We start from the raw sequence: 53,848 nt of genomic DNA, 5'->3' as shown, positions 1-53,848 counted from the left end.
CCTTCCGGATCGGCGCCGGACAGCGTGTAGTAATCGGTGTGGCAAATGCCCGTCGCCTTCACTTCGATCAGCACTTCTCCCGCGCGCGGGCCTTCGAGATCGACTTCCTCGATCGTCAATGGCTTGCCCGCTTCCCATGCAATTGCTGCTTTCGTCTTCATCGTTCAGCTCCTCGATCTTGGAAAAATGCGTTAGATAATGCGGATTCGTTTCAGCGCACGACGTTCAGGATTTCGTAGCATGCGCCCATCGTGTGATAGTCGGTCTTGCCGGCGGGGCTTTTCTCGTCGCTGTACTGGCGATTGTCGCGCGTGAGGATGCGATACCACGCGCCCCACTTGTGATCGACGAAATGCGCCCAGCTATAGGTCCACAAGCGGTCGTAATCGTTCCAGTAACGCGCGGCGAGCGCGGCGTCGCCATCGCGTTGCGCGCGGTCCGCCAGCAGCGCCGCCGCCGCGAGCGATTCGGCCTGAACCCAGAAGTACTTGTCTTCGTCGTAGAACTTGCCGTCGGGATCGAAGCCGTACACCATGCCGCTATGCTCGTGATCCCATGACAACTCCAGCGCGCGATCGAACAGCTCGCGGGCGCGCGTGACATGCCACGCCTCGGGCTTGTGCCGATCGAGAATCAGCAGCAGCTTCGCCCATTCCGTCTGATGCCCCGGCTGAAAGCCCCACGGCCTGAAGATGTTGCTGCGGTCGCCCTTGTTGTAATCCCAGTCGATCGACCAGTCCGGCTTGTAATGCTCCCACACGAGACCGCCCGCGAGCGCGGCCTGACGGTTCACCATGTTGTCCGCGAGCAGGGCCGCGCGATCGAGATAGCGTGCTTCGCCCGTCGCCTCGAAGGCGGCCAGCAGCGCCTCGCATGTATGCATGTTCGCGTTCTGGCCGCGATAGTCCGACACCTGCCAGTCCGCGCTGGCTTCATCCTTGTAGAGCCCGTGCCGCGCATCCCAGAAGTGCGTTTCCATCAGGTTCCAGGTTTCGTCGAGATAGGCGCGCGCTTCGTCGAATCCCGCTTCGATGGCCTTCGCATACGCCAGCACGACGAACGCGAGGCCGTAGCAATGGTTGGTCGCATCGGTGACGTGGCGGCCGTTCAGCGTCCACGCATAGCCGCCCGTCTCCGGATTGCGATGAAACTCGCGCAGATATTCGATGCCGTGCGCCACGCCGCCGCGATATTCATCGAGCCCGAAGTGCTTGTACGCCATCGCGTAGTTGAAGACGAAGCGCGTGCTCGACACGAGATGACGCGAAGTGCGGTCGTAGATCGTGCCGTCGTTCTTGTAGAAGTGATAGAAGCCGCCCGCCGGGTCCATGCAGTGCGGGTGATAGAAGGTCATCGTGCGCAACGCGTGATCGAGCAGAAACGCGCGCGAGCGGAACTCGGGAAGCGACGCGGGCTTGGACAGTTCGGATGCGGACATGGCTGAATTCGATGGTGTCGTGATGAAGCGAGCCTCATACGAAGCGCCGCTTCATGGTTCCCGATGCGCGTTGCAACGGAATCAAAGGTACGAAAGTTTAAGCGCTCTCGCGCGGCGGCGTGAACCAGTCTTCGGCGCGCCTGTACAGATCGATGAAGCGCGCGAGCCGTTCGTCGAGCGATGCATCCGCGCGCGGCGTCGCGGCGAGCGTCGATGTCGGCGCGAGCGATGCGAGATCGTCCACGCGCCAGTGGCCCGCCGCGATGCCGCCGAGAATCGCCGCGCCGCGCGTCGCCGCGTTCGGGCAATCGACCGCATGAAGCTCGACGCGCAAGGCATCGGCGAGCAACTGCCGCCAGCGCGGATCGACCGAGCCGCCGCCCGCCAGCAGCATCGAATCGAGCGTGGCGCCGTTCGCGCGGATCGCGTCCAGTCCTGCACGCAATGCGAATGCCACGCCTTCGAACGCGGCGCGCATCATCGTGCCGCGCGTGTCGTCGAGGCCCAGTCCGAGCCAGCCGCCGCGCGCATTCGGGTTCATCCACGGCGAACGCTCGCCGCTCAGGTACGGTAGAAAGCTCACCGATGCGCTGGATTTCGCGGCGAACGCATCGTCGTAGGCTTCGGGCCACGATGCGTAGCCGAACCAGCCGCGCACCGCTTCCAGCGCGACGCCGACGTTCTGCATCGCCGCCATGCGATACCACGCGCCCGTCGCCGCGCGATACGTGTGCAGACCATGCACGGGCGCGGGCGCATCGGCGCACATGACGACGATCTGGCCGCCGGTGCCGGTGGTGAGCAGCGCGTCGCCATCGGAGGAGAGGCCGCTGCCGAGCGCGGCGCACGGCGTATCGCCCGCGCCGACGGCCATCGGAATGCCCGCGCGCAAGCCGAGTTGCGCCGCCGCTTCGTCCGATAGCGCGCCGCCGATTTCATGCGATGCCGCGAGCGGCGCGAACCACTCGCGCGGCAGGCCGAGCCGCTCGATGAGCGCATCGTCCCAATCGCCGGACGGTAAAGCGAGCGCGGTCGCGCAGGCATCGGATGCATCGGTGACGAACTTGGCAACAGCGGCGCCGCCGAGCTTCGCGCGCAGCCAGTCCTTCGGCTGCAAGGCCCAGCGCGTGTCGGCCGCGACTTCGGGCTCGTTCGACGCGAGCCAGCGCAGCAACGGCCCCGCCATGCCGGGCGCGACCGGATTCGCCTGCGGCGCGGGCCACGCGTCGAGCAGATCGCGGGCGCGCGTGTCGGGCCAGAGCATCGCGGCGCGCAAGGCGCGGCCATCGGCGGCGGCCGGCACGACGCCGTGCATCTGCCCCGAGAAGCCGATCGCGCTCACCGCTTCGCGCTCGTTCGCGGGAAGGCGCGAGGCCGCGTCGACGAGCGCCGAGTACCACGCATCGACCGTGGTCTCGGCCCAACCGGGCCGCGCGCTCGTCACCGCGTAGGCGGCGCTCGACGATGCGATTTCACGCCCGTCTTCATCGACGATGGCGAGTTTCAGGGAGCCCGTACCGAGATCGATGCCTAAAAAACGCATGGGATTCGAGTCTGAAAATGACGTTAGGGAAAACGCGCAAAACCCGGGTATACCCCACCATCGCGTGGCGAACGCGAAAAACGGACTATATGGCCGCTGTGATCCGCATCATAACGAGCATCCGAAGAACGCGGCCTTGCGTCGCACGACAAATTTCCTCCGATATGCGTCAAACCCCTTGTGGCAAAGGCCTGCGCACGTTTGCGCGCTGAACGGCGCGCGAAAACCATATCGTCGCGCGAACGCGCTGTATAGCGCCGCGTGGTCTTGTTCGCGCTTTTTAATGCACTTAACTTGGAGGCCATTCAAATGGAAGGCGATAAAGGAGAGAGACATGGCTTCAAGTTCGGTGAAACCGTCCGTGCATCCGTGCGACGAACGGCTGCCCGCCGGTCAACTGCTGACGCTCGGCATTCAGCACGTGCTCGTGATGTACGCGGGCGCCGTCGCGGTGCCGCTGATTCTCGGCGCCGCGATGGGCCTGTCGAAAGATCAGGTCGCGTTCCTCATCAGCGCGGATCTGTTCTCGTGCGGCATCGCCACGCTGATCCAGACGCTCGGGCTGTGGATCTTCGGCATCCGCCTGCCCGTCATCATGGGCTGCACGTTCGCCGCCGTCGGCCCGATGGTCGCGATCGGCACCAATCCCTCGCTCGGCATTCTCGATGTGTTCGGCTCGACCATCGCGGCGGGCGTCATCGGCATCGTGCTCGCGCCGATGATCGGCAAGCTGCTGCGCTTCTTCCCGCCGGTCGTGGTCGGCACCGTGATCGCGGTGATCGGCCTCTCGCTGATGGGCGTCGGCATCAACTGGGCGGCGGGCGGCGTCGGCAATCCTGATTACGGCAATCCGGTGTACCTGCTGCTGTCGTTCGTCGTGCTCTCGCTGATCCTGCTCATCAACAAGTTCATGCGCGGGTTCATCGCGAATATTTCGGTGCTGCTCGGCATCGTCGTGGGCTTCATCATCGCCGCGATGCTCGGCCGCGTGAACATGGACGGCGTTGCCCATGCGCCGTGGGTCGGCGTGGTGATGCCGTTCCACTTCGGCCTTCCGCGCTTCGACGCGCTCTCCGTCGCGACGATGGTCATCGTCATGTTCGTCACCTTCATCGAATCGACGGGCATGTTCCTCGCGGTCGGCGATCTCGTCGATCGTCCCGTCGATCAGAAAGCGCTCGTGCGCGGCCTGCGTGTCGACGGGCTCGGCACGCTGATCGGCGGCATCTTCAACTCGTTCCCGCATACGTCCTTTTCGCAGAACGTCGGTCTGATCGGCGTGACGGGCGTGAAGAGCCGCTTCGTCTGCGCGACGGGCGGCGTGATTCTCGTCGTGCTCGGCCTCTTCCCGAAGATGGCGCAGGTCGTGGCGTCGGTGCCGCCGTTCGTGCTGGGCGGCGCGGGCATCGTGATGTTCGGCATGGTCGCGGCGAACGGCATCAAGACGCTGTCCCGCGTGGACTTCTCGAAGAACCACCACAATCTGTTCATCGTCGCGGTGAGCGTGGGCATGGGCATGGTGCCGGTCGTCGCGCCGAAGTTCTTCACGCAACTGCCGCATGCGCTCGAGCCGATTCTTCACAGCGGCATCCTGCTGGCGTCGGTGTCGGCGGTGGTGCTGAACATCGTGTTCAACGGCGTGCGCAAAGAACGCGATGCGCGACGTGATGCGCGTGAAGCCGCGCACGAGTTCGAAGGCGCGGCTCATGCCGGAGACGCGCACTAAGGAAGTCGTAACCCTGGAAGTGTTTGCTGGCTGTCTTGCGTGATGCGCCGCGGTGAGAGCCGCGGCGTTTTTTTTGGTTTGCCGATGCCCGATGAAAAAACACCCCGGACGTCCAGGGTGCAATGGGTCATCGAAAGAAAGGCGAAACGCTAGCCCGCATCCACTGCCCGCGGCGCATCTCCCGTCTTCTCGATCCACCCGCCGCCCAGCGCCTGATACAAGGTCACGAGATTCGCGAGCCGCTGCGTGCGCGCGCTGATCAACGTCTGCTGCGCAGCATAAAGATCCTGCTGCGCGGTCAGCACGCCGAGATAACTGTCGACGCCCTGCTTGTACCGCAACGTCGACAGATCCAGCCGCCGCTGCTGCGCGCCCGTATCGCGTTCGAGCGCCGCGATCTGCTGATCGTACGTGCCACGCGCTGCGAGACCATCCGCGACTTCACGGAACGCGGACTGAATCGCCTTCTCGTACTGCGCCAGCTGAACGTTCTTCTGAATGTTCGCGAGATCGAGATTCGCGAGATTCTGCCCGCCTTCGAAGATCGGCAGCGTGATCGTCGGCGCGAAGCTCCATGCGACCGAACCGGGCTTGAAGAGCCCGCCGAGCGACGGGCTCAACGTGCCGAAGCTGCCCGTCAACGAGATGCTCGGAAAGAACGCCGCACGCGCGGCGCCGATGTTCGCATTCGCCGCCAGCAGATTCTGCTCTGCCTCCATGATGTCGGGCCGCCGCGTCAGCAGATCCGACGGCAGGCCCGCCGGAATATCCGTCAGCAGATCCTGACCGTTGAGCGCGGCGCCGCCCGGCAGGTCGTCGGGCATCGGCTCGCCGAGCAGCAGCACGAGCGCGTTGACCGCCTGCGCCCGCGCGCGCTGTTGCGCCTGAAGATTCGCCGACGCCGTTTCGACGACGGTCTGCGACTGGCTCAGATCGAGCGCGGACGCCGCGCCGTTCTCGAACTGCAGCTTGATCAGGTTGTACGAATCCTGCGCGCTCTTCAGCGTCTGCACGGTCACCTTGAGGAGATCGTCCGCTTCGAGAACCTGGAAATACTGCGTCGCCACCTGCGACACCAGCGAAATCTCCGCCGCCTTGCGCGCATAGGCGGTGGCGAAGTACTGCGGGAGCGCCTGATTCTTGAGGCTCTGCACGCGGCCGAAGAGATCGATCTCCCACGATCCGTTCAGACCCACGCTGTACTGATTCGAGATCGTCTGGTTGAAGAACGACAGATCCGCTGGCGTGCGCTGCTTCGACTGGCCCGCCTGCGCACCGATCGTCGGAAGCAACTCCGAGCGCACGATCCGGTATTGCGCCTGCGCCGCCTGCACATTGAGCACCGCCACGCGCAGATCGCGATTGTTCTTCAACGCGATGTCGACGAGCTTCTGCAGCCGCGCATCGACGAAGAAATCGCGCCAGCCGATGTCGGCGGCGGCCACGCCGTTCGCACTGCGCGCGCCCGCAGCCGCGACGGGCTGCGCGCCGTACACGCCGTCCGTGCGGTAGTTCGCCGGGACCGGCTCCGCGGGGCGCTCGTACTTCGGCGCCATCGTGCAGCCGCTCGCCAGTGCGGCGGCGGCCATTGCCATCAGAGTGAATCCACGCATGATCAGTGTCCTTCCTTGCCTTGTTGCGCGCGCCGCTGCGCGTCATAGCGCGCGAGCGCGGCATCCGCGTCTTCCTTGTCGCCGCCGAAATGCGCCCGCACGACGACGAAGAACATCGGCACCATGAAAATCGCGAGGAAGGTCGCGGTCAGCATGCCGCCGATCACGCCCGTGCCGATCGCGTGCTGGCTGCCCGACCCCGCGCCATTGCTGATCGCGAGCGGCATCGTGCCGAGAATGAATGCGAGCGACGTCATCAAAATCGGACGCAGGCGCAGACGCGCGGCTTCCATCGCCGCTTCGATCGGCCCCATCTTTTGCGAGAGTTGAAGATCGCGCGCGAACTCGACGATCAGAATCGCGTTCTTCGCGGACAGGCCCACGGTCGTCAGCAAACCGACCTGGAAGAACACATCGTTCTCCAGACCGCGCAGCGTGACGGCGAGCAACGCGCCGATCACGCCGAGCGGCACGACCATGATCACGGAGAACGGAATCGACCAGCTCTCGTACAGCGCCGCGAGACACAGGAACACGACGAGAATCGAAATGCCGTAGAGAATCGGCGCCTGCGAGCCGGACTGGATCTGCTGATATGAAAGCCCCGTCCATTCGTAGCCGATGCCCGCGGGCAGCTTCGCGGCGAGCCCTTCCAGCGCGGCCATCGCCTGGCCGGTCGACTTGCCCGGCGAAGCCACGCCCTGAATCTCGATCGACGACAGTCCGTTGTAGCGCTCGAGCTTGGGCGAGCCGTAGCTCCATTCGCCCTTCGCGAACGTGGAGAACGGCACCATCGAGCCGGACGCATTGCGCACATACCAGCTATCGATGTTCTCGGGCGACATGCGGAACGGCGCATCGCCCTGCATGTACACCTTCTTGATGCGGCTGTCCGTGTCGAGGAAGTTGTTCACGTACTTCGACGCCCACGCGATCGAGAACGTCTGGTCGATCACCGATGGATCGACGCCCTGCGAGAGCGCCTTCTCCCGGTCGATGTTCACCTTGAACTGCGCGGTGTCGTTCAGGCCGTTCGGACGCACCTGCGCGAGCGACGGGTCCTTCGCGGCCATGCCGAGCAGCATGTTGCGCGCTTCCATCAGCTTCGCGTGACCGAGACCCGCGCGGTCCTGCAGCTCGAAGTCGAAGCCCGAGGCCGTGCCGAGCTCGGGAATCGACGGCGAATTCACCGGGAACACGAGCGCGTTCCTGTAGCCCGCGAAGCGGCCGAAGGTGCGGCCGACGAGTGCCTGGATCTTGTCCTTCGCGGCGGTGCGTTTCGCGAAGTCCTTCAGGCGCACGAAGATGAGGCCGGAGTTCTGGCCGCGCCCCGCGAAGCTGTAGCCGTTCACCGTGAACACCGATTCGACGACAGCGCTTTCGTCCTTCAGCAGATAGCCGGCGACGTCGTCGAGCGCGCGCTGCGTCATTTCCTGCGTCGATCCGGCGGGCGTCGCGACGAGCACGAACATCGTGCCCTGATCTTCATCGGGCAGGAACGCCTTGGGCAGGCGCGTGAACATCAGCGCGACCGCCGCGATGATCACGAGATACAGGATCAGGAACCGCCCCGAGCGCCGGATGACGTGCGAGACGCCGCTGTGATACTTCTCCTGGCTCCTTTTGAACGTGCGGTTGAACCAGCCGAAGAAGCCGGTGTTCTTCTCTTCGTGGCCCTTCGGCAGCGGCTTCAGGATGGTCGCGCAGAGCGCCGGCGTGAAGACCATCGCGGTGAGGACGGAAAGGCCCATCGCGGAGACGATCGTCAGCGAGAACTGCCGGTAGATCGCGCCGACGGAGCCGCCCGAGAACGCCACCGGCACGAACACCGCCGCGAGCACGAGCGCGACGCCGACGAGCGCGCCGGTGATCTGGCTCATCGCCTTCTTCGTGGCTTCCTTCGGCGGCAGGCCTTCTTCCGTCATCACGCGCTCGACGTTCTCGACGACCACGATCGCGTCGTCGACCAGAAGGCCGATCGCGAGCACGAGCCCGAACATCGACAGCGTGTTGATCGAGAAGCCGACCATGCCCATGATCGCGAACGTGCCGAGCAGCACGACCGGCACGGCGAGCGTCGGAATGAGCGTGGCGCGCAGGTTCTGCAGGAACAGATACATCACGAGGAACACCAGCACGATGGCCTCGATCAGCGTCTTCACCACGTCGGAGATGGACTGCTTGACGAACGGTGTCGTGTCGTACGGATACTTGACGACGAGACCCGGCGGGAAATACTTCGACAACGCGTCGATTTTCGCGCGCACGGCGTTGGCGGTGGCGAGCGCATTCGCGCCCGTTGCGAGCTGGATGCCGAAACCGGCTGCCGGCTTGCCGTTGTACTGCGTCTCGAAGTTGTAGTTCTCACCGCCGAGGCTGACGCGCGCGACGTCCTTGAGGCGCACCTGCGAGCCGTCCTGATTCACCTTCAGCAGCACGTTGCCGAACTGCTCGGGCGTGCGCAGCAGCGTCGCCTCGGTGATGGTCGCCTGCATCGACTGGCCGGGCACGGCGGGCGTGCCGCCGAGCTGGCCGCCCGCGACCTGCACGTTCTGCGATTGCAGCGCGCTCTGCACGTCGATGGGCGTGAGATTGAACTTGGTCAGCTTGTTCGGATCGAGCCAGACGCGCATCGCGTATTGCGAGCCGAAGAGCGTCACCGTGCCCACGCCGTTCAGACGGCTGATCGGATCCTGAACGTTCGACGCCACGTAGTTCGCGAGATCGTCGCGGCTCATCCTGCCGTCTTCGGACACGAACGCGAGCACGAGCAGGAAGCTCGAACTCGACTTCGACACGCTGGTGCCGAGTTGCTGCACGACTTGTGGCAGGTTCGGCGTGGCGAGCTGAAGCTTGTTCTGCACCTGCACCTGCGCGATGTCGGCGTTCGTGCCGGCCGCGAAGGTCAGCGTGACGGTCGCGGTGCCGCTGTCGTCGGAGGTCGACGACAGATACAGCAGATGGTCGAGGCCGCTCATCTGCTGCTCGATCACCTGCGTGACGGTGTTTTCGACCGTCTGCGCGGACGCCCCGGGATACGTGGCGGAGATCTGGATGGACGGCGGCGCGATGGTCGGATATTGCGCGACCGGCAGCGTCGCCACCGACGCGATGCCCGCCAGCATCAGAATGATGGCGATCACCCACGCGAAGATAGGGCGATCGATAAAGAACTTGGCCATGGAGCGTGCCTCCCGTCCTATGCGCCGGCTGCGCCGGAAGCGGCGGCGGCCTTGCCGGCGGCGGAAGCGGCGGCGGAAGCGGCGTCGGCGGGCGCGGCGGGCAGATGCGCCGGCACTACCTTCACTTCCATGCCCGGACGCACCTTGTCGATGCCTTCGACGATCACGCGGTCGCCGGGATTCAGGCCGCCCTCGACCACCCAGTTCTGGCCGTGCGTGCCCGACGTCACGAGCGGACGCATCGCGACCTTGTTGTCCTTGTCGACGACCATCGCGAGCGCGGTGCCCTTCTGGTCGTGCGACACGCCCTGCACCGGCACGACGAGCGCATTGGGATTCACGCCTTCCTCGATGCGCGCGCGCACGAACATGCCCGGCAGCAGCACGCGGTCCTTGTTCAGGAAGATCGCGCGCACCGTCACCGATCCGGTGGACGGGTCGACGGTCACATCGCTGAACTGCAGCTTGCCCTGCTCCGGATAGACGCGGCCGTCCTCGAGGATCAGCGTGACCTTCGCGGCGTTCGGGCCGTTGGCCGAAAGACGCCCTTCCTGGATCTGGCGGCGCAGCTTGAGACCGGCGAGGCTCGATTGCGTGAGATCGACGTACATCGGATCGAGCTGCTGGACGGTGACCATCAGCGTGGCCTGCGCGGCCTGCACATAGGCGCCCGGCGTAACCTGCGAGATGCCGGCCTGCCCGGAAACCGGCGACGTGACGTCCGTGTAGCCCAGATTGATCTGCGCCGTGTCGATCTCCGCTTTGGCCGACGCGACTTCGGCGGCGGCCTGGCCTTGCGCCGCCACCGCGTTGTCGTAGTCCTGCTTGCTAACCGCGTTCGCCGCGACGAGCACCTTGTAGCGCTCGGCCTGCGCGCTCGTCGACACGAGATTCGCCTGCGCCTTCGCAAACGACGCCTTCGCGTTGTTCAGCTTCGTGATGTACGGCGCCGGGTCGATCTTGTAGAGCCGCTGCCCCGCCTTGACGAGGCTGCCTTCGGTGAATTCACGGCGCAGCACGATGCCGTCCACGCGCGCGCGCACCTGGGCATCGAGAAAAGCGCTCGTGCGGCCCGTGAGTTCCGTGGTGACCGGCACCGAAGCCGATTCGAGCGTGACGACGCCGACTTCCGGCGTGTGCGGCATCATCGCGGGATGTTTCTCTCCGCATGCGGCTGCCAGCAGGGCGGCCGTCGTGACACCAATGAGACGGTATGGAATCCGTTTGAGACACATGGAACGCGGACCTCTGTGGTTACTCAAGATGAAAGTCGCGCGTCCTCACGTTCATGGCGGGGCGCGCGACGTGCTGTCGTGCGATGCGAAAGTCGCGGATCGCGGCGCGCGGGCCGTCCGTCCGGCCCCGCGCGCGCTTCGGATGGGGCTGGCCGCCTTCACGAGAAAACGGCCTTATTTTTGGGATAACTAAATGCGCGTGACGCTCGGTGCGAACCGATCGGCGCCAACGACTCGCGCCCACACGACTGCGACAAGCAGCCGATTATAGATATCGTTCGCGGTCAGGAAGCCTAAGCAACAGGCAGTTGTGTGACAATTTGCCGAGGATTAACACAAATTTGGCGAACTGGCGCCGAGACGGAAACATCGCGCAGGATCGCGCGTCGTGCGGCTTGCTCTTGCCTCGACGCGAAGCGCGTTCGAAAGCGCCAAGAAAAAGCCCGGCGCGTGGCCGGGCTTCGTCAGCATCGTTTCGAGGCGGCGGATCAACCCGCCGTGGCGGCCGAAGCAGGCTTCGGCGCGCCTTGCGAGCCGTAGTCGACCGGCGCATCCGCGGGACGCGGCGCGTCGCCCGAATGCTCGATCCAGCCGCCGCCCATGAACTGATACAGGTCGACGAGGTTCGTCAGGCGATTCAGCCGCGCCGTGATGAGCTGCTGCTGCGACGCGTAGAGCGCCGTCTGCGCCGTCAGCACCGAGAGATAGCTGTCCACGCCGTTGCGATAGCGCAGGTCGGACAATTCGAGGCGGCGGCTCTGCGAGTTCACGAAACGCTCGAGCGACTTGATCTGCTCGTCGAACGTGCCGCGCGCGGCGAGGCCGTCGGCGACTTCCCGGAACGCGGTCTGGATCGCCTTCTCGTAATTGGCGATCTCGATGCGCTTCTGCACGTTCGCCAGATCGAGATTGGCCTTGTTCTCGCCGCCCTCGAAGATCGGCACCGTGATTTGCGGCGCGAACGACCACGCCGCCGAACCCGGCTTGAAGAGACCGCCGAGCGTCGGCGACAGCGTGCCGAAGCTGCCCGTCAGCGAGACGCGCGGGAAAAACGCCGCGCGCGCCGCGCCGATGTTCGCGTTGGCCGCGAGCAGCGACTGCTCCGCCGCCGCGATGTCGGGACGGCGCGTCAGCAGGTCGGACGGCAGGCCAGCGGGAATATCCGAGAGGATGTTCTGCGTGTCGAGCGGCATGCCGGGCGGCAGATCCGCCGGCAGCGGCTCGCCGACCAGCAGCACGAGCCCGTTCTCCGCCTGCGCGCGCAGACGCGCCTGCTGTTGCAGATTCGCCCGCGCCTCTTCGACCACGCCCTCCGACTGACGCAGATCGAGCTCCGAGCCCGTGCCGTTGTCGTATTGCAGCTTCGTGATGCGATACGACTCCAGCGCGGTCGTCAGCGTGTTCTGCGTGACGACGAGCGCGTCGTCGAAGGCGAGCATCGTCAGATACTGATCCGCCACCGAGGACACCAGCGCGATCTCCGCCGCCTTGCGCGATTCCGCCGTCGACAGATACTGCGCGAGCGCCTGATCCTTCAGGCTGCGAATGCGCCCGAAGAAGTCGATTTCCCACGACGCGTTCAGGCCGACCGAATACTCCTGCGAGATCGTGTTGCCGAAGACCGACAGGTTTTTCGGCGTGCGCTGCTTGGTCATCGACGCGCTGCCGTCGAGCGTCGGGAACAGGCCCGCGCGCACGATCTGATACTGCGCGCGCGCCGCCTCGACGTTGAGCACCGAGACGCGCAGGTCGCGGTTGTTCTTCAGCGCGAGCTCGACGATCTTCTGCAGGCGCGTGTCGAAGAAGAAATCACGCCAGCCGATGTCGGGCGCGCTCTGCCCGTTCGCGCTGCGGCCATTGCTCGCCGTCGACGACGCATCCGGCTGGTGCGCATACGCGTCGCCTTCCGGAAACGTCTGCGCGACGGGCGCCGCCGGCTGCTCGTACTTCGGCTGCAGCGTGCAGCCGGTGGCGAGCAGGGCCACGGCGGCCGCGATCAACGAATGTTTAAGCATCTCAATGTCCTTCCTTGTCCGAAGACGGCGAGCCGTGCGTACCGCCGGTACCGCCGAAGTCGCCCGAGCCTGCCGCCGGCACGTCCTTGGCCTTGCTGAACTTCGAGATCACGACGAAGAACATCGGGATCATGAAGATGGCCAGGAAGGTCGCGGTCAACATGCCGCCGATCACGCCGGTGCCGATCGCGTGCTGGCTCGCCGAGCCCGCGCCGTTGCTGATCGCGAGCGGCAGCACGCCGAGAATGAACGCGAGCGAGGTCATCAGGATCGGGCGCAACCGCAGGCGCGCCGCTTCCATCGCCGCTTCGACCGTCGACATGCCCTGGATGCGCAGCTCACGCGCGAATTCCACGATCAGAATCGCGTTCTTCGCCGACAGACCCACCGTCGTCAACAGGCCGACCTGGAAGAACACGTCGTTTTCCAGACCGCGCAGCGTCGCGGCCAACAGCGCGCCGAGCACGCCGAGCGGCACGACCATGATCACCGAGAACGGAATCGACCAGCTTTCATACAGCGCCGCGAGACACAGGAACACGACGAGGATCGAGATGCCGTACAGGATCGGCGCCTGCGAACCCGACTGGCGCTCCTGATACGACAGGCCCGTCCACTCGTAGCCGATACCCGCGGGCAGCTTCGCCGCGATCGCTTCCATCGCCGTCATGGCCTGGCCGGTCGACTTGCCCGGTGCGGCCGCGCCCTGGATTTCCACCGCCGAGATGCCGTTGTAGCGCTCGAGCTTCGGCGAACCGTAGATCCAGTTGCCCGTCGCGAACGCGCCGAACGGCACCATCGTTCCGGCGCCATTGCGCACGTACCACTTGTTCAGGTCTTCCGGACTCATGCGGAACGGACCGTCGCCCTGCACGTAGACCTTCTTGATCCGGTTGTCGACGTCGAGGAAGTTGTTCACGTACTGCGACGCCCATGCGATCGAGAACGTCTGGTCGATGTCCGAAATCGCGACGCCGAGCGCGTTCGCCTTCTCGCGGTCGATGTTCACCTTGAACTGCGGCGTGTCGTTGAGACCGTTCGGGCGCACCTGAGCCAGCGTCGGGTCCTTCGAGGCCATGCCGAGCAGCATGTTGCGCGCTTCCATCAGCTTCGCGTGACCCACGCCCGCGCGATCCTGCAGCTCGAAGTCGAAGCCCGCGGCCGTGCCGAGCTCCGGAATCGACGGCGGATTGACCGGGAAGATCATCGCGTCCTTGTAGGGCGCGAAATGCATGAACATCCGCCCGACGAGCGCCTGCACCTTCTCGTTGCTCGACTGGCGCTGCGCGTAGTCCTTCATCCGCACGAACACGAGACCGGAGTTCTGGCCGCGGCCCGCGAACGAGAAGCCGTTCACCGTGAACACCGATTCGACCATGCTCTTCTCGTCGTTGAGCAGGTACTCCTGCACGTCCTTGAGCACGTGCGCCGTGTACTCCTGCGTGGAGCCGGGCGGCGCCTGCACGAGCACGAACATCGTGCCCTGGTCTTCGTTCGGCAGGAACGACTTCGGCAGACGCAGGAACAGCATGCCCACCGCGACGATCACGACGAGGTAGATGATGAGCCAGCGCCCCGAGCGGCGAATCACGTGCTGCACGCCGCTGTGATACTTCGCCTGGCTCTTGTTGAACGTGCGGTTGAACCAGCCGAAGAAGCCCTTCTTCTCGGGCTCGTGGCCTTCCGGATGCGGCTTCAGGATGGTCGCGCACAAGGCCGGCGTCAGAATCAGCGCGACCAGCACGGACAGCACCATCGCCGCGACGATCGTCAGCGAAAACTGCCGGTAGATCGCGCCGACCGAGCCGCCCGAGAACGCCACCGGCACGAACACCGCCGACAGCACGAGCGCCACGCCGACCAGCGCGCCGGTGATCTGTCCCATCGCCTTGCGTGTCGCGTCGCGCGGCGATAAATGCTCCTCGGTCATCACGCGCTCGACGTTCTCCACGACCACGATCGCGTCGTCGACGAGCAGACCGATCGCGAGCACGAGGCCGAACATCGACAGCACGTTGATCGAGAAGCCCACCGCCGACATGATCGCGAACGTGCCGAGCAGAACGACCGGCACCGCGATCGTCGGGATGATCGTCGCCCGCAGGTTCTGCAGGAACAGATACATCACGAGGAACACGAGCACGATACCTTCGATCAGCGTCTTGACCACTTCCTCGATGGACAGGCGCACGAACGGCGTCGTGTCGTACGGATACTTCACGACCAGGCCGTTCGGGAAGTACTTCGACAGCTCGTCGATCTTCTGGCGCACGAGCTTCGCGGTGTTCAGCGCGTTGGCGCCGGTCGCGAGCTGGATACCGAAGCCGGCGGTCGGCTGGCCGTTGTACTTCGTGTCGAAGTTGTAGTTCTCGCCGCCGAGCTCGATCTTCGCGACATCCTTCAGGCGCACTTGCGAGCCGTCCTGATTCACCTTCAGCAGGATGTTGCCGAACTGCTCGGGCGTCTGCAGCAGCGTCGCCTCGGTGATGGTCGCCTGGAGCATCTGCCCCGCCACCGCCGGCGTGCCGCCGAGCGAGCCCGCCGCCACCTGCACGTTCTGCGAGGTGATGGCGTTCTTCACGTCGACAGGCGTGAGCGCGTAGTTCGTGAGCTTGGTCGCGTCGAGCCAGATGCGCATCGCGTACTGCGAGCCGAACAGCGTCACCGTGCCGACGCCGTCGATACGCGAGAGCGGGTCCTGCACCTTCGACGCCACGTAGTTCGCGAGGTCGTACTTGCTCATGCTGCCGTCTTCGGACACGAACGCGAGCACGAGCAGGAAGCTCGAGCTCGACTTCGTGACCTTCGTGCCGAGCTGCTGCACGACCTGCGGCAGAAGCGGCGTGGCGAGCTGCAGCTTGTTCTGCACCTGAACCTGCGCGATGTCCGGGTTCGTGCCCGCCGCGAACGTCAGCGTGATGGTGGCCGTGCCCGAGTCATCGGAAGTGGACGAGAGATACAGCAAGTGGTCGAGACCGTTCATCTGCTGCTCGATCACCTGCGTCACCGTGTTTTCGACGGTGCTCGCCGATGCGCCCGGGTAGGTCGCGCTGATCTGAATCGCGGGCGGCGCGATCGTCGGATACTGCGCCACCGGCAGCGTGAAGATCGACGCCATCCCCGCCAGCATCAGGATGATCGCGATCACCCACGCGAAGATCGGTCGATCGATAAAAAACTTTGCCATGTAACAGGCTCCCTTTTATTACGCGCCCGACGCGGCCGATGCCGGCTGGGCACCGCTCGCGTTCGCCGGAGCGGATGCGGCGGGTGCGCCCGATGCGGCGCCCGCCGCCTGCGCGTCCGAGGCGGGATACGGGAATTTCGCGGCCACCGGCTTCACCTGCATGCCGGGCTTCGCCTTGTCGACACCGTTCACGATCACGCGATCGCCCGCGTTCAGGCCGCCGTCGACCACCCAGTTGTTGCCGAAGGTGCCGCCCGTGACGAGCTGGCGCAATTCGACCTTGTCGTCCTTGTTGACGACGAGTGCCGTCGGCTGGCCCTTCTGGTCGTGCGTGATGCCGATCTGCGGCACGACCAGCGCGTGATCGTTCACGCCTTCCTGGATGCGCGCGCGCACGAACATGCCCGGCAGCAGCACGCGGTCCTTGTTCTGGAAGATCGCGCGCACGGTCACGGAGCCGGTGCTCTGGTCGACGCTCACGTCGGAGAACTGCAGCTTGCCCTGCTCCGTGTAGGTGCGGCCGTCTTCGAGCACGAGCGAGACCTTCGCGGCATGGATGCCTTCGGTCTGCAGGCGGCCTTCCTGGATCTGCCTGCGCAGCTTGAGACCTTCGACGCTCGACTGCGTGAGATCGACGTAGATCGGATCGAGCTGCTGCACGGTCGTGAGCAGCGTCGCGGCGCTCGCCTGCACATAGGCGCCCGGCGTGACCTGCGACAGACCCGTGCGGCCCGTGATCGGCGAGACGACGTCGGTGTAGCCGAGGTTGATCTGCGCGGTATCGACCGATGCCTTGCCCGCGGCGACGTCCGCCACGGCCTGGCCTTGCGCGGCCAGGGCGTTGTCGTAGTCCTGCTTCGACACGGCGTTGGCCGCGACGAGGATCTTGTAGCGCGACACGAGCGCGTTCTGCGACGCGACGTTCGCCTGCGCCTTCGCGAGCGACGCCTTCGCGTTGTTCAGCGCGGCGATGTACGGCGCCGGGTCGATCTTGTAGAGCCGCTGACCGGCCTTGACCTCGGAGCCTTCGGTGAATTCACGGCGCAGCACGATGCCGTCCACCCGCGCGCGCACTTGCGCGACGAGATAGGCATTGGTGCGGCCCGGCAAATCGACGACCACCGGCACGCTCGTGGGCTGCACGGTGACGATGCCCACTTCGGGCGTTTGCGGCGGAGGTGCTGATTGTTTTTGCCCGCACGCTGCCACGAAAACGGCAGCCGTCGCGGCGGTGATTAAGCGGAGTGGAACCCGTTCGACGCGCATGGAGCGACCTCTGTCTAAGACTGAGAGTGAAGTGGGTGCGCGGCGGCCTTCCCCGGGCCATGCCGCGCACGAGCGCCGTTAAGACGCTGACCGACAAACCGACTGTTCGACGAGTGACCTTTCCGCCAGCCGAGGGCCGGCGTTGCATGCCCGTGCGAGGCGCTCAGAAGCGCCGGCGCTTGACCAGAGGACGGTCAGAACGGGCAATCGGATCGAAAGCTTACGTGAAGTCTGCTCGTCGACTCAATTTGTCGAAATTTGTTAACGGGTGGTATTGTATATACATTCACGAATGAATGTAAAAAACTGTACGTGTTTGTCCCGATTGGTGGCGCGAAAAAAACCGCTCCGGGGAATCGATTACGTTCGACGGATCTTCGACAAGGACGTGTGCAGCGCGTCCGTTCAACGGCAGCAGCAGGAGCAGACGGCCACAGGCCGCACGATATGGTCAGACGAACCAAGGAAGAGGCGCAGGCGACGCGCAACCGGCTACTCGACGCGGCCGAGCGCGTCTTCTATGAGAAAGGGGTATCGCGCACGACGCTGGCGGACATCGCCCAGGCCGCGGGCGTGACGCGCGGCGCGATCTACTGGCATTTCGCCAACAAGGGCGATCTGTTCAACGCGATGTTCGACCGCAGCCTGCTGCCGCTCGACGAACTCGTGGCAGCCACGCTCGACGGCAAGGAAGAAGATCCGCTGGCGCGCCTGCGCGAGCTGTTCGTCTGGTGCATGCGCAACATCACCACCGACGAGCAGCGCCGGCGCGTGTTCGACATTCTCTTCATGAAATGCGAGTTCGTGGAGGAGATGGGGCCGGTGCGCGAGCGGCATCAGAACAACATGCGCGACGGCATGGAGCGCATCGAGCGCGCGCTGCGCAACGCCGTCGAGAAAAAGCAGCTTCCGGAAACGCTCGATACGAACCGCGCGACGACCATGCTGCATTGCCTGTTCACTGGCATCCTGCACGATTCGCTGATGCTGCCGGACCTCGTCCATCCGGAGCGGGACGCCGAAGCGCTGATCGACGCGTGCTTCGACGCCCTGCGGTGCAGCGCCGCCCTGCTGTCACCGGCCAACGGCTGAATTCAAACCTCGCGCCCGCTGGTTCGACGCGTAGATGTTGTCGCGCGCGGGCGGCTCGCCGGATTGCAGCGCGGCGATCCATTCGTCCGTGCTCAGCACGGCGGCGAAGCGCGACTGCATCACCACCGTGAACACGCGGTGGATTTCCTCCGCGCTCGCCTTGCCCGCGCGGTTTTCGTAGGGCACGGCGCCCGTCGCGTCGACCAGAAACTCCACCGAAAGCCCCGCGTGCACTGCGTGCTTGACCGTGGAATCGTCGCAATTGTGGGTCATGTAGCCCGCGATCACGATCGTGTCGATGTCGTGCGCGGCGAGCCAGTCGGCGAGGTCGGTGCCCGCGAACGCGCTCGGCAGCGACTTCTCGACGTAATGCGCGCGCGGCCGCGATGCCACCGTTTCATGCAGCTCAGCCAGCGCCGAGCCGCGCGCGAAGATGGGCGCGGTCGCCGGCGCGAAATTCTGCACGACGACGACCGGCACGCCGTGCTTTTCGGCGGCATCCATCGCCCGGCCGATATGGGCGAGCGACGCGTTCACATCGGGATATTCGATCGGCAGGTTGCCGGTGACGTATTCGTTCTGCACGTCGATGACGATCAGGGCGCGGCGCGGCATGGTCAGCTCCTTGGGATGGTTGAGCCCATTGTCGCCGCGCCCGCGCGATGCCCAGAAGTGGCCCGATTGCCAACTTTCGCCAGAATCGGGCCAAAATACTCCCATTCGATGTTTGCCCGGAGCCGCGCCATGAATCGCCATTCGATCGCCGTCGTCGCGTTCGACCGCATCAGCCCGTTTCATCTCGCGGTGCCGTGCATCGTGTTCGGCGAGGATCGCGGCGAAATCGGCGTGCCGTCGTTCGATTTTCGCGTCTGCGCCGCCGAGCCGGACGCGCTCGCGACGTCGGCGGGATTCACAATCGCTGCGCAGCACTCGCTCGATGCGCTCGCTGCCGCCGACGTGATCATCGTGCCTTCGTGGCGCGATCCTGGCGAAACGCCGCCCGATGCGCTGCTCGACGCGTTGCGCGCGGCGCACGCACGGGGCGCGCAGGTCGTCGGCCTGTGCCTCGGCTCGTATGTGCTCGCGGCGGCGGGCCTGCTCGACGGCCGCGCCGCCACGACGCACTGGGCCTGGGCCGACGATTTCGCGCGCCGCTATCCGCGCGTGCGGCTCGATCCGAACGTGCTCTATATCGACGATGGAAACATCACGACGTCCGCCGGCACCGCGGCCGGACTCGATTGCTGCCTGCACGTGCTGCGCAAGCTGGCCGGATCGCACGCGGCGAATCAGGTCGCGCGGCGGCTCGTGGTGCCGCCGCATCGGCAAGGTTCGCAGGCGCAGTTCATCGACGAGCCGTTGCCCGCGCGCGCGAACGGCGAGCGGCTCGCCGGACTGCTCGACTGGATGCGCGCCAATCTGCAAACGGACCATTCACTCGATGCGCTCGCCGCGCGCATGGCGATGAGCCGACGCAACTTTACGCGGCGCTTTCGGGAAACGACGGGCACGACCGTCGGCGCTTGGATCATCGCGCAACGGGTCGCGTTCGCGCAGCGCTTGCTGGAGGACACCGATCTGCCGATCGACCGCATCGCGGAGCAAAGCGGCTTGCGCACCGGCGCGACGCTGCGCCAGCAATTCGCACAGACGCTGAAGACATCGCCATCGGCTTATCGGCGGGCGTTTCGCGGCGTGTAACGCGTCACTGCAAGCCCACGTGCTCCGCGAAGTACGCGAACAGCGCGACGCACACGAGCATCGCCGCCCAGGCCCAGCCGGGCAGACCGAGCGGATGCGGATCGTGCGAATGATCGGGATCGTGATGCGCGAAGCCGTGCCCGTGCAGACGATGCCGCAGCACGCCGCTCGCATGGGCATCGGCGGAGGGCGCGCGCATCGTCCCCGCGCGACGCGAAAACGCCGCCGACACCACGCTCGGCCGCAAGAACACATGCCGCCGCGCCGCGCCTTCGCCCGCGGCCCGCATCGACGGCAGACCGTGCTTCGCGCGCACCACTTCGCAGAACTCGGCGAAGAACTCGTCGGCGCCCTCGCGCAGCGCGTTTTCGATCTGCCGCGACGGCAGGCCGGCGAGCGGGCCCGATACTGTCGCCCAGACGGTGTATTCGATCCAGGTGGCGTCGCCGTCGTCGTCCGGATTCAGCGTGACGGCGATCTGCCCGCGCAGCGAACCGACGCCCTCGCCGCGCGCCTTGAAGCTCAGCGTGCGGGCGTAGACGGCATCGGCGGATTCCTCGCTTTCGCCCTCGGCATGCGCCGCCTGACGTGTGCGGCCCGCCGCGTGCGCGCGGATTTCATAGCGCGCCCGCAGCGCGCCGAGCGGCACGGTCAGCGTGAGGACATACTCGCCGCCCGGTGTCCGGATGAACGATTCGCAATTGTCGAGACTCGCGCGCAACAGCGCGAGATCGCCGAGCGCGTCCCGGACGTGCGCCGGGTCGAGCGGAATGCGCAACGCATCGGTGACTTCCATTCGAGCCTCCGGGACAAGGATCGCATGCGTTCGTTATGGCTCAACGGGTGGGCGGTGTCTGTTCGGATGCGCGCCTAGGACGTTTCGTCGATACGATCGACGCGCGACCGATAGAACGCGAGATAGCCCTTGACTTTGGCGGCGGCGTCGAGCGGCGCTTCGTAGCTCCACGCGGCGTTCTCGACCGGGCCGTCCTCGGTCAGCAGATGGTAATGCGTGGCCTGGCCCTTCATCGGGCAATGCGTGGTGTGGATCGAGCGCTCCAGGCGCGCCATGTTCACGTCGGCGCGCGGGAAGTAGTGCACTTTTTCCGCGCCCGCTTCAACGAGCGTCATGGCCGCGTGCGTATCCGCATAGGTGACCCCCTGATGGATGACGCGACAGCGCCGGCCGTTCGGCGTGATCTCGATGCGCTGCGCCGCTTCGTGCCCGTCGTTGAGTTCCGTGCCCATCCTGATGCGCCTCCTGCGTGCGAACCGACATCACATGAAAAAGCCACGAGTCACCGAGATACCCGTGGCTTAATTATGAGACAAGATTCCGATGCCGGGTGAGCGCTTTCGCTGCTTCAAAGCCGATATCTCTGGCGTTAACCGCTTCGACGCCTGCGCCTACTGAATGTTCCAGTGGAAGGCCGCTTTGGCCTTGCCCGGGCCCGCGACCGTCACCGCCTGTTTCTTTTCCTGATCCTTGTACTTCGCGTAGACCGTATAGCTGCCCGGCGGCAACTTGACAAGCATGTAAGGTCCCATCGATTCGGTCGACAGCACTTCGCCGCCCTTCCCGCCGACGATCCGCACATGCACGCCCGACAGATAATCGGCGGTCGGGCCCGTGAAGCGCAGCGACAGCGGCCACTGCGCCTGTTCCCGCAACAATGCGCGCGATTCGTCGAGCCCCACGCCGCCCGACGTGTAAGAGACGTCGCCTTGCTGCTGAATCTGCGGGAGGCCGCCGCCGTTGGTGTTGCCCGCGCTCGACATATCGGTGGCCGTGCCGCCCGACGCCTGCGCCCAGGCCCCGCCCGCCATACCCGCGCTCATCGCCGCAACGAGGACTGCGGTCGCCAGCTTGCCCGTGGTTCTGCTCGTCATGTTTTCTGCTCCTTTTTCCGATGCCGCCGTGCCGTCAGGCGCGCGCGGCGTCACGCCCGATGCGTCCGTTTCACGCGATGGGGCACCAGGGAACCACGGAGCATGGTTCGTGCCCGCATCGCGCGACGCGACGGGCGCCGTTCAGCCGAGATCGACCGGCACGAAGATCTGCGCGTCGTCGCGCTGGATCAGCAGCGCGATGCTGTCGCCCGCGCGCTGCACCATCGACTTCAATTGCTGCACGGACGTGACCGGCTGCCCGTTGACCGCGAGAATCACGTCGCCCGGCTGGATGCCAGCATTCGCCGCCGCGCCGTTCGACTGTTGCACGAGCAGGCCGCGCGAGAGCGAATCGTTCTGCTTCTCCTCCGGCGTGAGCGGGCGCACCGCGACGCCGAGCCGCGCGTCCTGCGCCGACGCGCCGTCATCGCCGCCCGTGTTCGCGCTCGCGGTCTTCGCGTCCTTCAGCGCGCCGATGGTCACGCTGAGATCCTTCGCGCCCTTGTCGCGCCACACCGTCACCTTCGCCGACGTGCCCGGCGAAAGGCTCGCGACCTGCGACGGCAGCGAGGTCGAATCCGTCACCGGCACGCCATTCAGCGCGGTGATCACGTCGCCCGGCTGCAGGCCTCCCTTCGCCGCGGGCCCGCCCGGCTCGACCGAGCTGACGAGCGCGCCTTGCGGCGACTTCATGCCGAATGAGTTGGCGAGCGTCTGGTTCATGCCCTGCACCGTGACGCCGAGCCGGCCGCGATCCACATGGCCCGTCTTGATGAGCGCGTCCTTGACCTTGATCGCCTCGTTGATCGGGATAGCGAACGAAAGTCCCTGGAAGCCGCCCGTCTGCGAGTAGATCATCGAGTTGATGCCGATGACTTCGCCTTGCAGATTGAAGAGCGGGCCGCCCGAGTTGCCGGGGTTCACGGGCACGTCGGTCTGGATGAACGGCGTGTAGTTCTCGTTGGGCAGCGCGCGCGACTTCGCGCTGATGATGCCCGAGGTCACGGTGTTGTCGAAGCCGTACGGCGAGCCGATCGCAACGACCCACTGGCCTACCTTGCTGCCGTTGGGATCGCCGATCTTCACGGTCGGCAGGTCCTTCGCGTCGATCTTCAGCACGGCGACATCGGACTGCTTGTCCGCGCCGATGACCTTCGCGCGGTACTCCCGCTTGTCGGTGAGCTTCACGGTGACGACATTGGCGTTGTCGACGACGTGCGCGTTCGTCAGGATGTAGCCGTCGCTGCTCACGACGAAGCCGGAGCCGAGACCTTCGCTCGGACGATCCGCGCGGGGGTCGCCATCGCCGCCGCCGAAGCCCGGCATGCCGCCGAAGCGCTTGAAGAACTGGTAGAAGGGATCGTCCGGGTCCATCGGCAACTGGTTCGGGCCGCGCCGGTTCGACGTTTGCTTGACGACGTGCTTCGCGCTGATGTTCACGACGGCCGGACCATAGGTCTCGACGAGACCGGAGAAATCGGGAATGCCTGTCTTGGCCGCTGCTTCGGCGGGCATCATCGCGGCCTGCGCGGGCGCAATGACCTGGGGCGCAGGCACGTTGTTATGTCCGGCCACGTAGCCCGCCGACAAGGCAACGGCAACGGCTGCCGCGACGGCGCTGCGGGTGAGGATCTTCGCTTTCATCGTGTGCTCCTGATAACGGGATGCGCTGCGTGGATGCGCTTTGCTGATGAACGAAGATTACGGTTCGTCGCTTAAATCTCTCTTAAAAAGCCGGCAGGACGCGCGCGGACGCAAAAAAGGGGGCTACCCTCACGGATAGCCGCCCTTGCATTACGCGCCTTGTTGTCTGAGCCGCTACGCTGCGTGCTCAGAACTCGTAGCCCACTTGCGCGCGGACGCCCGTGTCGCCATGCCCCGTCAGCGACAGCGCACCGTTCACCAGCCAGCGGCTGTCTCGCGAACGATAGGTGCCACCGACGCCCACCGCCGTATAGCCCTTGTAGTTCGCGACGCCTGCCGCGACCACCGTCTTGCCCGGCTCGCGCGGCGTGAGGTTCGGCATGGCCATCGCCGCGGCGACGCCGGCGAACGCTTCGCGGGCGACCGTGTTGACGCTGCTCTGCACCGCGTTCAGCTGATTCATGTTCGCCGCATCCGTGCCATTGACGCCCGCCGCGACGTTCGTCACGCGGCGCTCGTTGCCAGCCGAGCCCACCGACACGGTGTTGTCTTCCGACGCGACGGAACGATCGCCCAGCGCGACCGAATTCGCACCGGTCGCCTGCGCGCCGTTACCGAGGGCGGTCGAGTTCGCGCCGGTCGCCGCGGCGGGCGCGTCGTTCGCTTGTGAATCGATGAACGTCGCCCCGCCGATGGCGATGTTCGCCACGCGCTGATTCAGCACATCGACCTGCTGGTTCGTCGCGTAAAGCTGCGAGCCGTTGACCGCGTCCGTGCTGGCCGCGCTGAGCTCGCCCGCCGCCACGCCCGTGACCTGGCGTGCACCTGTCGTGCCCGTCACGTCGACGACCGTGCCGTCCGTGTCCTTTGCCACGGTGATGGTGCGCGACGTCGGATTCTGCTGTACGAGGCCGATGGTGCCGTTGCTGATGTTGGTCGTGAGGTCGTTGACTGCGGCGTAAAGCTGCGAGCCGTTGATCGCTTCGGTGCTCGTTGCCGAGATATCGCCGGCGGCGAGGCCGCTGATCTTGTTGCCCAGCATGTCGACGTACTGATGCATCTGGATGCTGGTGCCTGCCGTGATGCCGACCACACCGCTGCCCATATCGATCTGGCTCGTGGGCGTGACGTTGTCGTCGGTGATCTTCACGAAGTTCGTGCTACCCGGAGAACAGCCGTTCGATCCGGGAAGCCCCGTGTTTGCGCCGGTAAGGGAAAGGGCATTGCTGAACCCGCTGGTATCACAGACGACTACCACCGGCGCCGCCGCCAATGCGCCCGTGCTGCCCGACATAGCCGCCGCGGCGGCGATCAAGGCGGCCAGCGCGCGCCACCTACGCTTCGCCGGGACCCGTTGCGCAAAACCCGTCCTCCGGACTCCATCCCTCAAGTTCATCACCATGCCGATTTATCCGATTCATAGAAGTAAGAATGTCGGAGATTAATCAGCGATCCTGCGCAAATGTAGGCGAGGTTTCCTAAAAAACAAAATCAATCAAATCAATTACTTGACTTTCATAAAACAAACAAACATCGGTCCACTAATAAGATTTTCTCGAAGACTTTGATCAATCTATTCCACGATCAGGCAACGTTTTCGCTGCCAACATCAAAACCGCACAGTCACTTTCAATCCACCCGTCTGCGATTCCCCGAGCGCAACCGAAACGCCATGCTGAACCGCGATGCGCCGCACGATCGCGAGCCCGAGCCCGCTGCCCGCGACATCGGTGCGCGCGCGATCCGCGCCTTCTCCCACGCGATAGAAACGGTCGAACACGCGCTCGCGTTCTTCCGCGGGAATGCCCGGCCCGGTGTCGGCGATATCGACGACCGCGTGTCCATCGGCGAGCTTCAGACAGACGTCGACACGCCCGCCGCGCGGCGTGTATTTCGTCGCGTTGTCGATGAGATTGTTGAACATCACGCGCAGGGAATCGGGATCGCCGTTCACGGTCGCGGGCTCGCTCGCCTCGATGCCGAGATCGACTTCACGTTCCTGCGCCACGAGCACATAACCGCGCACGCAGCCTTCCAGCAGTTCGCTCAGATCGATCCGTGCTTCGACTGTCTTGCCATCCGGCTCCGATCGCGCGAGCGCGAGCAACTGCTCGGCAAGGCGCGTCGCGCGCGCGATGCCTTCGTGCAAGTCGTGGAGCGCCTCGCGGCGCGTGTCGTCATCCTGCGCGCGCGCGACGAGCTGCGCCTGAATCTGCACCGCGGCCAGAGGCGTGCGCAATTCGTGCGCGGCATCGGCGACGAAGGCCTTCTGCGTGTCGAGCGCCGCCGACAGCCGCGAAAGCAGCGCATTCAACGCGCGCACGACCGGCCGCACTTCCTGCGGCAGACGTTGATCGGAGAGCGGGTCGAGCGCCTCGGGATGGCGCGTGTCGAGCGCGCGCGTCACGCGCTGCAAAGGCGCGAGCCCGCGCCCGACGATCACCCAGATCGCGAGACCGAGCAGCGGCAGCAGCAGCACGAGGGGCCACAGCGTGCGCCACGCGACGCCCGCCGCGACGCGATTGCGGATCGACAGCGGCTGCGCGAGCTGCACGACGTTGTCGCCGACGATCGCGCTGTACACGCGCCATTCGCCGCGCGGCGTCATTTCGGTGGAGAAGCCGAGTTCAGCATGAGGTGCCAGCGGCACGCGCGGATGCGAGTAGTACATCAGCACGCCATTGCGATTCCAGATCTGGATGACGACGCCTTCATCGCTCTCGCTGCGCGAGCTCAGCACCGATGAAAACGGCTCCGAAGGCAGCGCCGCCGCGATCTGCTGAAGCTGGTAATCGAAGAGTTCGTTGGCTTCGGCGAGCGCCTGCCGATAGATGAGCCAGCCCGCGAAACCCACGCCGACGATCACCAGAGCAAGCAGCCAGATCACCAATTGCCGCCGGATCGACTGCATCAGGCGTCCTTGGCGACCATGTAGCCCAGGCCGCGCACGTTGCGGATGAGATCGGCGCCGAGCTTCTTTCTCAGCGAATGGATGTAGACCTCGACGGTGTTGCTGCCGATTTCCTCGCCCCAGCCGTAAATCTTCTCCTCGAGCTGGCTCTTCGACAGCACCGCGCCGGGCCGCGCCATCAACGCTTCGAGCAGCGCGAACTCGCGCGCCGACAGCGATACCGGCGCGCCCGCGAGCGTCACCTGATGGCCGACCGGATCGAGCGTGAGTTCGCCGTGCCGTACGAGCGATTCGCCGCGCCCCGCGTGACGGCGAATCAGCGCACGCATGCGCGCGCCGAGTTCGTCGAGATCGAAGGGCTTGACGAGATAATCGTCGGCGCCCGCATCGAGGCCCTTCACGCGATCCGCGATGGCGTCGCGCGCCGTGACGATCAGCACCGGCAGCGAGTTGGCCCGCGCGCGCAGCGTCTTCAGCACGTCGAGGCCGTCGCGCTTGGGCAGGCCGAGATCGAGCAGCATCATGTCGTAGGGCTCGCCGCCGACCGCCGTGAGCGCGGCCTCGCCGTCCTGCACCCAGTCGACTGCGAAGCCGTCGGCGCGCAGCGCCTTGCGCACGCCCTCGGCGATCATCCGGTCATCTTCGACAAGCAGGATTCGCATGGCACATGTCTGTTCGTGGTTACCGTGATTACCGTGGCTACAAAAGGCAGCTTTCGGGCCGCGATCCATTGTAGCGGCGCCTGCCCGCCACAGGCTTAAATAGGACTTAACCGCGCGGATCGTCCACTTTCAGAGGATAACGGCGTGACGCACGCCGCCCGCGCCCGCATCGCGTGACGAAGATTTGCCGCGCGTACGATTTCCGCAAGCCAGCTTGTCTACAATAGCCGCTTCCCACGCGGCGCGACGCGGCTCATTCCGCGCCGCCAGCCGTCATCCAGTCCAAAAACAACGCTCGTCCATGCCGCTCGCTTCCCGTTCCGTGTCCAGCCGTCTTTCTTCGTTTGCGCTCGTCGCAGCCCTTGCCTGCGCGGCGCTCGGCCACATGCCCGATGCCGAGGCGCGCGGCGGCACCAAGGCCGAATCGCAGGCGCAGCGGCCGGAGCATGCGGCGAAGGGCGGCGCGAAATCGAAGCGCGCCGCGAAGAACGAAGCAAAGCACGAAGCGAAGCACGAGGCGAAGGCCGCGAGGGCAAGCGTGCCCGCCGGCCCGCTGCCCGCTCCGGTGATGGCGGCGCTGGCGCGCGCGCATGTGCCGCTCTCGTCGATGAGCGTCGTCGTGCAGCGCATCGGCGCACCCGTGCCGCTCGTCTCGATCAACGCGAGCGAGCCGATGCTGCCCGCCTCGACGATGAAGCTCGTCACCACCTACGCGGGCCTCTCGATGCTCGGGCCGGACTATCGCTGGAAGACCACCGCCTATGCCGACGGCGATCTCGATGCGCAAGGCGTCCTGCACGGCAATCTGTACATTCAAGGCACGGGCGATCCGAAGCTCGTGCCGGAAGAGCTGATCGATCTCGTCAACCAGATCCGCAAGAGCGGCATCACCGCGATCGACGGCGCGCTCGTGCTCGACAAGCGCTATTTCGACGCCTCCACGCGCGATCTGCCCGCGTTCGACAACGACGACACCGCACCCTACAACGTCGGCCCGGACCCGCTGCTGTACGCGTTCAAGTCGCTGTCCTTCACGTTGACGCCGGGCGAGGACGGGCAGGTGTCCATCGACGTGCTGCCGCAGCTCGCGCAATTGCAGATCGACAACGAACTGCGCGTCACGCGCGGCGCGTGCACCGGCTCGCTGCAGGCCGCGTCGCCTTCCGTCGCGCAGACGCAGGGCGGCTTCGTGCAGGCCTCGTTCATCGGCGACTACCCGCTGCGCTGCGGCTCGCGCACGGTCAACGTCGCCGCGCTCGACCATTCGACGTTCTTTGCCGGCGGCTTTCTCGCGCTGTGGAAGCAGACGGGCGGCACGTTCCAGGGCGCGACGCGCGAAGGCGCGACGCCGTCGAACGCGCGGCTCGTCGGCACGCATCGCAGCCCGGTGCTGTCGGATGTCGTTCGCGACATCAACAAGTTCAGCAACAACGTGATGGCGCGCAACCTGTTCCTCACGATCGGCGCCGCGCAATCGAAGCCGCCCGCGACGACCGCGAAATCGGCGGCGGCGATCCAGGCGTTCCTCAAGCGCAGCGCCCTGCCGATGAACGGCCTCGCACTCGACAACGGCTCCGGCCTCTCGCGCGACGAAACCATCTCCGCGGCCTCGCTCGCCGATCTGCTGATGGCGGCGAACGCGAGCCCGGTGGCGCAGGTGTTCGTCGAGTCTCTGCCGGTCGCGGGCGTCGACGGCACCATGCGCAACCGTCTCACCAAAGCGGGCGCGCTCGGCAACGCGCACATCAAGACCGGCACGCTGCGCGACGTGCGCGCGATCGCGGGCTATGTCGGCGCGGCGAACGGCGAGAGCTATGTCGTCGTGAGCTTCATCAACGATCCGCGCGCCGAGGCCGCGCGCGCCGCGCACGATGCGCTCCTCGAATGGGTCTACGAGGGTGCGCGCCGGCCGGGCGCAGCGGAGTGACACGCGTCGCTCGCGGGCATGCGAGCCGGACGTGACCGAAGATTTCTTCTACGAAGTGACGCCCGGGAAGGTCCGGGCGCCGTGTACGCTGTCGGGCACGGCGCTCGGCCGGGTGCATCGCGCGACACGGTGGGCGTGCGGCATCGCTTAATATCGCAGGTACGCGGCGTGAAGACCGCAGACGGTCAGGCGCCGCAATCGAACTAGAAAACACCGAAGAACGGAGACGAGGTCATGAAGAAGCAACGCTCGATGCGCGCCGCCCTGGCGCGCTTTGCCCAAGTCGCGACGGCCGGCGCGGCCTTCGCCCTGCTCGCCGCGTGCGGCGGCGGTGACGACAACAATTCCACGCCGCCGGGCGGCGTCAAGCTGCAGGTGGTGTCGTTCGGCGACAGCCTTTCCGATGTCGGCACGTATGCGCCCGTTGCGGCGGCGAACTTCGGCGGCGGGCGCTTCACGACGAATCCGGGTCAGGTCTGGGTGCAGAACGTCGCGCAGTATTACGGCGACACGCTGACGCCGGCGATGACGGGCGGCTTCGGCGTGCCGCCCCAGACGCAGTCGGGGTTCGGATATGCGCAGGGTGGCGCGCTGGTGACGAATCCGATCGGCATCAACCACGTGTCGAACGATCCGGCGAATTATCAGGGCCCGCTCACGGTGCCGGTCGTGCAGCAGGTGAAGAACTATCTCGCCACGCATGGCAGCTTCAATTCAGGTCAGCTCGTGCTCGTCGGTGGCGGCGGGAACGATATCCTGTACAACTTGCTGGCAGTGCAGGCCGGCAAGCTGTCGCCGACGGATGCCGGTATCGCGATCGCGACCGCGGCCGGCCAGCTCGCCGGCATCGTCGGCACCATCCTGCAGAACGGCGCGACGCATGTGCTGGTATCGAATGTTCCGGACGTCAGCTTGACGCCGGAGGGCATGAGGAGCAGCGCAGCCGTGCGTGTGCAGATGCAGCAGGTTTCGAAACTGTTCAACGACACGCTCACCGGAAAACTGACGCAGCTCGGGCTGATATCGAAGGTAATCTTTCTGGATATCGCCACGCCGCTTGCCAACATCACGGCAAACTTCGCGCAGTACGGCTTCACGGTGTCGAACACAGGAACTGCGTGTAATCTGCAGGCGATGGCCGCGGCGGCGCAGAAATTCGGCGAGCCCAATCCGCAGAATTTCGCCACGTCGCTATTCTGCTCGCCGGAGACCTTGACCGTCGCAGGCGCAGATCAGACGTACATGTTCGCCGACACCCTGCATCCGACGACGCATCTCGGCGCGCTTTTCGCGCAGGCGGCGGAGCAGACGATTGCGAAGTCGGGGTTGGGGAAGTAAGCGGTTGGATTAGTGAGTAGTTAAAAACCGCCCGGTCGAGGAATCGCCGGGCGGTTTTTGTTTTTGACGGTTCCGCAGGTCTCTGCGCAACCGGCAATCACGCATCCGCCTCAAACGCCGCCGCCGCCCTTCCCAGCCGGTCATTCACCGCGATCCACTCGACCGTCTCCGGCAATTTCTCGATGAGAATCCGCTCCACGTTCGCCCGATCCAGCGCGCGCAGCAAACCATAAAGATCCCGCGCATAGCTCTGCGGATCTTCCGGCGCGGCAACGAAGTGAACATTCGCCGCGTGTGCCCACTCGCCCGCGCTCGAACTCCGGGCAACCAGCGCGATCTTCTTCCCGCTCGCCCGATCCTGACCGGAAAGAAGCGGCTCGATCGCCGCGAACGGCAACAGGGCAAGCGGCGTCCGCGGCGCGTAATGCGCCTTCAACGTGCCCGAAGCCCGCGGCGCCGTCGCATCCGAGCCGTCGGGCAAACGCGGCGCAGTACCGATCACATCCGCGATCTGCTGCGGACTCACATGCCCCGGCCGAAGCAGCGCCGGAAAGCCGCGCGACAAATCCAGAATCGTCGATTCGATGCCGACATCCGCCGCGCCGCCATCGAGCACATGCACCGCGTTGCCGAATTCCTCGCGCACGTGCTGCGCGGTCGTCGGACTCACATGACCGAAGCGATTGGCGGACGGCCCCGCCACCCCGCCCTGCTTGCCCGTCCGGAGACGCCGCGCGTGAAACGCCGACAACAACTGCTGCGCGACCGGATGCGACGGACACCGCACGCCCACCGAATCCTGTCCGCCGCTCACCGCCGCCGGAATATGCGCCGCGCGCTTCAGAATCAGCGTCAAAGGGCCGGGCCAGAACGCATCGATGAGCTTGCGCGCATCGACGGGCAGCTCGCGCACCCAGTAGCCCGGGTCAGCCTCCGGCGCGAGATGCACGATCACCGGATGATTCGCCGGCCGCCCCTTCGCCGCATAGATGCGCGCGATGGCGTCCGGGTTCTCGGCGTCGCCGCCGAGCCCGTAGACCGTCTCGGTCGGAAACGCGACGAGTTCGCCCGCATCGAGCAGGGCCGCGGCTTCGTCGATCTGCGCGGCGCTCGGAAAATGGATGGTCATTGCCTGGTGCTTCGGTCAGTCTCAATCGAGCGAAATATGCAGCATGCGCGCGCAGTCGCGCGCCGCCGTGCGCGCTTCCTCGAGCGTCGCCGCCGTGAAGTTGATGTGGCCCATCTTGCGGCCCCGGCGCGCCTCTTCCTTGCCATACAGATGCAGCCGCGCGGACGGCATCGCCGCGACCTCCGGCCACGCGGGGGCGCGCGCCTTGTCGGCATCGAACCAGATATCGCCGAGCAGATTCAGCATCGCGGCGGGCGAATGCTGGCGCGTGTCGCCGAGCGGCATGCCGGTCATCGCGCGAACCTGCTGCTCGAACTGGCTCGTCGCGCAGGCATCGACCGTGTAGTGGCCGGAGTTGTGCGGACGCGGCGCCATTTCATTCGCGATCAGCGAGCCGTCTTCCAGCACGAAGAACTCGACGCACAGCACGCCGACATAACCCAGCTTCGCGGCGATGGTCAGCGCAGCGTCCTGCGCCTGTGCGACGAGCGCATCGGAGGCGTCGGGCGCGGGCACGACGGTCTTCGCGAGAATGCCGTTCACATGCACGTTCTGCGCGAGCGGGAATACAGCGGACTTGCCGTCGCCGCCGCGCGCGATCAGCACCGACACTTCGTACTTGAGCGGCATGCGCTTTTCCAGCACGCACGGCACGCCCGACAGCGACGCATACGCGTTGCGCAATTCCGCGACGTTGCGCACGCTCACCTGACCCTTGCCGTCGTAGCCGAGGCGCGCGGTCTTCAGGATGCCCGGCAGCACGGCGGCGATCTTCTCGTCGGGCAGCGCGGCGAGCGCGTCCATCGATTCGATCACCACATGCGGCGCGACCGGCACGCCCGATTCCGCGATGAAGCGCTTCTCCGCGACGCGATCCTGCGCGATCGCCACGCAACTGCCCGCCGGGCTCACGAACGTGCACGACGCGAGAAAGTCGAGGCTCGCGGACGGCACGTTCTCGAATTCCGTCGATACCGCCGCGCACAGGCGGCCGAGCTCGGTGAGCGCGGCACGGTCGTCATAGGGCGCGCGGATGTGGCGGTCCGCGACGGCGCCCGCGGGGCTCGTCTCGTCCGGATCGAGGACGGCGACGCGATAGCCCATCGACTGCGCGGCGAAGCAGAACATGCGGCCGAGCTGGCCGCCGCCGACCATGCCGAGCCAGGCGCCCGGCAGGATGGGAGAAATCGGGGAGTTTTGTGGGTTCATCGTGGCTGAACGTGGGGCTACGTTGCGAACGGCGAGCGGCGCGCGCCGCTCTCAGTGTTCCATGCGGGACAAAGTGGGATCAGGACACCATCAAAGCGGCGGCAACGCCATGTCCCGCGCCGCCTGGTTCTGCTTCACGCGGAAAGCGGCGAGCGCTTCGGCGTAGCGCGCGTCCGTCACGCTCAGAATCGATACCGCGAACAACGCCGCGTTCGCCGCGCCCGCCTCGCCGATGGCGAAGGTCGCGACCGGCACGCCCTTGGGCATCTGCACGATCGAATGCAGGGAATCGACGCCCTTCAGATACTTGCTCGCCACCGGCACGCCGAGCACCGGCACGGTGGTCTTCGCGGCCAGCATGCCCGGCAGATGCGCCGCGCCGCCCGCGCCGGCGATGATCGCGCGCACGCCGCGCTCACGCGCGCTTTCGGCGTAAGCGAACATCTCGTCCGGCATGCGATGCGCCGACACGACCTTCGCCTCGTACGGCACGCCGAATTCCTGAAGAATCGCGACCGCGTTCTTCATCACGTCCCAGTCGGAGCTGGAGCCCATCAACACGCCGACGAGCGGCGCTTCGTGCGTATGCGCCGCGGTCTGTACTTCGCTCATTCCTGTTCCCTTGAATTGCGCGCGCCGCTTCTTCATGCGCGGCGCGCGTGTCGAACCTTAAGAAAGCGTCTTGCCGGTCAAACGCTGCAGCGCTTCCTGATACTTCTCCGACGTCTTCGCGATCACGTCGTCCGGCAGCTTCGGCGCGGGCGGCTCCTTCTTCCACGGCTGCGTTTCGAGCCAGTCGCGCACGAACTGCTTGTCGAAGGACGGCGGATTCGTGCCGACCTGATAGCCATCGGCGGGCCAGAAGCGCGACGAATCGGCGGTCAGCACTTCGTCCATCAGATACAGATCGCCCTTGTTGTCGAGACCGAACTCGAACTTCGTATCCGCGATGATGATGCCGCGCGTCGCCGCGTACTCCGCCGCTTCCTTGTACAACTGGATGGAAATGCGCTTGATCGTCGCGGAAAGCTCGGTGCCGATGCGGCGCTCCATCTCATCGTAGGTGATGTTTTCGTCGTGATGGCCCATTTCGGCCTTCGCCGCCGGCGTGAAAATCGGCTCGGCCAGCTTCTGCGCGTTCTGCAGGCCCGGCGGCAGTTCGACGCCGCATACCGCGCCCGTCGCCTGATAGTCCTTCCAGCCGCTGCCCGCGAGATAGCCGCGCACGACCGCTTCGACGAGAATCGGCTCCAGGCGCTTCACGACGACCGCGCGGCCCTTCACCTGCTCGACTTCGTCCGCCGCGACGACTGACGCCGGATCGATGCCCGTGTTGTGGTTCGGCACGATATGGCCGAGCTTCTCGAACCAGAAATCGGCCATCGTGTTCAGCACGCGGCCCTTGTTCGGAATCGGCTCGCCCATGACGACATCGAATGCGGAAAGGCGGTCGGTCGTCACGATCAGGAGCTTGTCCTGACCGACTGCGTAGTTGTCGCGGACCTTGCCGCGGCCGAGCAGCGGCAGCGATTTGATCGTGGATTCGTATAGCGTGGACATCGTCATGTACCGAAGAAGGACTGAAATGATGAGCCCCGCGCCGGGCATTCAAGCGCGGGAAAAGAAACGCGAACGGGTTCCGAACCCGGAACCCGTTGATTTTACTTTACAAATCGAGCTTGCTTTGCGGCAGCGTTATTTCACGATCTGCGCGAGCTCGCCGGACTTGTATTTCTCGGCGATTTTGTCGAGGGAAATCGGCTTGATCTTGCCGGCCATGCCCTCGCAGCCGAACTGCATGTAGCGCTGACGGCAGATTTCCTTCGCCGCCTCGCGCGCGGGCTTCAGGTAGTCGCGCGGATCGAACTTCGACGGATTTTCGAACAGATAGCGGCGGATCGCGCCGGTGATCGCGAGGCGCAGGTCGGTGTCGATGTTCACCTTGCGCACGCCGTGCTTGATGCCTTCCTGAATCTCTTCGACCGGCACGCCGTAGGTTTCCTTCATGTCGCCGCCGAATTCGCGGATTTCGGCCAGCAATTCCTGCGGCACCGACGACGAACCGTGCATCACGAGGTGCGTGTTCGGAATGCGCTGGTGAATTTCCTTGATGCGGTCGATGGCGAGGATATCGCCCGTGGGCTTCTTCGAGAACTTGTACGCGCCGTGCGACGTGCCGATGGCAATCGCCAGCGCATCGCACTGCGTCTGCTTGACGAAGTCGGCGGCCTGCTCGACGTCGGTGAGCAGTTGCTCGCGCGTCATCGTGCCTTCGGCGCCGTGGCCGTCTTCCTTGTCGCCCTTCATCGTTTCGAGCGAACCGAGCACGCCCAGCTCGGCCTCGACCGTGACGCCGATCGAATGCGAGAACTCCACGACCTGCTTCGACACTGCGACGTTGTACTCGTACGATGCGACGGTCTTGCCGTCGGCTTCGAGCGAGCCGTCCATCATCACGCTGGTGAAGCCGGAGCGGATCGCGGCCATGCACACGGCCGGCGACTGGCCGTGATCCTGATGCATCACGACCGGAATATGCGGATACGACTCGACGGCCGCTTCGATCAGATGGCGGAGGAACGCTTCGCCCGCGTACTTACGCGCACCGGCGGACGCCTGCATGATGACGGGCGCGTTCACTTCGTTCGCGGCCGACATGATCGCCTGCACTTGTTCCAGATTGTTGACGTTGAATGCCGGGAGACCATAGCCGTGTTCGGCTGCGTGATCCAGCAATTGACGCATTGATACGAGAGGCATTGTGGTGAAACTCCATGATGTGAAACGAATCCTGCAGCGCGCCCGATTCCGCTCTCGGGCGGTTTTCGGCTTTTTCCATCGCCATGACTGACGCGGGCAAGCATCGGCTTGCCCGCGTGTCCTGCGCGCTTTGCGCTCACCGCGATGAGCGCGTCCTGCTGTTCAATGCCTAGATGTGATCGCCCACACGCACGATCTTCAGCGTGTTGGTGCCGCCGGCCTGACCCATCGGTTCGCCGACAGTGAGAACAACCATGTCGCCGCGCGCCGCATAGCCCTTCGACACTACGACTTCCAGCGCCTGATTCAGCGCGGCGTCGCGATCCATGTTGGTGTCGACGTGCAGCGGCGTCACATTGCGATACAGCGACATCGTGCGCTCGCTCGACACGCGCGGCGTCAGCGCGAAGATGGGGACGTGGCTCCAGTGACGCGACATCCACAGCGCGGTGGAGCCGGATTCCGTCAACGCGACCACGGCCTTCGCGCCCAGGTGATACGCGGTGAAGAGCGCGCCCATCGCGATGGATTGATCGATGCGCGTGAACGTGCGGTCGAGGAAATCGCGGTCGAGCTGCGACTCTTCCGACTTCTCCGCTTCCACGCAGACGGCCGCCATCGTTTCGATAGTCGTCACCGGGTACTTGCCGGCTGCCGTTTCGGCGGAGAGCATCACGGCGTCGGTGCCGTCGAGCACGGCGTTCGCCACGTCCGACACTTCCGCGCGCGTCGGCACGGGCGCGTGGATCATCGATTCCATCATCTGCGTGGCGGTGATCACGAGCTTGTTCGACTCGCGCGCCATGCGGATCATGCGCTTTTGCAGCGCCGGAACCGCCGCGTTGCCGACTTCCACCGCGAGATCGCCACGCGCGACCATGATGCCGTCCGATGCGTCGAGAATGCCCTGCAGCGCGGGAATGGCCTCGGCGCGCTCGATCTTCGCGATCATCTTCGGCTTGATGCCGTACGGCGCGCCCGCGATGTTCGCGAGCTGGCGCGCCATTTCCATGTCGGTCGCGTTCTTCGGGAACGACACCGCGACGAAATCCGCGCCGAGGGACATCGCGGTCTTGATGTCCTCCATGTCCTTCTCGGTCAGCGCGGGCGCGGTGAGGCCGCCGCCCTGGCGATTGATGCCCTTGTTATTGGACAGCTCGCCGCCGACCTTCACGACCGTGTGAATCTCCTCGCCGATCACGCGCGTGACGTCGAGCACGATGAGGCCATCGTTGAGCAGCAGCACGTCGCCCGCGCGCAGATCGCGGGGCAGATCCTTGTAGTCGAGGCCGACGCGATCGTTGTTGCCGAGCTCGCAGTTGGCGTCGAGGATGAACGTGTTGCCGGCGACGAGCATCGTCTTGTTGTTCTCGAACTTGCCGACGCGGATCTTCGGGCCTTGCAGGTCCGCCATGATCGCGACTTCACGGCCCACCTGGCGCGCCGCCTCGCGGACGATTTCGGCGCGCTGGCGGTGATCGTCGGCGGTGCCGTGCGAGAAGTTGAAGCGTACGACGTCGAGACCCGCCTGCAGCATTTGCAGCAGGATGTCCGGGCTCGTGGAAGCCGGGCCGATGGTGGCAACAATCTTTGTAGCGCGATGCATGGAATTCCTCGTCTCAGTAGGATCGCCCGTAACTACGCTGCGAGCACGTTGCGCTTGCAGTGAGGTATTGCTCACCGCTTGCGCGCGCGCGCCGGTTCGTGCCGGCGTCGCTTTGTCGGTTTCTTTCAAGGCATGGGCGGGCATGCCGCCGATGATGACCGGAGGCGTTTCCGTTCCCGGATATGCCGCTTCGCCTTCGGGTGGTGCGTGATCCGGACGAGCCGCTTCCGCGATCACCTGCGCTGCTTCAGCGGCGGCATCGAGCGCGCCGCTGTCGATCATGTCCTGCGTCACATCGTCTTGCGCGCCGCCGGCTGCTTGCGCGCCCTTCTTTCCTGCTTTCGCCGGATTGCCTCGGGCCGCCAAGGCCTCAAGCCCCTGCGCGGGATTCGAGCACCTCGACCGCGGGCAGCTTCTTGCCTTCGAGGAACTCCAGGAACGCGCCGCCGCCGGTCGAGATGTAGCTCACCTTGTCGGCGATATCGTATTTCGCGATGGCCGCGAGCGTGTCGCCGCCGCCGGCGATCGAGAATGCCGACGAATTGGCGATGGCCTGCGCGAGCGTCTTCGTGCCGTTGCCGAACTGGTCGAACTCGAACACGCCGACCGGACCGTTCCACACGATCGTGCCGGCCGTTTCGAGCTGAGCCGCGAGCGCCTTGGCCGTGTCCGGGCCGATGTCGAGGATCAGATCGTCGTCGGCGACATCGGCGACGGGCTTGGTTTCCGCCTTCGCGGTCGCGGCGAACTCCTTCGCGGTGACGACATCGCTCGGAATCGGCACCGATGCGCCGCGCGTGCGCGCCTGCTCGATGATTTCCTTTGCTTCGTTGACGAGATCGGCTTCGGCGAGCGACTTGCCGATCTTGAGACCCGACGCCAGCATGAACGTATTGGCGATGCCGCCGCCGACGATCAGTTGATCGACTTTCTCGGCGAGCGACTTGAGGATGGTGAGCTTCGTCGACACCTTCGAGCCCGCGACGATCGCGACGAGCGGACGCTTCGGGTTGCCGAGCGCCTTGCCGAGCGCGTCGAGTTCAGCGGCGAGCAGCGGACCCGCGCACGCGACGCCCGCGTACTTCGCGATGCCGTGCGTGGTGGCTTCCGCGCGGTGCGCGGTGCCGAACGCGTCGTTGACGTAGATGTCGCAGAGCTTCGCCATCTTCTGCGCGAGGCCGTCGTCGTTCTTCTTTTCGCCCTTGTTGCAGCGGCAGTTTTCCAGCAGCACGACATTGCCCGGCTGGACCTGGACGCCATCGACCCAGTCGGCGACGAGCGGCACGTCGCGGCCGAGCAGCTCGGACAGGCGCGCAGCGACCGGCGCGAGCGAGTCTTCCGGCTTGAACTGGCCTTCGGTCGGACGGCCCAGGTGGGACGTGACCATCACGGCGGCGCCCGCGTCGAGCGCGGCCTTGATCGCCGGGACCGAAGCGCGCACGCGCGTGTCTTCGGTGATGTTGCCGTCATCGTCTTGCGGCACGTTGAGATCCGCGCGGATGAACACACGCTTGCCGGAGACTTTGCCTTCGGCGATCAGATCGGTGAAACGCAGTACTTTCGTCATGGGAGTCAACGTAGATAGAGAAGCGGTTCAGGCGGGAACGGCCGCGGGGCTTGGCCGGTTCGGGGAGTCGCCGCGCGCGGGCCGCCGGGCAGGACGGCTCGCGCGCGGATCAAGCTGGAGGCGAAGGGCGCGCGGCAAAGCCGAACGCGCGTGCGGGAAGCGGGAGAAAGAGATCGGGCAGATGAATCCGGAGATGCGCGCCGATCGCGCCCCGGCGCGCCGATGCAGCCGGGAACGGCGAGTTGGACAACCGTAGCGCGGTGACTGCCGGACACACTTTCGACCTCGCTCACTCGGGAAAGACCCTCATTTTAACCGATCACCCCGACCGCTTTTAGCGGGCAATCGTTGATGACGCGTATTTGCTGCGCCACGCATGCGCTCACGCCGCGAGCCGCAGCAGCGTGAACACCAGCATGCCGACGGCGATCGTGCCCATCATGCCGCGCCGCCACAGGTAATACGCGAGCCCGGCCGCCGACGCCCACAGCGCATGATTCGACAGCGCGAGCGAAACGCCCGCGGGCGTCACGAGCAGATCCGGCACGACCACGCCCGCGAGCGCCGCCGCCGGCGCGTAGCGCAGGACGCGCTGCACACGCGGCGGCAGCACCATGCGCTCGCCGCCGGCCAGAAAGAGCGCGCGCGTCACGGCCGTGACGAGACCCATGCCGAGGATAGCGAGCCAGATTTGCAGCGTGCTCATCGGACGGTCCTCGTGGTGGCGGGCTTGTCGTCCGTTTTGTCGTCGGCGGCGGGCTTCGGCTGCCCGCGCTCGGCGATGACGTCCGCGAGCGTGCCCGCGATGAGCGCCGCGAACACCGACAGCGGCAAGCCGAAGCGGTACGGCAGATCGAAGGCCAGCAGCGCGACGACGCTCGCCACCGCGACGGCCGCGAGCGTCGAACGCGTCGCGATGGCGGAGACGATGAGCGGAATCAGCGCGAGCGTGCCGGCGAGCTCGAGTCCCCAGTTATCGGGAATCAGGCTCGCGAGCAGAATGCCGATCACCGATGAAATCTGCCACGAGAACCAGCTCGACGCCGCGAGCCCCCAGAAGAATGCTTCCTTGCCGGGTTGCCAGCCGGTCGGGAAATTCCGCTTCGAAAACATCAGATAGATGATGTCGCCGTTGAAATAACCGAGCAGCAGACGCCGACGCAGCGACAGATAGGAGAAATGCGGCGCGAGCCCCGCGCTGAAGATCACGAAGCGCAGATTGACCATCGCGGCGGTCAGGAGCACGGTCCAGAGCGGCAGCTTCGCGGCGAAGAGCGGCAGCACCGCGAGCTGCGACGAGCCCGCGTACACCGCGAACGACATGCCGAGCGCCTGCGGCACGGTGAGCACGGACTTGGTCATCGCGACGCCGGTGACGAGGCCCCACGAGAACGTGGCGAGGACGGCGGGAGAGAAGGTGCGCACGCCCTCGAAAAATGCGCGGCGATTCGTGTCGGACAGCCGGTCGAGCATGAGCGAATGCGAGGCGAGTGAGACAACCCGTGATGCCATCGCGCGGCCTCGATCGATGCGCGACGGATCTGGAAATACCGGGAAAATCGGGAACGGGGGGCTTCGCCGTTTCGCTTCGCCATTCAGGCGCGCGGCGAAAGGCAAATTATAGCGTCGCGAAAGGCGCTTCCAGATCGGTTTCGTCGCGAAAAGACGCTAAAATGACGGTCTTTCGCCCCTTTGCGCCCTTGAAGCGCGCGTTCCCAGGCGGTCATCGACGCACGAACGCGCACGACAATGCGCACGTGCGCCGCCGCCCCGGTCGATCGGGCGGCTTGCCCGTACTCACTGAACGAGACAGCTAGGAGAACCGTATGTCAATGGCCGACCGCGACGGCAAGATCTGGATGGATGGCAAGCTCATCGAATGGCGCGACGCCAAGATCCACGTTCTGACCCACACGTTGCACTACGGCATGGGCGTTTTCGAAGGCGTGCGCGCATACAAGACCGCGCAGGGCACGGCCATCTTCCGCCTGAAGGAGCACACGAAGCGCCTGCTGAACTCGGCGAAGATCTTCCAGATGGACGTCCCGTTCGACGCCGCGACGCTCGAAGCCGCACAACTCGAAGTGGTGAAGGCGAACGATCTGGAGTCGTGCTACATCCGCCCGATCATCTGGGTCGGCTCGGAGAAGCTCGGCGTCTCGGCCAAGGGCAACACCATTCACGTGGCCATCGCCGCATGGCCGTGGGGCGCGTATCTGGGCGAAGACGGGCTGGCCAGGGGCATCCGCGTGAAGACGTCGTCGTTCACGCGCCATCACGTGAATGTGTCGATGGTGCGCGCGAAGGCGTCCGGCTGGTACGTGAACTCGATTCTCGCGAACCAGGAAGCCGTCGCCGACGGCTACGACGAAGCCCTGCTGCTGGATGTCGACGGCTACGTGTCCGAAGGCTCCGGCGAGAACTTCTTCCTCGTGAACAACGGCAAGATCTACACGCCCGATCTGGCTTCGTGCCTCGACGGCATCACGCGCGACACGGTCATCACGCTCGCGCGCGACTTCGGCATCCCGGTCATCGAAAAGCGCATCACCCGCGACGAGGTCTATACCTGCGACGAAGCGTTCTTCACCGGCACCGCCGCCGAAGTCACGCCGATCCGCGAGCTCGACAACCGCACGATCGGTTCGGGCAAGCGCGGCCCGATCACGGAAAAGCTGCAAAGCGCGTTCTTCGACGTCGTCGGCGGCAAGAACGAGAAGTACGCGAGCTGGCTCGCGAAGGTTTAATCGATCCGATGCAATGGCGGCGGGCCGTTCGCCCGCCGCATGCCGGACACCTGATAAGAGATAGCAATGAGCGACTTGAAGGAAATGCCGCTGGTGGAATTGTCGGCGAAGGATCTGCCCGCTTTCTGCCCGAACCCGAAGATGCAGCGCTGGAGCACGCATCCGCGCGTCTTCATCGACGTGACGCACGGCGAGGCGCGTTGCCCGTACTGCGGCACGCGCTACAAGCTGAAAGACGGCGAAGTGCTCAAGGGCGGTCACTGAAGACGTATCGGGCGCCCGCGCGGCGCCTTGCAGCGACGCGGCGCCGCCCCGCCGCCGGATTGACGCACCCGCTCGCGCCGTGAAGCCATCGCGCGCCAGCGGGCGCAAACCAGACCCACAACAATCGACGACTCGCCCCAAGACGGCGGGCCGCGGTCCTTTTTTGAGATCGGATAAAGACAGATGCGCCGCGCGCTGGTTATAGCACCGAACTGGATCGGTGACGCATTGATGGCGCAGCCGCTCTTCACGCTCTTGCGCAAGCTCCATCCGCGCATCGCGATCGATGCCGTCGCGCCCACCTGGGTCGCGCCCGTGCTCGAGCGCATGCCCGAGATCAGCGACGTCTACGCCACGGACCTCGCCCACGGCAAGCTGCAACTGCTGCGCCGCTGGCAGCTCGCGAGCGATTTGCGCGATGTCGGCTACGACGCCGCCTACGTGCTGCCCAACTCCGTGAAATCCGCGCTGATTCCGTGGATGGCGGGCATCAACCTGCGCATCGGCTACAAGGGCGAGAGCCGCTACGGGCTCTTGAACGTGCGCCATGCGAATCCGCCGAAGACCGAGCGCCCGCCGATGACCGCGCACTACGCGGCGCTGGCGTACGCGCCGGGCGCGAAGCTGCCCTTCGTCGACAAGTTCGCGCAACCCGAAGCCGCCGCGCAGCCTGACGCACAGACGCTTCCCGTGCCGCGTCTCGAATCCGATCCGAACGAAGCCGCCCGCGTATCGGCGCGCTTCAACCTCGACACGCGCACGCCGCTCGTCGTGTTCTGCCCCGGCGCGGAATACGGCCCGGCCAAGCGCTGGCCGCCGGAGCATTTCGCATCGCTGGCGAAGTTCATCGAGCAGTCGTTCCCGTATGCGCGCATCGTCGCGCTCGGTTCGAAGAAGGATGCGCCGATCGCGCAGGCCATCGCGGAGCGCGCGCCGAACGTGCGCAACCTGTGCGGCCAGACCTCGCTCGGCGAAGCATGCGCGCTCATTTCTCGGGCAAGCGCGGTCGTCACCAACGATTCCGGCCTGATGCACGTCGCGGCCGCGTCGCGCCGGCCGCTCGTCGCGGTCTACGGCTCGACCGATCCGCGCCACACGCCGCCCTTGTCCGATCTCGCAAAGGTACAATGGCTGCATCTTGAATGCAGTCCGTGCTTTGCCCGCGAGTGTCCGCTCGGCCATCTGAACTGCCTTCGCGAACTCTCGGCCGAACAGGTCTTCGGCGATTTGCGCGGCATGCTGCTCGCGCATCGTTGATGTTGCGTTCGCGCGTCGAAACGCGCGTCCGGCGCAGCGGTTTCCAGCCGTGTGTGCGGACGCGGACACGCGAATGTCTCCGAACGGGGGCATGCTTTGACCAATGACCGATGCAGCGCGCCGTCCCTTGCCCTGCCGCCATCGACGGCACGCAGCAACGAGCGGCGCCTGCATCGAATGCCAGAGACCCACGAGCCATGCCACGTTTCGCCCGCCTCTTCGAAGCCGCCGCCGATACTCTCAACGCTTACTATCAGGCAGTCGCGGACAACAGCATCGACAGCATGATGTCGCTCTGGATCGACGAGGAATTCGCCACCTGCGTCTGCGCGGACGGCACGCATCTTCACGGGCTGGAGAGCATCCGCGCCGGTTTCGGCAAGCAGTTCGACACGCAGCCGGTGACCATCGAGCCGCTCGATATCCGCGTGTACGACAGCCTGGGCACGGTCGTCTATGCGATCGCCGAGGCGCATCAGCCGGCCGATCCGGCAAGCGCGCCGCGCATGATCTACACGACCTACGTGATGGTTCACGAGCGCGGCGAATGGCGCATCGCCCACATCCACGCGAGCGAGATGCCGCTGGAAACGGCGGGCCAGTTCGCGGCCAAGCTGCGTCACGGTCAGGGACCGTTGCACTGAAGATTCGAAGCATCAAAAAGACGTTCGTCGGGGAGGGGCCATGAAGCGCGATCCGTTGTTGAAACACGATTCGTCGTTCGTGGACAAGGCGCCCGCCGTGGTACTGAACGCACGCGCGCACGGGCTCGGACAGCCGCGGCCGGAATGGCTCTACAGCGCGCCGCGCTGGCTGCCGACGAGCCACGCGCAGACCATCGTTCCCGCGCTTTTCGGGCGCAAGCCCGTCGTGTCGTATCGGCGCGAACGCTGGAACACGCCCGATGGCGATTTCATCGACCTCGACTTCCTCGCGCACGCCCCGGACGACGAACCCGCCGCGAACGCCCCGCTCTTCGTGCTCTTTCACGGCCTCGAAGGCAACTCCGATTCGCACTACGCCCGCACGATGATGGCCGCCGCCAAAGCGCGCGGCTGGCACGGCGTCGTGCCGCATTTCCGCAGCTGCAGCGGGCCGCTCAATCTGCTGCCGCGCTTCTACCATCTCGCGGACAGCGCCGAAGCCGACTGGATTCTGCGGCGGCTCGCGCAAGCGCATCGAGGGCCGATCGTCGCGGCGGGCGTATCCCTCGGCGGCAACGTGCTCCTGCGCTGGCTGTGCGAACGCGGCAAGGATGCATCGATCATCAGCGCGGCCGCGGCGATCTCCGCGCCGCTCGATGTGCACGCGGGCGGCCACGCGATCTCGCAGGGCTTCGGCATGGTCTATACGCGCAGCTTCCTGAAGTCGCTGAAGAAGAAGGCGCTCGCGAAGCTCGGCCAGTATCCCGGCCTCTACGACCGCGACGCCGTGCTCGCGGCGCGCACGCTGTACGAGTTCGACAACGTGGTCACGGCGCCCGTGCACGGCTTTCGCGATACGAACCACTACTGGTCGACCGCGACCACGCGCGCGCATCTGAAGCACATCGAAGTGCCGGCGCTGCTGTTGAACGCCCGCAACGATCCGTTCCTGCCCGAGTTCGCGCTGCCCTCGCTCGCCGAAGTGTCGGAGCGCGTGACGCTCGATCAGCCGAACCACGGCGGGCACGTCGGCTTCATGACGGGGCCGTTCCCGGGCCGCATCGACTGGCTGTCGCTGCGCGTGTTCGGTTATCTGGAGAACTTCGTTTCGTGAACCATCATGGATGACATCGTCAGGCAGGCGCTCGCCAAATGGCCCGACGTTCCGCATTGCACGGGCTGGCTGCTGCTCGACCGGCGCGGCCAGTGGCGCATGCGCGACGAGGCCGCGCAAGCCGCGGGCGAACCGGGCACGCCGATCCGGCATGAGGCGCTTCTGGGCTTCATCAACCGCAACTACGAATGCGACGCCGACGGCCAGTGGTTCTTCCAGAACGGGCCGCAGCGCGTGTATGTGGAACTGGTGTACACGCCATGGATCGTGCGCCTGCACGCGTCCGATGGCGCACTGAGCCTGACCGATCAGGCCGGCGCGGCGTTCGAGCCCGCGCAGACCTGGATCGACGACGAAGGCGGCATCCTCTTCTCCGATGCCGCATCGCCCGCGCGCGTGGCCGCGCTGCACGACCACGATCTCGAACTGTTCGCGAATCACGCCTCGCTCGACGACGCGGGCAAGGGCGGCGTCTTCCATTGGCGCGCGGGCGTCGATCTTCCTGTGCAGCCGATCGCCCGCGCCGATGTCGCCGCGCGCTTCGGCTTCATCGCGAGCCCCGCCGCGCGTGCCGCATCGAAAGGCTGATCAGCCGTTCTTCTCGAGATCGCGCTCTTCCTTGTAGCGCGTCTCGAAATCGCGCAGACGCGCGGAAATCGCCGACAGATCGTAGAAGCTCACGTTCTTCGCATCGCGCGCTTCCTTCAACTGGCGAATCGCGGATGCCCACGCGCCGTCGAGCGCGAATTTCTCGGCCATCGCCTGATGCTGGCGCAGCGGATCGTTGAGGCCCGCGCTCGCCTGCGCGAGATAGAGCCACCAATCGGGGCGCGCCGGCTCGGCGCGCGTTTCCTGGCGCGCGAGCGCCTGCGCTTCGGTGTAACGGCGCGCGGACAACAGCGCCTGCAGATGCACGTCGATGGCCGCGTGCGATTCCGGCCAGCGCTTCTGGGCGATGTCGGCGAGACGGATAGCATCGTCGTTGCGGCCCGCGCGGCGCGCGATATCGGCGGCGAGCACGTCGAGGCTCGGCGTGCTGCGCTGGACTTGCGGCGCGGGCTGCGGTTTCGGTGACGGCAACGGCCGGGCTTCCACGTGAACCGGCGGGAGCGCGATCTCTCTGCTCGCGCGCGCCGGGCTGGCCGGCGTCGATTCCGGCTGCGCGACGTTGCCGAGATTGAGCGTGGCGCGTGCGTTGTTGAGCGGCGTCGCGATCATCGAAGCATCGGCGTTGCGCAGCGATTGCTCCGCGTTCTTGCGCGCGGGCGGCGGTGATGGCGCCGTCGTCACGTCCTTCGATATCGATGCCGGTGCCGATGCCGATATCCGCGCGCGATCCTCCTGCTGAACCTGTGTCGATGCGGCCGCCGAACTCGCCTCCTCGCCTTCGAATAGCCGCCGCGCTTTCGCGAGCGCATCGTTGGCGGCGCCGTAATCGCCCATCAACGATTGCGCGAGCGCGATGCCATACCAGTTCGACGCCGGATTGAGCGCCGTCTGATCCTCGATCTCCGATTTGAGCCGGCTCGCGACCTCGCGATAATCGCTCGCGTAACTCACCTGCAGCACGCGGGCGCGGGCCCGCACGAACGCGTATTCCGCCGATTGACGCGGCTGCCGGTACGGCACGCGGCGCGCGCGGCCTTCCATGTCGGCGATGCGATCGGTCGTGAGCGGGTGCGTGCGGACGTAGGGCGGCACACCGTTATCGGCCATCGTCGAGCGGTCGAGACGCTCGAAGAACGCGGCCATCGCGTACGGATCGTAGCCGGCGGCGGTGAGCATCTGGAAACCGACGCGATCGGCCTCGTGCTCGGCCGCGCGCGAGAAGCGCAACTGGGTGTCGACGGCGAACGCCTGGCCGCCCATTGCGATGCCCATGCCGAGATCGCCGCTGTGCGCCAGCAGGCCCGCGAGCAGACCGGCGAGCATGCCGGCGAGCGCGGCGTAGGTGCTTTTTTCTCGCGTGCCGAGCATTCGCGCGATATGGCGCTGAAGCACGTGGCCCATTTCATGGCCGATGACCGATGCGAGCTCGGACTCGGTCTGCGTCGCCGCGACGAGCCCGGTATTCACGCCGATGAAACCGCCCGGCATCGAGAAGGCGTTGATCTGCGGATCGCGCACGGCGAAGAGGTCGAAATCGGGCTGGTAGCCGCCGAGATACTGCGTGGAGGCCGCGGCGGAGAGCTTCGACGAGATCGAGTCGAGATAGTCGCGCAGGAGCCAGTCATCGAGATAGTCCGGGTCGGCGCGCACTTCGCGCATCATCCGTTCGCCGATCCTGCGCTCGGCTTGCGGCGTGAGCGAACCGCCGGAGCCGTCGCCGAGATCGGGCAGCTGCACCGACGCGAGCGGCGCGCGCAGGCCGGACATCGTGCCGGGACGATTCGCGAAGCGGCTTTCGGCGCCGCCGTAGACCCCGAACACGCCTTCGGCGACGTTGCCGGGCACGCCGTTTCCGCCCATTTCCTGCGATGAGCGCAGCTGCGACGCCGCGAGCGTGCCGGTCGCGCCGACCGCGTTCGATCCGACGGCGGCGGACGCGCCCGTCTGCGCCAACGCCGCGGGCGGCATGGCGAGGGCGACGCACAGCAGGGAGATGAGCACGCGGCTCAAACGTGTCGAATGCATGGCGCGAATCGGGCGCGGCGCCGATGGTCGGCTCGAAAATTAAAACGAGCTTATCGTATCAAGTGTTGCGCGCGGGGCGTCTCGTTGCGGAGGTGGGTTGCGGCCGTGGGTTGTACCGCACTGCGACGTTGGCGAAAAAACGCGCGAATTCACGCTGGTATGATAGGCGCCCATTCGAAGGAGACGCTATGTCCGGACTCACTCATTTCGATGCCGCCGGTGAGGCGCACATGGTCGATGTCGGCGCGAAGAACGAAACGCGGCGCATCGCCGTGGCGCGCGGCTCGATCGCGATGCTCGAAGGCACGCTCGCGCTTATTCGCGACGGCCGCGCGAAGAAAGGCGACGTGCTCGGCGTCGCGCGCATCGCCGCTATTCAGGGCGCGAAACGCACGGCCGATCTGATTCCGTTGTGTCATCCGCTGGCGTTGACGCGCGTCGCGGTGGATTTCACCATCGACGAGGCACTGCCGGGCGTGCATTGCGAAGTGCGCGTGGAGACGGTCGGACGTACCGGCGTGGAGATGGAGGCGCTGACCGCCGTGCAGGTCGGATTGCTGACGATCTACGATATGTGCAAGGCGGTGGATCGGGGGATGACCATCAATAATGTGAAGGTCATGGAGAAGCATGGGGGGAAGTCGGGGGATTGGGTGGCGGAAGATCATGCGCCGCCGACACCCTGATTACCTCGACCCTCACTCCTCCTCGTCGTCATCGTCCGCGGAAGGCGCCTGACTCTCCGCCGGCATTCCATAAAGCCTGACCAGATCCGCCCTGAACGACGCCAGCGGCTTGCCTGCCTCATCGACCAGTTGGTAGACGGCCGCAAGCTGCTTCGGCCAGTCGTGCAGTTGCGTCGCGAAGATCTTCAGACGCGCCATCGTATCGAGCGCTTCCGCGCGCTGCCCGGCGAGCGCCTGCAGCACCGCATATCGGCGCAACACGGTTTCGCCCGGCAACAATGCGATCGCCTTCCGATGCGCGGCGAGCTTCTCTTCGACGTTCTGCGCGTTGATCGGCAACAGCGTCGCCGCGCCATACTCGCCCCAGGCCGTGAACAGGAACGACGGATCGTCGCGATACTGCTCCGCCGGCCGCGAGCCGTAATACAGCACTTCGGCGCGGTTGTAGTCACGCAGAACCGGATACAGCGCCGCCAGCCCCCCAACCACGAGCACGACATACGCGCCATACGACAGCGGCCGCGCGACGAGCCGCAGCGGCCGCGTCTCCAGAAGCCCGATGACGAGCATCGCCGGCATCAGGAAGAACATGTACTGCTGCGGATACTCGACGAGCGCGTGCATCATCAGCACGCCGAGCAGCGACAGCGCGAAAATGCGCGCCGGCGTCTGCGGAGCGCGCAGCACGCGGATCAGCCAGAACACGACGCCCGCGACCAGAATCGCCACGCCGAGCGCGCCCGTTTTCGCGAGCAGATCGATGAAGATATCGTGCGCGTTGTTCGCGATCTCGACGCCGCCTAGATCACGCACGAGATCGAACTGATAGCGCGGAAACTCGCCCCAGCCGACGCCCAGCAACGGATGCGTCTTGAACATCGTCCAGCCGTATTTCCAGAGCGCGAGGCGCGGCGCGATCTGATTCGCGTCCTGCATGCGCTCCGCCGCCGATTGCGCGAGACCGAAGTCGTAGCGCACATTCGCCCAGCGCACCGCCGCGTTCACGGCGAAGAATATGACCGCGAGCACTATCGGGACGATCCACGCGCGCGCGTCGCGCCGGCCCGGGCCGTCGAAGCCTTCGGACGCGACCGGCCGCCCCAGTACGAATGCCATCCAGAATCCGGCGACGACGATCACCGCCGTCTGCAGCCACGGTCCGCGCGATACCGTGAGCGCAAGCCCGAGCGAATACACCGCCGAAAGAATCAGCCACAACACGACCGGCAACCGCCGCGTCTGCACGAAATACAGCGCGCCCGCGAGTCCGAACGCAATGACGGTCGCGAGGTGATTCGCCTGCGCCATGTTGCCGAACGGACGCCGCTCGATCATCACGTTGTACGCGACCACGAACGGCGTGAACTTCACTTCGAGATGCAGCAGTTGCACGATCTGGCAGAAGACCGCAAACAGGCCGCCGACCATCAGCGCAGCCGCACCGATACGCAGCGCTTTCTCCGCGAGCCCCGCGCGCACGAGGCCGAAGCCCGTATGCACCGCGATGAACGACGCAAGCAGATACGCGCCGCCCAGCCAGTTCATCGACGGTTGCGCGACGGGCAGTAAAACCGTCTGCGCAACGAGCAGCACGCCGAAGGCGAGCGGCATCAGCGCGACGACCGGCGATGCGAACGGCACACTCGGCTCGGAGACCCGCACGAGCAGCGCGACCGTCGCGCCGAGCGCGAGGTAAAGCGCGAGCGCGCTGTATTCGGCGTAGAAAGTCGGGATCGGATACGTGTGGTTGACGACTGCGAAAGGAATCGTCAACGCAAGACACAGAACGGCAAAGCAGAGAAAACGCGCGTATTGGGAAGGCATGAGGGACTGGGAACGTCGGGTAGGGTAGCCCCCCCTCCTTGCGGAAGAGGAGCCCCCTAGGAACCGTACGTGCGAGTTTCCCCGCATACGGCTCGAGCCTACAGATTGCTTATACAAAGCCCCGTCATTGCAACGACGGGGCCGGCTTAGTTACGACAAGTTTACCAACGTGCACCTGCCGGTGGCAGTCCGGATGAAGCAAAACCCGGTTGGAGAGAGCGTCTGATCCGCCATGCATCCGGTATTCAAGATGATGATCGTGCCAGCCAGTCTCTTCCGTCAGGGCACTACCACAGTGCGCACACATCCCGCTCTGTGACATATACAGCGAAGCCCATTGCTTGCGATAGCGCATTGATTCCCACATGCGCATCTGTCGCAACTGCTCCCCGTATTGCTCCCACTGCGGATCAAAGGGATTGAAGTCACCCTTGACCTTCTTGTGTCGCCTGATTTCCATACCGCTGAGTTGGTACAGCTCAAGCAACCCCGTACTCCCATCGTCCCGAACTATCGGGACAGCGAACACCCAATTTCGACTACCGGTCGAGTGAAAGTACTTTTGCTTCACCCAATCGGTGTTCTTGTTCGGATGCCGCCGCTTCGACCACCGCCAGAGTCGGAAAAATACCAGCGACTCCATGCGGCTGTAGGCCTGCTTGGCAATCACCGGGCTGTGATACTGCGCCCAGCCCCGTAACATCGGGTTCAGCAGGCGGATCAGTTCCGCCTGTTTCACCGTCTTGTGACCGCTGATCGTTTCCGCCACCTTTCGGTAGAACGTCTGCACATTCTTCCGGCTCGGCTTGATGAGCAGTGTCCCCGAGTACTTCCGGAAATTCCACCCAAGGAAATCGAAGCCTTCATCAATGTGGGTGATCCGCGTTTTCGCCTCGGACAGTTGCAAGCCTCGTACAGCAAGGAATGCTTCCACCCAAGGCCTGACCTCGTTTTCCAGAATCTCTCGTGCGGGTAAGCATCCGTTGCAAGGCTTTCACCCTGCGCCAGTCGCCTTCCCGCGTCGCCTTCGCAATTCGGATCTGCATCCCTCTCACGTTCCGTTCAACCCGACGCCAATCGACGGCGTACCAGTTATCCGGCGCGTGGGAAAGCGCAGATCCGGTCTCTTCCCCAGCGGGAAGACACACCCCGCTGGGGAACAACAAACACCTCAATATGGGCGCATGCACCCATATCTCGATCAAACACCTCAGTACGAGCGCATGCGCCCGTACCTCACCAAGTTACAGAGGGTAGTCAGCCGTCTTACGACGGTAGACCAGACGGAAGTCTGCCCGCTTTCGCGTGGGGCGATGTCTCAGCCCCTATCCGAACCATTACAGCCCAGCATTCGCTTTTTCCGTCCTCCCATACCTGCACAATCAACAGCGTCCCTTACGGTTCGCCTGCCAGCAGTACAACACTGGCAACCATACAGGCTTACCACGTTCCCGGCATGTCACACGACTGACGTAGGTTCTGCCTCTTCCCCGGTGGCTTGATGACGACGTAATCCGACGGTTGAGCGGATTAACCAGCCACGTACCTTTTGGTTAGAGCCCGATGTTCAAGCAGCTTTGGCTCCTCAGTGCTTACGAGGTTTATCAGCAGTTCACGTACGTTAACCTTATCAGCCAGCCTAGCTCCTCAACCCCCTTGCTGCTGGGAGTCTCCAGATCGTTCCTCGCGGAACCGGTCTGCCCGAAACGTCCAGGGGCTACGTTGTCAGAAGAGCTTCACACCCCACCGTTGCCAGTGACGCATGTCTTCCTAGGCTACTGCTGGTCGCACAGCAGGTTCACTTCCTCGCCCAGACTGCAGGTGAGGCAAAACAATGACACACCGAGCTTTCGCTCGTATCGGCTAGCGACTCCGTCGCCTAGTGGCGCAGGAAATGCACACATCATTCCGCCCTGTCGGCGGAGATGAAGCCGCTGACTGGGCGGGACCTGACGGTAATCAGGTCAATGCAATGCGGTATCCGGCAAACTACTCCGGGTCCCGCTTTCACTAAAAGAAACCGTGCTCACAAACAGCACGTCTACTGCCTAAATTGCGGCCCACAAGGGGGCCGCCTGTGGGGGCATGGTGATCCGGCCGAGGCCGATTCAATAACCCTCTAGTCGATGCCCCGTAACGTGGGGCATACGGACACGAGCGTGCGTGTCGCACCAACCGGCGCACTATACAAAACTTTGCCCCGGCTGTCCGGTGAACCGTCGGAATTGCTACGAAATCGCCGGCTTTCACGCAAAACCGACGCGATAAAGGCGCGGCGGCGCCGTAAATCCTGCCGCCACGCCTCCCCGATGCCTACCGGTCTTTCGCACCGCTTACGCGCGGCACTCCGGCGGGGCGAGATTGGCCGGCAGTGTCGGCGCTTGCGCAGGCATCGGACCGGCGCCCGGTGCGGGAAGCGATGAAGCCGCCTTCGCGCCCGCGAAGCACTCCCACGTCACCGATCCCGCCTGCACCGCGCCGCGACTGAGCGCGATGCGCGCGGTCGGTGTATCGGCGTTATCGGGCGTCGACGGCACGAGCACGAGCGTGTTCGTGCCCGCGGGCGCGACGCGCGTCGAGTACGCAATCGTGATCTGCCCCGTGTCGCTGTCGACGTGTATCGACTCGACATTGCGCGTGCCCGGCGGCGACGCATAGCCGCCCGCGAGATCGGCCCCGCTCGCCGCGTTCTCCGCCACCGCGATCCGGGCCGATGCCGCGAGCGCCATGCCCTCGCCCACGCGACTGCGCGCCAGATAATCCTGATACGCGGGGATCGCGTAGGCCGCGACCACGCCGACGATCGCGAGCACGATCATCAGCTCGATCAGCGTGAAGCCTCGCGCCGCCACCTCTCTGGCGCGGCCCATCCAGACCAGCACGCGCCGCCCGCGCGGCACGTTCAAACCACAAACCATCGTCGTCATTGCTGCTCCCAAAAGTACGAAAAGCGCCCTTCCGCGCGAATGCGGTCAGGACGCTTCGATCGTATTGAGGGAGAGAAACGAGCGGCAGTCAGCCGAACGGCCTAGGAGAATTCAACCCGCCGCGCGATTGTTGCCGGCAAGCGCGCGGCGCTTCAGCAGCCAGCCCATGGCCACGACGAACATCGCACCGCCGACGCGCGCCGCATAACCCGCGAGCTCGGTATTGAGCGACGGCCAACGGTCGATGAAAGGATCGTCGATGATGAGCCCGCCCGCGATCCAGCCGAGCAGCGCCGCACCCAGCAGCACCACCACCGGAAAGCGGTCGAGCAGCTTCAGCACCAGCGTGCTGCCCCACACGATGAGCGGAATGCTCACGATCAGGCCGAAGATCACCAGCGCGAGCCGATGCTGCGGATCGGCGGCCTCGGCGGCTCCGGCGATCGCGATCACGTTGTCGAGGCTCATCACGGCATCAGCGATGATGATCGTCTTTACCGCCGCCAGAAGCCGGTCCGATGCGTCGATGTGGTGATCGTCATGATCCGGCTGCATCAGCTTCACGCCGATCCACAGGAGCAGCACGCCGCCAAGGAACTTGAGGAACGGGACGTCGAGCAGCATCACCGCGAAGGCGATCAGCACGACGCGCAGGATGATCGCCCCGAGCGTGCCGAGCACGATGCCGCGCGTGCGTTGCCGGTCGGGCAGATTGCGGCAGGCGAGCGCGATCACGACGGCGTTGTCGCCGCCGAGCAGAATGTCGATGACGATGATCTGAACGACCGCGCCCCAGTGAAGCGTCGAGAAAAATTCGAGCATGTGGCAGAAACAAAAAAAGCGAGGAAGCAGCGCTCCCTCGCTTTTCATCGGTTTATACGAAAGGAATCAGTAAGAGTACCAAACCCTCGCGTATTTTGCCGAATGCACTTACAGCACGGACTTCAACAGGCGGGCCATCTCCGACGGGTTCTTCGTAACCTTGATGCCGCACGCGTCCATGATTTCGAGCTTGGCGTCCGCCGTGTCCGCGCCGCCCGAGATCAGCGCGCCTGCGTGGCCCATGCGCTTGCCCGGAGGCGCCGTCACGCCCGCGATGAAGCCGACGAC

41 protein-coding genes and 4 pseudogenes are annotated in these 53,848 nt (G+C 65.3%); 13 read left to right on the top strand and 32 right to left on the bottom strand.

Annotated features, from left to right (window positions below; translation table 11 throughout):
* From AWB78_RS45910 to AWB78_RS31555, 3 genes and pseudogenes are all read right to left on the bottom strand, one after another.
* Positions 1–161, bottom strand: a pseudogene (locus AWB78_RS45910) (alcohol dehydrogenase catalytic domain-containing protein); the annotation flags it as partial.
* 50 nt (positions 162–211) lie between these two features.
* Positions 212–1,438 (bottom strand): AGE family epimerase/isomerase, encoded by a 1,227-nt coding sequence (locus AWB78_RS31560; RefSeq protein ID WP_062610550.1) that lies wholly within the window; start codon positions 1,436–1,438, stop codon positions 212–214.
* Between the two features lie 97 nt (positions 1,439–1,535).
* On the bottom strand, positions 1,536–2,981 hold the full coding sequence (locus tag AWB78_RS31555; RefSeq protein ID WP_062610549.1) for a xylulokinase: 1,446 nt from the start codon (positions 2,979–2,981) through the stop codon (positions 1,536–1,538).
* Between the two features lie 334 nt (positions 2,982–3,315).
* Between AWB78_RS31555 and AWB78_RS31545 the strand changes: the two genes are divergently transcribed.
* Complete coding sequence (locus AWB78_RS31545) at positions 3,316–4,707, top strand: nucleobase:cation symporter-2 family protein (protein WP_062610547.1); 1,392 nt, start codon at positions 3,316–3,318, stop codon at positions 4,705–4,707.
* 149 nt (positions 4,708–4,856) lie between these two features.
* On the opposite strand, the gene AWB78_RS31540 is transcribed toward AWB78_RS31545, so the two are convergent.
* The 6 genes from AWB78_RS31540 to AWB78_RS31510 all read right to left on the bottom strand — a co-directional run bounded on the left by AWB78_RS31540 (position 4,857) and on the right by AWB78_RS31510 (position 17,205).
* A complete protein-coding gene (locus AWB78_RS31540; RefSeq protein WP_062610546.1) occupies positions 4,857–6,320 on the bottom strand; it encodes an efflux transporter outer membrane subunit in 1,464 nt (487 codons plus the stop codon).
* A 2-nt stretch (positions 6,321–6,322) separates the two neighbouring features.
* Complete coding sequence (locus AWB78_RS31535; protein ID WP_062610545.1) at positions 6,323–9,502, bottom strand: efflux RND transporter permease subunit; 3,180 nt, start codon at positions 9,500–9,502, stop codon at positions 6,323–6,325.
* A 17-nt stretch (positions 9,503–9,519) separates the two neighbouring features.
* A complete protein-coding gene (locus tag AWB78_RS31530; protein WP_062610544.1) occupies positions 9,520–10,737 on the bottom strand; it encodes an efflux RND transporter periplasmic adaptor subunit in 1,218 nt (405 codons plus the stop codon).
* Positions 10,738–11,225: 488 nt separating this feature from the next.
* Positions 11,226–12,752 (bottom strand): efflux transporter outer membrane subunit, encoded by a 1,527-nt coding sequence (locus tag AWB78_RS31520; protein ID WP_062610542.1) that lies wholly within the window; start codon positions 12,750–12,752, stop codon positions 11,226–11,228.
* 1 nt (position 12,753) lies between these two features.
* Positions 12,754–15,939: an efflux RND transporter permease subunit gene (locus tag AWB78_RS31515; protein WP_062610541.1), complete on the bottom strand. Its 3,186-nt coding sequence runs from the start codon at positions 15,937–15,939 to the stop codon at positions 12,754–12,756.
* Between the two features lie 18 nt (positions 15,940–15,957).
* The gene (locus AWB78_RS31510; RefSeq protein WP_062610540.1) at positions 15,958–17,205 is read right to left on the bottom strand and encodes an efflux RND transporter periplasmic adaptor subunit; all 1,248 of its coding nucleotides are present in this window, start codon (positions 17,203–17,205) and stop codon (positions 15,958–15,960) included.
* Positions 17,206–17,652: 447 nt separating this feature from the next.
* On the opposite strand from AWB78_RS31510, the gene AWB78_RS31505 reads away from it, so the two are divergent.
* Positions 17,653–18,297: a TetR family transcriptional regulator gene (locus AWB78_RS31505; protein ID WP_062610539.1), complete on the top strand. Its 645-nt coding sequence runs from the start codon at positions 17,653–17,655 to the stop codon at positions 18,295–18,297.
* Here AWB78_RS31505 and AWB78_RS31500 read toward each other — a convergent pair.
* A complete protein-coding gene (locus tag AWB78_RS31500; RefSeq protein ID WP_062610556.1) occupies positions 18,280–18,912 on the bottom strand; it encodes a cysteine hydrolase family protein in 633 nt (210 codons plus the stop codon). The genes AWB78_RS31505 and AWB78_RS31500 overlap by 18 nt on opposite strands.
* Before the next feature lie 129 nt (positions 18,913–19,041).
* Here AWB78_RS31500 and AWB78_RS31495 point away from each other — a divergent pair, with 129 nt between their 5' ends.
* Positions 19,042–19,998, top strand: coding sequence for a helix-turn-helix domain-containing protein (locus tag AWB78_RS31495; RefSeq protein ID WP_232477951.1), 957 nt, complete (start codon positions 19,042–19,044; stop codon positions 19,996–19,998).
* Between the two features lie 4 nt (positions 19,999–20,002).
* Here AWB78_RS31495 and AWB78_RS31490 read toward each other — a convergent pair whose 3' ends face one another.
* From AWB78_RS31490 to AWB78_RS31470, 5 genes and pseudogenes are all read right to left on the bottom strand, one after another.
* Complete coding sequence (locus AWB78_RS31490; protein ID WP_062610537.1) at positions 20,003–20,794, bottom strand: SRPBCC family protein; 792 nt, start codon at positions 20,792–20,794, stop codon at positions 20,003–20,005.
* 74 nt (positions 20,795–20,868) lie between these two features.
* Positions 20,869–21,246, bottom strand: a complete 378-nt coding sequence (locus AWB78_RS31485; protein ID WP_062610536.1) for a DUF427 domain-containing protein — start codon at positions 21,244–21,246, stop codon at positions 20,869–20,871.
* Between the two features lie 159 nt (positions 21,247–21,405).
* On the bottom strand, positions 21,406–21,888 hold the full coding sequence (locus AWB78_RS31480) for a hypothetical protein (RefSeq protein ID WP_062610555.1): 483 nt from the start codon (positions 21,886–21,888) through the stop codon (positions 21,406–21,408).
* Positions 21,889–22,029: 141 nt separating this feature from the next.
* Positions 22,030–23,532: a DegQ family serine endoprotease gene (locus AWB78_RS31475; protein ID WP_062610535.1), complete on the bottom strand. Its 1,503-nt coding sequence runs from the start codon at positions 23,530–23,532 to the stop codon at positions 22,030–22,032.
* A 187-nt stretch (positions 23,533–23,719) separates the two neighbouring features.
* Positions 23,720–24,559: pseudogene (locus AWB78_RS31470) on the bottom strand (YadA family autotransporter adhesin); the annotation flags it as partial.
* 91 nt (positions 24,560–24,650) lie between these two features.
* On the opposite strand from AWB78_RS31470, the gene AWB78_RS47800 reads away from it, so the two are divergent.
* Entirely contained in the window at positions 24,651–24,977 is a 327-nt protein-coding gene (locus tag AWB78_RS47800; RefSeq protein ID WP_198399389.1) for a hypothetical protein, read from the top strand.
* 164 nt (positions 24,978–25,141) lie between these two features.
* Here the strand turns inward: AWB78_RS47800 and AWB78_RS31460 are convergent, their stop codons facing one another.
* Positions 25,142–26,443, bottom strand: coding sequence for an ATP-binding protein (locus AWB78_RS31460; protein ID WP_062610532.1), 1,302 nt, complete (start codon positions 26,441–26,443; stop codon positions 25,142–25,144).
* Entirely contained in the window at positions 26,443–27,105 is a 663-nt protein-coding gene (locus tag AWB78_RS31455) for a response regulator (protein ID WP_062610531.1), read from the bottom strand. The genes AWB78_RS31460 and AWB78_RS31455 overlap by 1 nt, the downstream gene beginning before the upstream one ends.
* Positions 27,106–27,406: 301 nt before the next feature.
* On the opposite strand from AWB78_RS31455, the gene dacB reads away from it, so the two are divergent.
* Positions 27,407–29,032: a D-alanyl-D-alanine carboxypeptidase/D-alanyl-D-alanine endopeptidase gene (gene dacB / locus AWB78_RS31450; RefSeq protein WP_062610530.1), complete on the top strand. Its 1,626-nt coding sequence runs from the start codon at positions 27,407–27,409 to the stop codon at positions 29,030–29,032.
* Between the two features lie 234 nt (positions 29,033–29,266).
* Positions 29,267–30,370, top strand: coding sequence for an SGNH/GDSL hydrolase family protein (locus AWB78_RS31440; RefSeq protein WP_062610528.1), 1,104 nt, complete (start codon positions 29,267–29,269; stop codon positions 30,368–30,370).
* Positions 30,371–30,467: 97 nt separating this feature from the next.
* Here the strand turns inward: AWB78_RS31440 and AWB78_RS31435 are convergent, their stop codons facing one another.
* From AWB78_RS31435 to AWB78_RS31395, 9 genes are all read right to left on the bottom strand, one after another.
* Positions 30,468–31,499: an L-threonylcarbamoyladenylate synthase gene (locus AWB78_RS31435; RefSeq protein ID WP_062610527.1), complete on the bottom strand. Its 1,032-nt coding sequence runs from the start codon at positions 31,497–31,499 to the stop codon at positions 30,468–30,470.
* 21 nt (positions 31,500–31,520) lie between these two features.
* Entirely contained in the window at positions 31,521–32,708 is a 1,188-nt protein-coding gene (locus AWB78_RS31430; RefSeq protein ID WP_062610526.1) for a 5-(carboxyamino)imidazole ribonucleotide synthase, read from the bottom strand.
* Between the two features lie 90 nt (positions 32,709–32,798).
* Positions 32,799–33,320, bottom strand: coding sequence for a 5-(carboxyamino)imidazole ribonucleotide mutase (gene purE / locus AWB78_RS31425; protein WP_062610554.1), 522 nt, complete (start codon positions 33,318–33,320; stop codon positions 32,799–32,801).
* Between the two features lie 57 nt (positions 33,321–33,377).
* Positions 33,378–34,268 carry a phosphoribosylaminoimidazolesuccinocarboxamide synthase gene (locus AWB78_RS31420; RefSeq protein ID WP_062610553.1) on the bottom strand — a complete coding sequence of 297 codons (891 nt, stop codon included), beginning with the start codon at positions 34,266–34,268 and terminating at the stop codon, positions 33,378–33,380.
* A gap of 135 nt (positions 34,269–34,403) precedes the next feature.
* Positions 34,404–35,468 carry a class II fructose-bisphosphate aldolase gene (gene fba / locus AWB78_RS31415; protein WP_062610525.1) on the bottom strand — a complete coding sequence of 355 codons (1,065 nt, stop codon included), beginning with the start codon at positions 35,466–35,468 and terminating at the stop codon, positions 34,404–34,406.
* A 169-nt stretch (positions 35,469–35,637) separates the two neighbouring features.
* Entirely contained in the window at positions 35,638–37,074 is a 1,437-nt protein-coding gene (gene pyk / locus AWB78_RS31410; RefSeq protein WP_062610552.1) for a pyruvate kinase, read from the bottom strand.
* Between the two features lie 370 nt (positions 37,075–37,444).
* Positions 37,445–38,641 carry a phosphoglycerate kinase gene (locus AWB78_RS31405; RefSeq protein ID WP_062610524.1) on the bottom strand — a complete coding sequence of 399 codons (1,197 nt, stop codon included), beginning with the start codon at positions 38,639–38,641 and terminating at the stop codon, positions 37,445–37,447.
* Positions 38,642–39,023: 382 nt separating this feature from the next.
* Positions 39,024–39,347 (bottom strand): branched-chain amino acid transport AzlD family protein, encoded by a 324-nt coding sequence (locus AWB78_RS31400; RefSeq protein WP_062610523.1) that lies wholly within the window; start codon positions 39,345–39,347, stop codon positions 39,024–39,026.
* The gene (locus tag AWB78_RS31395; protein WP_062610522.1) at positions 39,344–40,114 is read right to left on the bottom strand and encodes an AzlC family ABC transporter permease; all 771 of its coding nucleotides are present in this window, start codon (positions 40,112–40,114) and stop codon (positions 39,344–39,346) included. Before AWB78_RS31395 ends, AWB78_RS31400 begins: the two co-directional genes overlap by 4 nt.
* A 353-nt stretch (positions 40,115–40,467) precedes the next feature.
* Here AWB78_RS31395 and AWB78_RS31390 point away from each other — a divergent pair, with 353 nt between their 5' ends.
* From AWB78_RS31390 to AWB78_RS31365, 6 genes are all read left to right on the top strand, one after another.
* Positions 40,468–41,388, top strand: a complete 921-nt coding sequence (locus tag AWB78_RS31390; protein WP_074173578.1) for a branched-chain amino acid transaminase — start codon at positions 40,468–40,470, stop codon at positions 41,386–41,388.
* Between the two features lie 66 nt (positions 41,389–41,454).
* Positions 41,455–41,652, top strand: a complete 198-nt coding sequence (locus AWB78_RS31385) for a zinc-finger domain-containing protein (RefSeq protein ID WP_008351333.1) — start codon at positions 41,455–41,457, stop codon at positions 41,650–41,652.
* 183 nt (positions 41,653–41,835) lie between these two features.
* Positions 41,836–42,909 carry a lipopolysaccharide heptosyltransferase II gene (waaF, locus tag AWB78_RS31380; RefSeq protein ID WP_062610520.1) on the top strand — a complete coding sequence of 358 codons (1,074 nt, stop codon included), beginning with the start codon at positions 41,836–41,838 and terminating at the stop codon, positions 42,907–42,909.
* A 197-nt stretch (positions 42,910–43,106) separates the two neighbouring features.
* The gene (locus tag AWB78_RS31375; RefSeq protein ID WP_062610519.1) at positions 43,107–43,553 is read left to right on the top strand and encodes a nuclear transport factor 2 family protein; all 447 of its coding nucleotides are present in this window, start codon (positions 43,107–43,109) and stop codon (positions 43,551–43,553) included.
* A 40-nt stretch (positions 43,554–43,593) separates the two neighbouring features.
* Positions 43,594–44,667 carry a YheT family hydrolase gene (locus AWB78_RS31370; RefSeq protein WP_062610518.1) on the top strand — a complete coding sequence of 358 codons (1,074 nt, stop codon included), beginning with the start codon at positions 43,594–43,596 and terminating at the stop codon, positions 44,665–44,667.
* 6 nt (positions 44,668–44,673) lie between these two features.
* Positions 44,674–45,255 carry a DUF2946 family protein gene (locus tag AWB78_RS31365; RefSeq protein ID WP_062610517.1) on the top strand — a complete coding sequence of 194 codons (582 nt, stop codon included), beginning with the start codon at positions 44,674–44,676 and terminating at the stop codon, positions 45,253–45,255.
* On the opposite strand, the gene AWB78_RS31360 is transcribed toward AWB78_RS31365, so the two are convergent.
* Positions 45,256–47,301: a M48 family metalloprotease gene (locus AWB78_RS31360; protein WP_062610516.1), complete on the bottom strand. Its 2,046-nt coding sequence runs from the start codon at positions 47,299–47,301 to the stop codon at positions 45,256–45,258.
* Positions 47,302–47,489: 188 nt separating this feature from the next.
* Between AWB78_RS31360 and moaC the strand changes: the two genes are divergently transcribed.
* Entirely contained in the window at positions 47,490–47,987 is a 498-nt protein-coding gene (gene moaC, locus AWB78_RS31355) for a cyclic pyranopterin monophosphate synthase MoaC (RefSeq protein WP_062610515.1), read from the top strand.
* A gap of 12 nt (positions 47,988–47,999) precedes the next feature.
* Here moaC and AWB78_RS31350 read toward each other — a convergent pair whose 3' ends face one another.
* From AWB78_RS31350 to AWB78_RS31330, 5 genes and pseudogenes are all read right to left on the bottom strand, one after another.
* Positions 48,000–49,811, bottom strand: coding sequence for a PglL family O-oligosaccharyltransferase (locus AWB78_RS31350; RefSeq protein WP_062610514.1), 1,812 nt, complete (start codon positions 49,809–49,811; stop codon positions 48,000–48,002).
* Between the two features lie 124 nt (positions 49,812–49,935).
* Positions 49,936–50,781 (bottom strand): annotated as a pseudogene (locus AWB78_RS31345) (HNH endonuclease); the annotation flags it as partial.
* Positions 50,782–52,144: 1,363 nt separating this feature from the next.
* The gene (locus AWB78_RS31340; RefSeq protein WP_232477952.1) at positions 52,145–52,681 is read right to left on the bottom strand and encodes a pilin; all 537 of its coding nucleotides are present in this window, start codon (positions 52,679–52,681) and stop codon (positions 52,145–52,147) included.
* Positions 52,682–52,849: 168 nt separating this feature from the next.
* Positions 52,850–53,560, bottom strand: coding sequence for a TerC family protein (locus tag AWB78_RS31335; protein ID WP_062610513.1), 711 nt, complete (start codon positions 53,558–53,560; stop codon positions 52,850–52,852).
* Between the two features lie 108 nt (positions 53,561–53,668).
* Positions 53,669–53,848: pseudogene (locus tag AWB78_RS31330) on the bottom strand (succinate--CoA ligase subunit alpha); the annotation flags it as partial.

Source organism: Caballeronia calidae, assembly GCF_900044055.2.
In the GTDB taxonomy this organism is placed as follows: domain Bacteria; phylum Pseudomonadota; class Gammaproteobacteria; order Burkholderiales; family Burkholderiaceae; genus Caballeronia; species Caballeronia calidae.
Note: the sequence above shows the minus strand (reverse complement) of the source record. Positions and strands in the feature narration are given on the sequence as shown.

Excerpts from the sequence above, each read along its gene's own strand:
- AWB78_RS31365 (WP_062610517.1), top strand. The coding sequence starts at position 44,674 with ATGGATGACATCGTCAGGCAGGCGCTCGCCAAATGGCCCGACGTTCCG.
- AWB78_RS31405 (WP_062610524.1), bottom strand. The coding sequence starts at position 38,641 with ATGACGAAAGTACTGCGTTTCACCGATCTGATCGCCGAAGGCAAAGTC.
- AWB78_RS31530 (WP_062610544.1), bottom strand. The coding sequence starts at position 10,737 with ATGTGTCTCAAACGGATTCCATACCGTCTCATTGGTGTCACGACGGCC.
- AWB78_RS31480 (WP_062610555.1), bottom strand. The coding sequence starts at position 21,888 with ATGACGAGCAGAACCACGGGCAAGCTGGCGACCGCAGTCCTCGTTGCG.
- AWB78_RS31505 (WP_062610539.1), top strand. The coding sequence starts at position 17,653 with ATGGTCAGACGAACCAAGGAAGAGGCGCAGGCGACGCGCAACCGGCTA.
- AWB78_RS31390 (WP_074173578.1), top strand. The coding sequence starts at position 40,468 with ATGTCAATGGCCGACCGCGACGGCAAGATCTGGATGGATGGCAAGCTC.
- AWB78_RS31510 (WP_062610540.1), bottom strand. The coding sequence starts at position 17,205 with ATGCGCGTCGAACGGGTTCCACTCCGCTTAATCACCGCCGCGACGGCT.
- AWB78_RS31430 (WP_062610526.1), bottom strand. The coding sequence starts at position 32,708 with ATGAACCCACAAAACTCCCCGATTTCTCCCATCCTGCCGGGCGCCTGG.
- AWB78_RS31490 (WP_062610537.1), bottom strand. The coding sequence starts at position 20,794 with ATGGAAGTCACCGATGCGTTGCGCATTCCGCTCGACCCGGCGCACGTC.
- AWB78_RS31495 (WP_232477951.1), top strand. The coding sequence starts at position 19,042 with ATGAATCGCCATTCGATCGCCGTCGTCGCGTTCGACCGCATCAGCCCG.
- AWB78_RS31535 (WP_062610545.1), bottom strand. The coding sequence starts at position 9,502 with ATGGCCAAGTTCTTTATCGATCGCCCTATCTTCGCGTGGGTGATCGCC.
- AWB78_RS31440 (WP_062610528.1), top strand. The coding sequence starts at position 29,267 with ATGAAGAAGCAACGCTCGATGCGCGCCGCCCTGGCGCGCTTTGCCCAA.
- moaC (WP_062610515.1), top strand. The coding sequence starts at position 47,490 with ATGTCCGGACTCACTCATTTCGATGCCGCCGGTGAGGCGCACATGGTC.
- AWB78_RS31340 (WP_232477952.1), bottom strand. The coding sequence starts at position 52,681 with ATGGGCCGCGCCAGAGAGGTGGCGGCGCGAGGCTTCACGCTGATCGAG.
- AWB78_RS31555 (WP_062610549.1), bottom strand. The coding sequence starts at position 2,981 with ATGCGTTTTTTAGGCATCGATCTCGGTACGGGCTCCCTGAAACTCGCC.
- AWB78_RS31485 (WP_062610536.1), bottom strand. The coding sequence starts at position 21,246 with ATGGGCACGGAACTCAACGACGGGCACGAAGCGGCGCAGCGCATCGAG.
- AWB78_RS31420 (WP_062610553.1), bottom strand. The coding sequence starts at position 34,268 with ATGTCCACGCTATACGAATCCACGATCAAATCGCTGCCGCTGCTCGGC.
- AWB78_RS31335 (WP_062610513.1), bottom strand. The coding sequence starts at position 53,560 with ATGCTCGAATTTTTCTCGACGCTTCACTGGGGCGCGGTCGTTCAGATC.
- AWB78_RS31540 (WP_062610546.1), bottom strand. The coding sequence starts at position 6,320 with ATGCGTGGATTCACTCTGATGGCAATGGCCGCCGCCGCACTGGCGAGC.
- AWB78_RS31400 (WP_062610523.1), bottom strand. The coding sequence starts at position 39,347 with ATGAGCACGCTGCAAATCTGGCTCGCTATCCTCGGCATGGGTCTCGTC.
- dacB (WP_062610530.1), top strand. The coding sequence starts at position 27,407 with ATGCCGCTCGCTTCCCGTTCCGTGTCCAGCCGTCTTTCTTCGTTTGCG.
- fba (WP_062610525.1), bottom strand. The coding sequence starts at position 35,468 with ATGCCTCTCGTATCAATGCGTCAATTGCTGGATCACGCAGCCGAACAC.
- AWB78_RS31475 (WP_062610535.1), bottom strand. The coding sequence starts at position 23,532 with ATGAAAGCGAAGATCCTCACCCGCAGCGCCGTCGCGGCAGCCGTTGCC.
- AWB78_RS31520 (WP_062610542.1), bottom strand. The coding sequence starts at position 12,752 with ATGCTTAAACATTCGTTGATCGCGGCCGCCGTGGCCCTGCTCGCCACC.
- AWB78_RS31545 (WP_062610547.1), top strand. The coding sequence starts at position 3,316 with ATGGCTTCAAGTTCGGTGAAACCGTCCGTGCATCCGTGCGACGAACGG.
- pyk (WP_062610552.1), bottom strand. The coding sequence starts at position 37,074 with ATGCATCGCGCTACAAAGATTGTTGCCACCATCGGCCCGGCTTCCACG.
- AWB78_RS31360 (WP_062610516.1), bottom strand. The coding sequence starts at position 47,301 with ATGCATTCGACACGTTTGAGCCGCGTGCTCATCTCCCTGCTGTGCGTC.
- AWB78_RS31350 (WP_062610514.1), bottom strand. The coding sequence starts at position 49,811 with ATGCCTTCCCAATACGCGCGTTTTCTCTGCTTTGCCGTTCTGTGTCTT.
- purE (WP_062610554.1), bottom strand. The coding sequence starts at position 33,320 with ATGAGCGAAGTACAGACCGCGGCGCATACGCACGAAGCGCCGCTCGTC.
- AWB78_RS31460 (WP_062610532.1), bottom strand. The coding sequence starts at position 26,443 with ATGCAGTCGATCCGGCGGCAATTGGTGATCTGGCTGCTTGCTCTGGTG.
- AWB78_RS31560 (WP_062610550.1), bottom strand. The coding sequence starts at position 1,438 with ATGTCCGCATCCGAACTGTCCAAGCCCGCGTCGCTTCCCGAGTTCCGC.
- AWB78_RS31370 (WP_062610518.1), top strand. The coding sequence starts at position 43,594 with ATGAAGCGCGATCCGTTGTTGAAACACGATTCGTCGTTCGTGGACAAG.
- AWB78_RS31395 (WP_062610522.1), bottom strand. The coding sequence starts at position 40,114 with ATGCTCGACCGGCTGTCCGACACGAATCGCCGCGCATTTTTCGAGGGC.
- AWB78_RS31500 (WP_062610556.1), bottom strand. The coding sequence starts at position 18,912 with ATGCCGCGCCGCGCCCTGATCGTCATCGACGTGCAGAACGAATACGTC.
- AWB78_RS31385 (WP_008351333.1), top strand. The coding sequence starts at position 41,455 with ATGAGCGACTTGAAGGAAATGCCGCTGGTGGAATTGTCGGCGAAGGAT.
- AWB78_RS31435 (WP_062610527.1), bottom strand. The coding sequence starts at position 31,499 with ATGACCATCCATTTTCCGAGCGCCGCGCAGATCGACGAAGCCGCGGCC.
- waaF (WP_062610520.1), top strand. The coding sequence starts at position 41,836 with ATGCGCCGCGCGCTGGTTATAGCACCGAACTGGATCGGTGACGCATTG.
- AWB78_RS31455 (WP_062610531.1), bottom strand. The coding sequence starts at position 27,105 with ATGCGAATCCTGCTTGTCGAAGATGACCGGATGATCGCCGAGGGCGTG.
- AWB78_RS31375 (WP_062610519.1), top strand. The coding sequence starts at position 43,107 with ATGCCACGTTTCGCCCGCCTCTTCGAAGCCGCCGCCGATACTCTCAAC.
- AWB78_RS31515 (WP_062610541.1), bottom strand. The coding sequence starts at position 15,939 with ATGGCAAAGTTTTTTATCGATCGACCGATCTTCGCGTGGGTGATCGCG.